The sequence below is a fragment of the Nocardia sp. NPDC006630 genome, from assembly GCF_040611495.1.
GTDB lineage: Bacteria > Actinomycetota > Actinomycetes > Mycobacteriales > Mycobacteriaceae > Nocardia.
On the sequence record NZ_JBEXOK010000012.1, the window covers coordinates 167,630 to 224,618 of the forward strand.

The 56,989-nt window shown below is 65.9% G+C and carries 53 protein-coding genes and 4 tRNA genes (1 of these 57 only partly in view); 33 read left to right on the plus strand and 24 right to left on the minus strand.

The features are described from left to right. Positions 1–349: the start of an ABC transporter permease gene (locus tag ABZX86_RS33250; RefSeq protein WP_355129263.1), read on the minus strand. It extends 494 nt beyond the left edge of the window; the window shows 349 of its 843 coding nt (coding positions 1–349); the start codon lies at positions 347–349; its stop codon lies off the left edge, out of view. After that, the gene (locus ABZX86_RS33255) at positions 346–1,356 is read right to left on the minus strand and encodes an ATP-binding cassette domain-containing protein (protein WP_355129265.1); all 1,011 of its coding nucleotides are present in this window, start codon (positions 1,354–1,356) and stop codon (positions 346–348) included. The genes ABZX86_RS33250 and ABZX86_RS33255 overlap by 4 nt, the downstream gene beginning before the upstream one ends. Positions 1,357–1,602: 246 nt before the next feature. Between ABZX86_RS33255 and ABZX86_RS33260 the strand changes: the two genes are divergently transcribed. Continuing rightward, entirely contained in the window at positions 1,603–3,168 is a 1,566-nt protein-coding gene (locus tag ABZX86_RS33260) for a hypothetical protein (protein WP_355129267.1), read from the plus strand. A 157-nt stretch (positions 3,169–3,325) separates the two neighbouring features. Here the strand turns inward: ABZX86_RS33260 and menE are convergent, their stop codons facing one another. The 6 genes from menE to ABZX86_RS33290 all read right to left on the minus strand — a co-directional run bounded on the left by menE (position 3,326) and on the right by ABZX86_RS33290 (position 7,958). Beyond that, entirely contained in the window at positions 3,326–4,462 is a 1,137-nt protein-coding gene (menE, locus tag ABZX86_RS33265) for an o-succinylbenzoate--CoA ligase (protein ID WP_355129385.1), read from the minus strand. Positions 4,463–4,570: 108 nt separating this feature from the next. After that, positions 4,571–4,924 (minus strand): DUF3349 domain-containing protein, encoded by a 354-nt coding sequence (locus ABZX86_RS33270; RefSeq protein WP_297610249.1) that lies wholly within the window; start codon positions 4,922–4,924, stop codon positions 4,571–4,573. Positions 4,925–4,949: 25 nt separating this feature from the next. Then, the gene (locus ABZX86_RS33275) at positions 4,950–5,219 is read right to left on the minus strand and encodes a hypothetical protein (protein ID WP_355129270.1); all 270 of its coding nucleotides are present in this window, start codon (positions 5,217–5,219) and stop codon (positions 4,950–4,952) included. 12 nt (positions 5,220–5,231) lie between these two features. Beyond that, positions 5,232–6,428 carry an inorganic phosphate transporter gene (locus ABZX86_RS33280; protein ID WP_355129272.1) on the minus strand — a complete coding sequence of 399 codons (1,197 nt, stop codon included), beginning with the start codon at positions 6,426–6,428 and terminating at the stop codon, positions 5,232–5,234. Between the two features lie 149 nt (positions 6,429–6,577). Then, positions 6,578–6,973, minus strand: coding sequence for a VOC family protein (locus ABZX86_RS33285; RefSeq protein WP_327142411.1), 396 nt, complete (start codon positions 6,971–6,973; stop codon positions 6,578–6,580). A gap of 79 nt (positions 6,974–7,052) precedes the next feature. Further along, positions 7,053–7,958 (minus strand): 1,4-dihydroxy-2-naphthoyl-CoA synthase, encoded by a 906-nt coding sequence (locus tag ABZX86_RS33290; protein ID WP_355129274.1) that lies wholly within the window; start codon positions 7,956–7,958, stop codon positions 7,053–7,055. Between the two features lie 366 nt (positions 7,959–8,324). Here ABZX86_RS33290 and ABZX86_RS33295 point away from each other — a divergent pair, with 366 nt between their 5' ends. Further along, on the plus strand, positions 8,325–8,771 hold the full coding sequence (locus ABZX86_RS33295) for a hypothetical protein (RefSeq protein ID WP_327142409.1): 447 nt from the start codon (positions 8,325–8,327) through the stop codon (positions 8,769–8,771). A gap of 83 nt (positions 8,772–8,854) precedes the next feature. Here the strand turns inward: ABZX86_RS33295 and ABZX86_RS33300 are convergent, their stop codons facing one another. Further along, entirely contained in the window at positions 8,855–9,682 is an 828-nt protein-coding gene (locus ABZX86_RS33300; RefSeq protein ID WP_355129276.1) for a siderophore-interacting protein, read from the minus strand. 89 nt (positions 9,683–9,771) lie between these two features. Between ABZX86_RS33300 and menD the strand changes: the two genes are divergently transcribed. Next, a complete protein-coding gene (gene menD / locus ABZX86_RS33305) occupies positions 9,772–11,406 on the plus strand; it encodes a 2-succinyl-5-enolpyruvyl-6-hydroxy-3-cyclohexene-1-carboxylic-acid synthase (protein WP_355129278.1) in 1,635 nt (544 codons plus the stop codon). Positions 11,407–11,450: 44 nt separating this feature from the next. Here the strand turns inward: menD and ABZX86_RS33310 are convergent, their stop codons facing one another. The 3 genes from ABZX86_RS33310 to ABZX86_RS33320 all read right to left on the minus strand — a co-directional run bounded on the left by ABZX86_RS33310 (position 11,451) and on the right by ABZX86_RS33320 (position 12,871). Next, the gene (locus tag ABZX86_RS33310) at positions 11,451–11,717 is read right to left on the minus strand and encodes a hypothetical protein (protein WP_355129280.1); all 267 of its coding nucleotides are present in this window, start codon (positions 11,715–11,717) and stop codon (positions 11,451–11,453) included. 90 nt (positions 11,718–11,807) lie between these two features. Further along, complete coding sequence (locus tag ABZX86_RS33315; RefSeq protein WP_355129282.1) at positions 11,808–12,041, minus strand: hypothetical protein; 234 nt, start codon at positions 12,039–12,041, stop codon at positions 11,808–11,810. A 182-nt stretch (positions 12,042–12,223) separates the two neighbouring features. After that, on the minus strand, positions 12,224–12,871 hold the full coding sequence (locus ABZX86_RS33320) for a TetR/AcrR family transcriptional regulator (RefSeq protein WP_355129284.1): 648 nt from the start codon (positions 12,869–12,871) through the stop codon (positions 12,224–12,226). A gap of 82 nt (positions 12,872–12,953) precedes the next feature. Here ABZX86_RS33320 and ABZX86_RS33325 point away from each other — a divergent pair, with 82 nt between their 5' ends. Then, positions 12,954–13,988 (plus strand): aldo/keto reductase, encoded by a 1,035-nt coding sequence (locus ABZX86_RS33325; RefSeq protein ID WP_355129286.1) that lies wholly within the window; start codon positions 12,954–12,956, stop codon positions 13,986–13,988. Here ABZX86_RS33325 and ABZX86_RS33330 read toward each other — a convergent pair. From ABZX86_RS33330 to ABZX86_RS33345, 4 genes are all read right to left on the minus strand, one after another. Next, complete coding sequence (locus ABZX86_RS33330; RefSeq protein WP_355129288.1) at positions 13,985–14,968, minus strand: alpha/beta hydrolase family protein; 984 nt, start codon at positions 14,966–14,968, stop codon at positions 13,985–13,987. The genes ABZX86_RS33325 and ABZX86_RS33330 overlap by 4 nt on opposite strands. A gap of 155 nt (positions 14,969–15,123) precedes the next feature. Further along, positions 15,124–19,434 (minus strand): bifunctional nitrate reductase/sulfite reductase flavoprotein subunit alpha, encoded by a 4,311-nt coding sequence (locus tag ABZX86_RS33335; protein ID WP_355129290.1) that lies wholly within the window; start codon positions 19,432–19,434, stop codon positions 15,124–15,126. 95 nt (positions 19,435–19,529) lie between these two features. Further along, positions 19,530–20,243, minus strand: coding sequence for a demethylmenaquinone methyltransferase (locus ABZX86_RS33340; RefSeq protein WP_355129292.1), 714 nt, complete (start codon positions 20,241–20,243; stop codon positions 19,530–19,532). A 9-nt stretch (positions 20,244–20,252) separates the two neighbouring features. Beyond that, a complete protein-coding gene (locus ABZX86_RS33345) occupies positions 20,253–20,684 on the minus strand; it encodes a DUF3592 domain-containing protein (protein WP_355129387.1) in 432 nt (143 codons plus the stop codon). 195 nt (positions 20,685–20,879) lie between these two features. Between ABZX86_RS33345 and ABZX86_RS33350 the strand changes: the two genes are divergently transcribed. After that, entirely contained in the window at positions 20,880–21,383 is a 504-nt protein-coding gene (locus tag ABZX86_RS33350) for a DUF2505 domain-containing protein (RefSeq protein ID WP_355129294.1), read from the plus strand. Between the two features lie 79 nt (positions 21,384–21,462). Here the strand turns inward: ABZX86_RS33350 and ABZX86_RS33355 are convergent, their stop codons facing one another. Genes ABZX86_RS33355 through ABZX86_RS33365 form a run of 3 tightly spaced genes read right to left on the minus strand, consistent with a single transcriptional unit; the run spans position 21,463 to position 23,645 of the window. Then, positions 21,463–21,897 (minus strand): VOC family protein, encoded by a 435-nt coding sequence (locus ABZX86_RS33355; protein WP_355129296.1) that lies wholly within the window; start codon positions 21,895–21,897, stop codon positions 21,463–21,465. Between the two features lie 9 nt (positions 21,898–21,906). Then, positions 21,907–22,374 (minus strand): AraC family transcriptional regulator, encoded by a 468-nt coding sequence (locus tag ABZX86_RS33360; RefSeq protein ID WP_355129298.1) that lies wholly within the window; start codon positions 22,372–22,374, stop codon positions 21,907–21,909. After that, complete coding sequence (locus ABZX86_RS33365; protein ID WP_355129300.1) at positions 22,371–23,645, minus strand: geranylgeranyl reductase family protein; 1,275 nt, start codon at positions 23,643–23,645, stop codon at positions 22,371–22,373. Before ABZX86_RS33365 ends, ABZX86_RS33360 begins: the two co-directional genes overlap by 4 nt. A 161-nt stretch (positions 23,646–23,806) precedes the next feature. Here ABZX86_RS33365 and ABZX86_RS33370 point away from each other — a divergent pair, with 161 nt between their 5' ends. Next, positions 23,807–24,829, plus strand: coding sequence for a polyprenyl synthetase family protein (locus tag ABZX86_RS33370; RefSeq protein WP_355129302.1), 1,023 nt, complete (start codon positions 23,807–23,809; stop codon positions 24,827–24,829). A gap of 156 nt (positions 24,830–24,985) precedes the next feature. Continuing rightward, on the plus strand, positions 24,986–25,897 hold the full coding sequence (gene htpX, locus ABZX86_RS33375) for a zinc metalloprotease HtpX (RefSeq protein ID WP_355129304.1): 912 nt from the start codon (positions 24,986–24,988) through the stop codon (positions 25,895–25,897). Between the two features lie 82 nt (positions 25,898–25,979). On the opposite strand, the gene ABZX86_RS33380 is transcribed toward htpX, so the two are convergent. Next, positions 25,980–26,471: a YajQ family cyclic di-GMP-binding protein gene (locus ABZX86_RS33380; RefSeq protein WP_327142393.1), complete on the minus strand. Its 492-nt coding sequence runs from the start codon at positions 26,469–26,471 to the stop codon at positions 25,980–25,982. Positions 26,472–26,611: 140 nt separating this feature from the next. Here ABZX86_RS33380 and ABZX86_RS33385 point away from each other — a divergent pair. The 10 genes from ABZX86_RS33385 to rplA all read left to right on the plus strand — a co-directional run bounded on the left by ABZX86_RS33385 (position 26,612) and on the right by rplA (position 31,669). Next, positions 26,612–26,694: transfer RNA gene (locus ABZX86_RS33385), tRNA-Tyr, on the plus strand. A gap of 247 nt (positions 26,695–26,941) precedes the next feature. Continuing rightward, positions 26,942–27,014 (plus strand) — tRNA-Thr (locus ABZX86_RS33390). 76 nt (positions 27,015–27,090) lie between these two features. Next, a tRNA-Met gene (locus ABZX86_RS33395) sits at positions 27,091–27,163 on the plus strand. Positions 27,164–27,209: 46 nt separating this feature from the next. Then, complete coding sequence (rpmG, locus tag ABZX86_RS33400; protein ID WP_029925945.1) at positions 27,210–27,380, plus strand: 50S ribosomal protein L33; 171 nt, start codon at positions 27,210–27,212, stop codon at positions 27,378–27,380. Between the two features lie 260 nt (positions 27,381–27,640). Beyond that, positions 27,641–28,654 (plus strand): fused (3R)-hydroxyacyl-ACP dehydratase subunits HadA/HadB, encoded by a 1,014-nt coding sequence (locus tag ABZX86_RS33405; RefSeq protein ID WP_355129388.1) that lies wholly within the window; start codon positions 27,641–27,643, stop codon positions 28,652–28,654. Positions 28,655–28,830: 176 nt separating this feature from the next. Further along, positions 28,831–28,903, plus strand: a tRNA-Trp gene (locus tag ABZX86_RS33410). A gap of 67 nt (positions 28,904–28,970) precedes the next feature. Then, on the plus strand, positions 28,971–29,354 hold the full coding sequence (gene secE, locus ABZX86_RS33415; protein ID WP_327142392.1) for a preprotein translocase subunit SecE: 384 nt from the start codon (positions 28,971–28,973) through the stop codon (positions 29,352–29,354). A 183-nt stretch (positions 29,355–29,537) separates the two neighbouring features. Continuing rightward, positions 29,538–30,290 carry a transcription termination/antitermination protein NusG gene (gene nusG / locus ABZX86_RS33420; RefSeq protein ID WP_327146751.1) on the plus strand — a complete coding sequence of 251 codons (753 nt, stop codon included), beginning with the start codon at positions 29,538–29,540 and terminating at the stop codon, positions 30,288–30,290. Between the two features lie 156 nt (positions 30,291–30,446). Continuing rightward, entirely contained in the window at positions 30,447–30,878 is a 432-nt protein-coding gene (rplK, locus tag ABZX86_RS33425) for a 50S ribosomal protein L11 (RefSeq protein ID WP_355129307.1), read from the plus strand. 80 nt (positions 30,879–30,958) lie between these two features. Next, on the plus strand, positions 30,959–31,669 hold the full coding sequence (rplA, locus tag ABZX86_RS33430; protein WP_297623923.1) for a 50S ribosomal protein L1: 711 nt from the start codon (positions 30,959–30,961) through the stop codon (positions 31,667–31,669). A gap of 94 nt (positions 31,670–31,763) precedes the next feature. Here the strand turns inward: rplA and ABZX86_RS33435 are convergent, their stop codons facing one another. Next, complete coding sequence (locus ABZX86_RS33435; protein ID WP_355129309.1) at positions 31,764–31,976, minus strand: hypothetical protein; 213 nt, start codon at positions 31,974–31,976, stop codon at positions 31,764–31,766. A 483-nt stretch (positions 31,977–32,459) separates the two neighbouring features. On the opposite strand from ABZX86_RS33435, the gene rplJ reads away from it, so the two are divergent. The 16 genes from rplJ (at position 32,460) to ABZX86_RS33515 (ending at position 54,219) form a co-directional block, all read left to right on the plus strand. After that, positions 32,460–33,026, plus strand: coding sequence for a 50S ribosomal protein L10 (rplJ, locus tag ABZX86_RS33440; RefSeq protein ID WP_355129311.1), 567 nt, complete (start codon positions 32,460–32,462; stop codon positions 33,024–33,026). A gap of 64 nt (positions 33,027–33,090) precedes the next feature. Further along, positions 33,091–33,465, plus strand: coding sequence for a 50S ribosomal protein L7/L12 (gene rplL / locus ABZX86_RS33445; RefSeq protein WP_297623928.1), 375 nt, complete (start codon positions 33,091–33,093; stop codon positions 33,463–33,465). Between the two features lie 226 nt (positions 33,466–33,691). Then, positions 33,692–34,750 (plus strand): ABC transporter ATP-binding protein, encoded by a 1,059-nt coding sequence (locus ABZX86_RS33450; RefSeq protein ID WP_327142389.1) that lies wholly within the window; start codon positions 33,692–33,694, stop codon positions 34,748–34,750. 97 nt (positions 34,751–34,847) lie between these two features. Continuing rightward, entirely contained in the window at positions 34,848–35,555 is a 708-nt protein-coding gene (locus ABZX86_RS33455; protein ID WP_327146750.1) for an ABC transporter permease, read from the plus strand. Positions 35,556–35,558: 3 nt separating this feature from the next. Then, positions 35,559–36,425, plus strand: coding sequence for an ABC transporter permease (locus ABZX86_RS33460; RefSeq protein ID WP_355129314.1), 867 nt, complete (start codon positions 35,559–35,561; stop codon positions 36,423–36,425). Beyond that, the gene (locus tag ABZX86_RS33465) at positions 36,422–37,777 is read left to right on the plus strand and encodes an MCE family protein (protein ID WP_355129316.1); all 1,356 of its coding nucleotides are present in this window, start codon (positions 36,422–36,424) and stop codon (positions 37,775–37,777) included. Before ABZX86_RS33460 ends, ABZX86_RS33465 begins: the two co-directional genes overlap by 4 nt. After that, complete coding sequence (locus tag ABZX86_RS33470; RefSeq protein WP_355129318.1) at positions 37,774–38,862, plus strand: MlaD family protein; 1,089 nt, start codon at positions 37,774–37,776, stop codon at positions 38,860–38,862. Before ABZX86_RS33465 ends, ABZX86_RS33470 begins: the two co-directional genes overlap by 4 nt. Continuing rightward, positions 38,862–39,869, plus strand: coding sequence for an MCE family protein (locus ABZX86_RS33475; protein WP_355129320.1), 1,008 nt, complete (start codon positions 38,862–38,864; stop codon positions 39,867–39,869). The genes ABZX86_RS33470 and ABZX86_RS33475 overlap by 1 nt, the downstream gene beginning before the upstream one ends. 2 nt (positions 39,870–39,871) lie before the next feature. Then, positions 39,872–41,128 (plus strand): MCE family protein, encoded by a 1,257-nt coding sequence (locus tag ABZX86_RS33480; RefSeq protein ID WP_327142385.1) that lies wholly within the window; start codon positions 39,872–39,874, stop codon positions 41,126–41,128. Continuing rightward, the gene (locus tag ABZX86_RS33485) at positions 41,125–42,345 is read left to right on the plus strand and encodes an MCE family protein (protein ID WP_355129322.1); all 1,221 of its coding nucleotides are present in this window, start codon (positions 41,125–41,127) and stop codon (positions 42,343–42,345) included. Before ABZX86_RS33480 ends, ABZX86_RS33485 begins: the two co-directional genes overlap by 4 nt. Continuing rightward, positions 42,342–43,583 (plus strand): MlaD family protein, encoded by a 1,242-nt coding sequence (locus ABZX86_RS33490; protein WP_355129324.1) that lies wholly within the window; start codon positions 42,342–42,344, stop codon positions 43,581–43,583. Before ABZX86_RS33485 ends, ABZX86_RS33490 begins: the two co-directional genes overlap by 4 nt. 61 nt (positions 43,584–43,644) lie before the next feature. Beyond that, on the plus strand, positions 43,645–44,604 hold the full coding sequence (locus ABZX86_RS33495) for a hypothetical protein (protein ID WP_355129326.1): 960 nt from the start codon (positions 43,645–43,647) through the stop codon (positions 44,602–44,604). Positions 44,605–44,616: 12 nt separating this feature from the next. After that, on the plus strand, positions 44,617–45,396 hold the full coding sequence (locus tag ABZX86_RS33500) for a hypothetical protein (RefSeq protein WP_355129328.1): 780 nt from the start codon (positions 44,617–44,619) through the stop codon (positions 45,394–45,396). A gap of 610 nt (positions 45,397–46,006) precedes the next feature. Then, on the plus strand, positions 46,007–49,492 hold the full coding sequence (locus ABZX86_RS33505; RefSeq protein WP_327142380.1) for a DNA-directed RNA polymerase subunit beta: 3,486 nt from the start codon (positions 46,007–46,009) through the stop codon (positions 49,490–49,492). Positions 49,493–49,600: 108 nt separating this feature from the next. Continuing rightward, positions 49,601–53,554, plus strand: a complete 3,954-nt coding sequence (locus tag ABZX86_RS33510) for a DNA-directed RNA polymerase subunit beta' (protein WP_355129330.1) — start codon at positions 49,601–49,603, stop codon at positions 53,552–53,554. 200 nt (positions 53,555–53,754) lie between these two features. Further along, positions 53,755–54,219 carry a hypothetical protein gene (locus tag ABZX86_RS33515; RefSeq protein ID WP_355129332.1) on the plus strand — a complete coding sequence of 155 codons (465 nt, stop codon included), beginning with the start codon at positions 53,755–53,757 and terminating at the stop codon, positions 54,217–54,219. A 21-nt stretch (positions 54,220–54,240) separates the two neighbouring features. Here ABZX86_RS33515 and ABZX86_RS33520 read toward each other — a convergent pair whose 3' ends face one another. The 3 genes from ABZX86_RS33520 to ABZX86_RS33530 all read right to left on the minus strand — a co-directional run bounded on the left by ABZX86_RS33520 (position 54,241) and on the right by ABZX86_RS33530 (position 56,960). Beyond that, positions 54,241–54,918 (minus strand): hypothetical protein, encoded by a 678-nt coding sequence (locus tag ABZX86_RS33520; RefSeq protein ID WP_355129334.1) that lies wholly within the window; start codon positions 54,916–54,918, stop codon positions 54,241–54,243. Between the two features lie 66 nt (positions 54,919–54,984). Then, positions 54,985–55,950 carry a YafY family protein gene (locus ABZX86_RS33525; protein ID WP_355129336.1) on the minus strand — a complete coding sequence of 322 codons (966 nt, stop codon included), beginning with the start codon at positions 55,948–55,950 and terminating at the stop codon, positions 54,985–54,987. 38 nt (positions 55,951–55,988) lie between these two features. Then, positions 55,989–56,960 (minus strand): DMT family transporter, encoded by a 972-nt coding sequence (locus ABZX86_RS33530; protein WP_355129338.1) that lies wholly within the window; start codon positions 56,958–56,960, stop codon positions 55,989–55,991. Between the last annotated feature and the right edge of the window lie 29 nt (positions 56,961–56,989).

A 56,989-nucleotide genomic window follows, 5' to 3' on the forward strand; every position in this document is an offset into this window, starting at 1 on the left:
CGAAGACGCCCTTGTCCATATCCTCGCGCAGCTGGGTGCCGGTGGTGACCGAGCTCAGCACCACGGTCTGCACCAGGATGCCGGGAATCAGGATGGGCAGATAGGCCGAGACGCTGCCGCCGATGCTGCCGCCGAAAATGTAGGCGAACAGCGCGGTGAACAGGATCGGCTGCACGGTGACGTCGAACAGCTGTTCCGGGTTGTGCTTGATCTTGAGGATGCCGCGGTACGCCATGGTGAGCGAGTTCGCCGCGGTCTGCTTGAGGCTGATGTGATTACTGACATCCGGTATGGGGGCCGGGGCTACCGCCGCGTGCCGCCCCGCCGGAGCCGTGATGGTGGTGGTCATGCCGCGCTCTTTTCGGAATCGTTGGTCTCGTCTTCGGCGCCGTGGCCGGTCAGGGCGAAGAACACCTCGTCCAGGCTGGGCTTGCTGACATTGATCTCTTCGACGCGAATGTCGTGCTCGCGCAAGCGGATCAGAATGTCGGTGGTGACGCTGGGGTCGGGCAGCGGAGCCGTGATGCGGCCCGCCTCGGGGCTGATGGCGGCCTCGACCGGCTTGCCCGCGGCGCGGGAGAGGTACTCCGAGACCACGGTGCGCGCCTCTTCGATGCGGTCGCGATCGCCCAGGGTGAGCTGCAGTGCGGACAGGCCGACCGAGCCCTTCAGTTCGTCGGAGGTGCCGTCGGCGATGACCTTGCCGCGGTCGATCACCGCGATCCGGTCGGCCAGCTGATCGGCCTCGTCCAGGTACTGGGTGGTGAGCAGCACCGTCGAGCCCTCGCGGACCAGGCGGCGGATGGTCTCCCACATCTGGGCGCGGGTGCGCGGGTCCAGACCGGTGGTCGGCTCGTCCAGGAACAGCAGCGGCGGGGCCGCGATCAGGCTGGCGGCCAGATCGAGCCGGCGCCGCATACCGCCGGAGAAGTTCTCCAGCGACTTGTTCGCGGCCTCCTCCAGCCCGAACTCCTCCAGGAGTTCGGCGGACTTGCGCCGGGCGTCGGCCTTGGACAGGCCGAGCAGCCGCGAGAAGATCACCAGATTCTCAGTGGCGGTGAGCTTTTCGTCGACGGATGCGTACTGGCCGGTCACGCCGACCAGTTTGCGCACCGCATTGGGTTCGGTCAGGACGTCGCGGCCGAAGATGCGGGCGCTGCCGGCGTCGGGCTTCATGAGGGTGGCGAGCATGCGGATGGTGGTGGTCTTACCGGCTCCGTTGGGGCCGAGTACGCCGTATACCGCGCCCCGCGGAACCGCCAGGCTCACGCCGTCGACAGCCCGCTGCTCCCCGAAGACCTTGACCAGCCCCTCCGCCTCGATGGCGAGTGCCTCAGCAGGTGTGTAAGAAGTCATGACACACACTCTGCAGACCGGGTCTTACATGCCCCATGCATCGCTCTTGCATGGGCGCGCAAGGCCCGCTTGCACGGGGTTTTCGCAGGCCACCGCCGGTGTTCCGATGGCGGGCCGCCCAGGCCACGACGGTCGGCGCCGGGCTCCCCGGGAATCGCGCCGGGGCTTGTTAGCCTGTCGTCCAGCTCTTTGCTCTCTCGCCAGTTCCCCCGGTTCTTTCCGCGCGTTATGGATTGCGAGGTTCCGTTGAGAGTCGTCTCCGTCACCCTGACCGCGGCATTGACCGCGCTGACCGCGGTGGTCACCGCGGTCAGTGCGCATGCCGCGCCGCTCGACCTGGACACGTCGGATGCGCAGCCCGCCGCCACGCATTCGGATGCGCCGGGGTCGGATCAGTTGCTGCTCAGCTGCCCGGCGCTGCCGGACGCCGACGATCCGCTGGGACCGATCCCGCCGCGCGATCCGCTGTGCGGGGAGAACGATATGGATCTGGCGGGAGATGTCTACCTGCGCAGCAATGCCTATCGGCGGCTGTCCACCATTTACGGCCCGGATGTCGCGGTGAGCATCATCGGCAACAACCACTATCAATTGCGCGACCACTCCGGGAATCTGATTCTCGGCGAGGATCGCAGCACGCTGCACCATGTGCCGTTCGGCCGTGAGATCCCGCCGCCGCTGCCGGGGAATGCGGCGGATCTGACACCGCATGAACAGGCGGTCCGCGAGGGCATGTCGCGGGTGACGGTCGGAGTCATGCAGGGTGTCGTCTACACCGGCGATCTCACCGATATGTCGGCCTACCTGACCACGCCGATCGGCTCCCTCATCGTGCAGGCGCCCGGCACCGGGGCCGACCCGACCCAGCCTGGGCCCGGTGGTGAGCGACAGTTGCAGCTGCTCAACAACTTTCAGGCGCTGGACGCGCAGGGCCGATACGTGATGGGCAATACGCTGACGCTCGGCTCGCCGATGGCGCTGTGGCCCGATGCCGCTGTGCCCTGCCCGGTCGGCACGGTGCCCATCTCGCACCTGCCCTCGCGCGCGGATGCGCTGCAGGCCGCGGCGGCCGGAAAGCCGCTGCGCGCAGCGGATCTGCCCGATCCGACCTGTAAGGCTCCGGCGAGCGTGCCGATCACCGGCTTGGTCGATGATCCGTCCGGCCAGCCCGATCAGTCGGCGCCCGGGCCGAAACCGCAGACCGATCCCGTGCAGCGGCAGAAGGACATCAACGACGCCTACAGCGCCGTGGGCACCCAATTCGGCCTGGCCGTTGCCCTCGGCGCGGTCCTCGGCGGCGCGACCGGCCTCGCCATCGGCTGTCTCGCCGGCGGCATCGGTGCCGGAACCGCGGGCACCTTCTCCGCGGCCCTCGCCGGCACCGCCACCGGCTTCGCGGGCGGTTGCCTCACCGGCGCAGCCATTCTCGGCAGCATGGGCGGCACCATCGGCAGCCTCGCCATCGGCGTCCCGGTCGGCATCATCTCCGGCGTCAACGCCTACAACACCCTCCGCCTCGAGGGCGACGTAGCCCGCAAGCCGATCGCGGGCGTCACGGAGTCAGCCCCCGCGCAGGTGACCGAGACACCGCAAACAGCCGGCGCGCGTGAGCAACTCACCACAGCCGGCATCCCGCCCGAACTCGCCGGAGCAGTGCCCGCGGACCTCGCAGCAGCCCTGCCCACCGACCTCATAGCAGTCGCATCGTCGCAAATCGGCGCTGCCGCACCGATGCTCGCAGCTGTCGCGCCGCCGGCGCTGACCGACCTGCTGCCCACCCTGTTCGCCCAGCCTGCCCCGTCGACTATCTGACGGGGCCGTAGCGCGCACTATCGACGGTCCGCCCCATCATCCGGCGGACATCGGCCGGGATCCATCGCAACCGCTGTGTATCCCGGCCACCAGCATCCCGGGATTGACGAGGGCGTGGGATGGCGAAGCGCGCCTGATAGTCCGGGTGGCGGGTCGGTCAGTTGGGGGAGGTGGTGAGGAGGAGTTCGCGGAGTTTCGCGCGGTCGGGTTTGCCGGGGCCACGGAGTGGGAGTTCCTGCAGGACTGCGAGTTCGCGGGGGGCGGCGATGGCGTCGAGTTCGGCGACGACGTGTTCGCGGAGTTCGTCGAGGGTGGGGGCGGTGGCGCCGGGGGTGGTGACTATGGCGGTGACCACGCGCTGGCCGAGGCGGGCGTCGGGGAGACCCAGGACGACGCATTCGGAGATGGCGGGGTGGGTGATGAGGACGGCCTCGACGACCTGGGGGAGAACCAGCAGGCCGCCGGTCATGATGGCCTCGTCCAGGCGGCCGGAGATGTTCAGGACGCCGTTCTCGAAGGTGCCCGCGTCCTCGGTGCGGAACCAGCCGGGTTCGGCGAAGGCCGGATGCTCGGGCTGATTGCGGTAGCCCTTCGCGAGCATGGCGCCGCCGAGCATGACCCGGCCGTCCTCGATGCGCACCTCGGTGCCGCGCAGGGGAATGCCCTCGTAGACGCAGCCGCCGCAGGTTTCGCTCATGCCGTAGGTGCGGAACACCGTGATGCCCGCGGCGCGGGCGCGATCCAGTACCGGCTTCGGGGTGGCTGCGCCGCCGATGAGCACCGCGTCGAGTTCGGCGAGGGCCGCGGCCGCCGCGGGCTCGTCGAGGGCCTTGATGAGCTGTGTGGGCACCAGCGAGGTGTACCGCCGCGGCCCGCGCATACCGGCGATCGCGCCGGGCAGTCCCTCGGGCAGGAATCCGTCCGTGACATCGAGCACGGCCGGTTCGGTACCTGAAAGGATGCTGCGCAGTAGCACCTGGATGCCTGCGATGTGATGGGTGGGCAGCGCCAGCAGCCACTGCCCGGGACCGCCGAGGCGCTCATGGGTGGCGTCCCCGCTGGCTCGCAACGCCGAGGCGGAGAGCATGGCGCCCTTGGGTATTCCGGTGGTACCGGAGGTGGTGACCACCAGCGCCACATCGTCGTCGATCTCTTCGCCGGGGCGCAGATTGCTGCTGAGTCGTTGCGCCTCGCGGCGATCGGCCGTGGGCACCGGCAACCACGTGGGCCCGGTGCCTTCCAGGGCTTCACGCAGATGCGGCAATACTTCGCCTACCGATGCGCCGGTGGGCATGGGAAGAATGCGGAGGGTATTGCTCACGTTCGCGATCGTGTCATCTCGTGGGGTGGTTGCGCACCTAGGGGGGTCCGCCGCCGGGGTTCGATGGGGTCGGTCGAGCTGTCAGTCGGACGTCGGTGTCGCCAGCGGCCATCCACCGGCTGCCAGCCGGGAGGCCACTCGAGCGATATCGTCCTCGCCGGGTTGCTCCTTGGCAACTCGGGCGATGGCGGCCTCGATATCGGCGAGCGCGATCTCTCCGGTGGCCACCCGCTCGCTCACCAGATCCTCGACCACGAGATGCACCTCGTAATCGGTGAGCCGGCGATGCAGCACCGCCAGCAGCGCCACGTAATCGGACTGCGGAATGCCCTGTGGATAACCGGCTTTGAGCCAGTCCAGGACCTTCTGCAGCACATTGGAACGCTGCTGCGGCGCCGGGGTGGGGTCGGTGTTCGGCGGTTCGGGGGTGCTCACCAGCATGCCTTTCGATCCGGCGGCGTCAGGCGCCGAGCAGATGAATTCCGAGTCGGGTCGCGAGGAAGCCGCGTGCGATGAACAGCACACCGGCCACCACCGCGATCATGACCACGGCGAAACAGACGGTGGAGACCGTGAGCGCCACGGTCCGGGTGGATCCGGTGGCGCCGTCGTCGAGCTGCGCGCGGTAGCGAATGCCCAGCGCGAAGACGACGGGCAGTCCCGCGCCGAACACCAAGGCGGCCACGGTGACCCGCCACAGGTCGGTCAGATTGGACAGGAAGGTGTGCATCGCGTCGCGCTCCTATCCGAGGCCGTTGCCGGCGTGGTGATCGGTGCGGGCCGGTGCGTCCGCGGCGGTCTCGCCCTGCCAGTCGTCGTTCACATTGTGCGAGTTCACGGCAGTCTGCCTGGAGCGCATCCAGATTGCCCCGGCCACCACGATCAGCAGCGCGAATACCACCAGCACGCCCGCGGTTCCGCCGATGGCGTCCAGGATGCCCCAGCAGAGCGCGCCGACCACACCGGCCAGCGGCAGCGTGAGCACCCAGGCCACGACCATGCGGCCCAGCACGCCCCAGCGCACCTCCGCGCCGGGCCGCCCGAGGCCGGAGCCCAGGATGGATCCGGTCACGGTCTGCGTGGTGGACAGCGGCAGGCCGAAATGCGCCGAGGTGAGAATGATCGCCGCACTGGTGGATTCGGCCGCGAAGCCCTGCGGCGGCGCGATATCGACCAGGCCCTTGCCCAGGGTGCGGATGATGCGCCAGCCGCCCAGGCAGGTGCCCGCGGCAATGGCGACCGCGCAGGACACGATCACCCACAGCGGCAGTGGATCGCTGGCTTTGGCGGAGCCGTGCGCGATGAGCGCCAGGAAGATGATGCCCATGGTCTTCTGCGCGTCATTGGTGCCGTGGGCCAGCGACACCAGTGAGGCCGAACCGATCTGCCCCCACCGGAATCCGCGATTCACGGACTTCTCGTTGCTGCCGCGGGTGATGCGATACACCGCCCACGAGCCGAGCGCGGCGACCAGCGCCGCGACCACGGGTGCGGCCAGCGCCGGAATGATGATCTTGGCCAGCACACCTTTGTTGCCGGCGCACCAGATCACCCCGTCCCAGCCGAGCGCCGCGATGGTCGCGCCGATCAGCCCGCCGAAAAGCGCGTGCGAGGAACTGGACGGCAAACCCAGCAGCCAGGTGAACAGATTCCAAAGAATGCCGCCGACCAGTCCGGCGAAGACGATGTCGAGCAGTGCCCGCCCGCTCACCTCGGAGAGGTCGACAATGCCCTCGGCGACCGTCGCGGCCACGGCGACGCTGAGGAAAGCACCGACCAGATTGAGCGCTCCGGAGAGAAGTACCGCAGTACGCGGCGGGAGCGCACCGGTCGCGATCGAGGTCGCCATCGCGTTCGCGGTGTCGTGGAATCCGTTGGTGAAGTCGAATGCCAAGGCTGTGAGAACAACGATCAGCAGAACGAGCAGTTCGGCAGACACGACGCCCAGTTTGCGCTATCCGGTGAACGCCGCGTTAACCGACGCCCCCGGAAAAAGATCACAGCTACATACGTGCTAAGGGTTTCGCGCATGGTGAGCGACACACCCGTGCGCGGCGTGTCATCGACCCGAAAGGTGTGGCGTGTCGATCATTTCGGCCGTGAACGACTGTCCCGCCGGATCGGATGATCCTCGGGCACCTCGACCAGCACGATCGGCACCCCGTCCGGATCGCGCACCCACATCTCGATCAACCCCCACGGTTGCAGCTCCGGCTTCTTGTCGATCGGCACCCCCGACAGTGCCAATTGGACCGACGCCGCCCCGCAATCGCGCACCTGCAGCCAGATCGCGCCCCCGAATCCCACCGGTGCGTCGTCACCGCGCCCGTGCCCCGCGACCTCGATGAGGGACTGCCCCGCGAAGAACACCGTGCCGCCCGGATACTCCCGGGCAATCGCCAGGTCGAGCGTGTCCCGGTAGAACTCCAGCGTGCGCTGGTAATCCACCGGCCGCAGGATCAACCGACTGCTGAGAATCTCCATGTCCACTGCCTCCGCTTCGCTCCCCGCACCTTCGCCGGGAACACCATCGTGCCCGTTCGCGAGTGGGAGCCTCGGGTTTTCAGAAGTAGTACGGGTACGGCGCCCAGTCCGGGGCGCGCTTCTCCAGGAAGGAGTCGCGGCCTTCGACGGCCTCATCGGTCATATAGGCGAGGCGGGTGGCCTCACCGGCGAACAGCTGCTGGCCCACCAGTCCGTCGTCGCTGAGGTTGAACGCGTACTTCAGCATGCGAATCGCCTGCGGCGACTTGCCGAGGATTTCCGCGGTCCACTCCAGCGCCACATTCTCCAGCTCGGCATGATCGACGACCTCGTTGACCGCGCCCATCTTGTGCATTTCCTCGGCGGTGTACGGCCGGCCCAGGAAGAAGATCTCGCGGGCGCGCTTCTGCCCCACCATCTTCGCGAGGTAGGCGCTGCCGTAGCCGCCGTCGAAGCTGCCCACATCGGCATCGGTCTGCTTGAACCGGGCGTGCTCGCGGCTGGCCAGGGTGAGGTCGCAGGTGACGTGCAGGCTGTGCCCGCCGCCCGCCGCCCAGCCGTTGACCAGCGCGATGACCACCTTGGGCATGAAGCGGATGAGCCGCTGCACCTCGAGGATGTGCAGGCGCCCGGCCCGGGCCGGGTCCACGGTGTCCGCGGTCTCGCCCTCGGCGTACTGATACCCGTTGCGCCCGCGAATGCGCTGGTCGCCGCCGGAGCAGAAGGCCCAGCCGCCGTCCTTGGCACTCGGCCCGTTGCCGGTGAGCAGCACCGCACCCACATCGGAGGTCATGCGGGCGTGGTCGAGCGCCCGGTACAGCTCGTCGACGGTGTGCGGCCGGAACGCATTGCGCACCTCCGGCCGGTCGAAGGCGATTCGTACGGTGCCCTGCTCGACATGCCGGTGATACGTGATGTCGGTGAGGTCTTTGAACCCCGGGACGGGCTGCCACAGCGCTTCATTGAAGGTCACAGCCACGAACATAACGCGAACTCCATCTCCGGCTACTGCGGCCGCCCAGTTTGGGTGCTCGGCGCTGGAGTGCGTGCCGGGTGTTCGTTCGTCGCGGAGGTGACCACTGATCTCGTGCCGCCAGGGGTAACTCCTGGGGTACCTCCGAAACTTCTCGGGACGGGACCGCAGGCGCGCGACGCTAACCGGAGGGGCTCCCAAGTGGTCGCTTGAAGTATCGGAGAGGCGGATCCGTAACGCTGCCAATCGATTGCGGAGGCTTTACAGTGCAGTTGCTGCTTAGGCAGTCGAGCTGGATCAGGGTCGTGTGCGGCGAGAAGCCGGTGCGTATAGTTCCATGCGCTCGTTCATCGAAAAACTATCCGGAGGAACCTGAAAGTGGTTGCAGCACTGTCTGAATCCCTGCTCGATGACGCCAAGCGTCCGGCCTTCCTGGTCGACGCCAAAGAGGTTCTGGATGCTGAGGTGTCGGACAAGGGCGGCGCGTCGGGTCTCGCTGTGAAGGGCGGCTACGCCGCGGTCAAGAAGGTCAGCCCGACAATTGTCGGCGATGCCCTCGAATCCTTCATTCCCCGTTTTGTCGCGCAGCTCGAGCCGTTCTGGTCGCAGTACCAGGCTTCCGGCGCCGGGTCGTTCGCCGACCTGCTGGTCTCCAAGCAGGACGAGGTCTCCGAGGCACTGCTCTCGGTGACCGACGAGCGCGCTGCCGCGTCGTCGCGTCCCGCGCTGACCAAGGTCTACAACTCGATGCGTAACTCGGCGAAGAAGCATGTCGCCGAGGCGCTTCCGCGTGTCGGTGCGCTCATCCAGCGTCACGCTGGTTAATCAAATGACCGGTTCGCGGCCCTGATCAGGGCCGCGAACTCGGTATTCGCGGCCGGCTCGAATTCGGCATCCGTGGCCCGAATTCAGCCCGCCGCCTTGCCTACTCGCCAGTAACCGGTGAAAGTGATGTCCGCCTTGGGGATTTCGCGGTCCTGGGCCAGGTATCGCCGTACTCCGGCGCACAGCTTCTGCTCGCCCGCGATGAAGGCGTAGACGCCCTTGGCGGGCAGTTCCGCCGCCCGTACCGCCGCCGCGGCCGCTGCGCCGACCTCGGCGTTCGGGTCCGTACGGACCAGCCAGTTGACCTGCACCCCTTCGGGTTCGCCCAGCTCCTGGGCGTCGTCGGCATGTGAGATCTCCACGTACGCCGCGCCTTTCAGGCCGCGCGGCGCCGAGCGCAGAATGCCCGCGATGCCGGGCAGCGCGCTCTCGTCACCCACCAGAAGAGACCAATCGGTGTGATCCGGGGCCTGGTAGGTGATGCCCTCGTCCAGCATTCCGGCCTTGTCGCCGGGCGTGGTGCTGTTGGACCAGGTGGCGGCCGGACTGTCGTCGCCGTGCACGAAGAAGTCGATATCGATCTCGGCGGTGCTGCCGAATTCGCCGAACCCGGCGGCGCGGTAATCGCGCACGGTGTAGTTGCGCACCAGCGGCCGGTGCTCCTTGCCCATCATGAGGTACTGCGCGTACCAGCCCAGGCTGCTGGTGGAGGTGGGCAGGCGCAGGCTGTTGTCGCGACCCGGCAGGAAAAGCCGGAACCACTGGTCCCAGCCCATGGCGGTGAAGCCCGCGAGGCCGTCGCCGCCGAGGGTGACACGCTGGAAGTTCGGGCTGATGCGTTTGCTCGCCAGTACCTCCGCGGTCAGGATTTCGCGGTGTTCGGGTTTGACGTATTTGGGGCGCTTCGACATTGGCTTAGGTTAGCAAACCCTAAGTATATAAGACCAGGTGTGAGCGGGCTGACGCAGCGTGATGAGCGACTGTCTGAGAGGCTGAGAGGGTGAATCCTTCGACAGCACAGGCGCAGGTCGTCGTCGACGAGCTCGCGCGCGGCGGAGTGCGAGATGTGGTCCTGTGCCCGGGATCGCGAAACGCACCACTGGCCTTCGCATTACAGGCGGCCGATGCCGCCGGGCGACTGCGCCTGCACATGCGCATCGACGAACGCAGCGCCGGTTTCCTCGCCATCGGCCTGACCGCCGCGAGTGGCCGCCCGGTGCCCGTCGTCATGACCTCCGGCACCGCTGTCGCCAATCTCGGCCCGGCCGTGCTCGAAGCCAACTACGCGCGGCTGCCGCTCATCGTGCTCAGCGCCAACCGGCCCTACGAGATGCTCGGCACCGGCGCCAACCAGACTGTGGAGCAGCTCGGTCTGTTCGGCAGCCAGGTGCGCGCCACCGTCAGCCTCGGCCTGGCCGAGACCGAAACCGGTTCGGAGCAGTACGCCAAGCAGAACAGCGTGTGGCGCTCGGCCGTCTGCCGGGTGCTGGCCGCCGCCCGCGGCACCCGCTCGGGCAATGCCGGGCCGGTGCACTTCGACATTCCGCTGCGCGAACCGCTGGTCCCCGATATGGCCGCCGGCGAGGTGCTGCCGGTCGGGCGCGCCGATGACGCCCCTTGGACCGCAACGCAATACGCGACCCTGGACGTACCGCTGGATATCGATCTCAGCGTCGATACCGTGGTCATCTCCGGGCACGGTGCGGGTCGCCGGCCGGAACTCGCGAACGTGCCGACCGTCGCCGAACCGACCGCGCCCATGCACGGGCCGGCGCTGCATCCGCTCGCGCTCGGATTGCTGCGGCCGAAGCAGGCCATCATCACCGGGCGGCCCACCCTGCACCGGCAGGTGTCGCAGGTGCTCGCCGATCCCGAGGTGGTGGTGTACGCGCTCACCACCGGCCCGCGCTGGCCCGATGTGTCCGGGAATGTGGTGGGCACCGGTACCCGGGCCGTCACGCACGGCAGCCCGCGCGCCGAATGGCTGGAGCAGTGCCGCGACCTGAACGAGAAGGCGATCGCGGTGGTACGCGCCGAGCTGGACGCCCACCCCAAGCCGACCGGTCTGCATGTGGCCGAAGTGGTGATGAACGCACTGCACGACGGCGATCAATTGCTGCTGGGCGCGTCGAATCCGGTGCGCGACGCCGCGCTGGTCTCCCAGCCGCGGCCCGGTATCCGGGTGCTCTCCAATCGCGGTGTGGCCGGTATCGACGGCACCGTTTCGGCGGCAGTCGGTGCGGCACTGACCCATTCGGGGCGGACCGTCGCGCTCATGGGTGATCTGACCTTCCTGCACGATGCGTCCGGTCTGCTCATCGGCCCGGGTGAACCGCGGCCCGAAGACCTCACCATCGTGGTCGCCAATGACGACGGCGGCGGCATCTTCGAACTGCTCGAACAGGGCGATCCGCAGTACGCGGGCGTCTTCGAGCGGGTGTTCGGCACCCCCCACGGTATGGATCTGGCCGCATTGTGCGCCGCCTACCGGGTGCCGCACCGGCAGGTCGATCCGGCGGAATTGGCGGTGGCGCTCACCGGTAACGCGCACGGCATTCGGGTGCTCGAGGTCGCGACCGAGCGATCCAGCCTGCGCGAACTGCATGCGACCGTGCGCGCGGGCATCTCGAAGTGAGCAGCGGGGCGGCGGCACCGGGCCGCCGCCCCGAGCACTCGCCGTCAGTATTCGGTGTCGGAGCTGCCGGAGCTGTCGTAATCGTCGCCCAGCGGGACGGGTATCGATTGTTCGATGAGATCCGCCTCGTCGGCCGTCCAGCCGCTGTCCCCGACCGGTGGCGGGGTGATCTCGGAATCTGATTCCAGCAGCTCGCCGGTGTGTGCGTCCCTGTCGGGATAAGGCTCCGGATCTGCGGAATCGCTCGGAAAAGCTGCGGTGTGCTGCTCGACATAGTCGGCTTCGGGTACCGCGTCGATGCGTTCGGTCATCGGATGCTCCTCTCCGCCGTATCGGTGTGACCGGGTGAAGTCGGGCACCTCCGAGGATGCCCCGCCCGCGCCGGTACGGCAACCCGGACATCACTCCCCGGGCAGTGCTCCGTTATCGGCCGGATGCTCGACCAGCGCCAAGACCTTTCCGGCCATGAATCGTGCGGTGCGAACCGTCGTCCCGGTCCTGGTCACTTCACTGACCTCCACCACCCCGCGCGCTATGCGCACCTCGACGCGCCGCCCGGCTCGGCTGGCCGTCACTTCGTAATTTCGAGACTCGCCGCCCATATCGACGACAATCTCCACGCGATCGCCCTTCATCTCCCAATTCTCCTCGCTACCAGTGCTTTTCGCGAGGAATCCGGCTCGGATCCGGCTAACGAACGGGTTGCAGTACCGCCTCTCCGCGCCTTTTGCCGGACGGCGGGTGTCACGGGAGTTATGTCGCGGACCGGCGGTTGAGTGGGTGGCCGAGTTCTGGGCGTTACCCGGATCTCGCGCGATCAGTCGTTGCGTCGAGCGATGCCCGCCGCGCCTGGGGCGGTGACGAAAACGCCTGCCTGGGCGGCGAGGGTGGCGGCTTCGACGGCGGTGGTGATCGCTGTCTCGTCGATGGGGGAGCTGGCGGTGAGGAGGCGGTAGTAGAGGGGGGCCGAGACCGCGGAGAGGACGGCGCGGGGGTCGGTGCCGGGTGGGAGTTCGCCTCGGGCGACGGCGATGTCGATGCAGGGGGACCATTCGGTGAGGCGGGTGTCGTAGAAAGCGTGCAGGGCGGTGGCCGCGGTGTCGTCGGTGGTGGCGGCGGCCAGCAGGGCGCGGAAGAGGCGGCCCTGGCGGGGGTCGGTGAGGGTGGCGGCGACCAGTCGGGCATTGGCGTCCAGATCGCCGCGGAGGGAGCCGGTATCACTGTGCGGCAGTGAGGTTTCCGTCATTTCGACGAGGAGGTCGGCGACCAGTCCGGCGGGGGTGCGCCAGCGGCGGTAGACCGTGGTCTTGCCGACCTCGGCGCGCGCGGCCACCTCGGCCGGATCCAGCTCTGCGAAACCGCGTTCGGTGAGCAGATCGCCGGCGGCGCGCAGCACGGCCTCGCGGACGCGTGCGGTGCGCCCACCCGGGCGGATCGATCCGGGCGCGGTGACGTCCTGCTCCATAACGGGCCTCCAGTTCCATTTGCGACGAGGTGAGTGTATCGTCGATTTTGTTAATGAAACTGTAGTTCCGTTAGGGGTTGTCATGGAGTATCGCAGGCTCGGCGCATCAGGTCTGATGGTTCCGGCATTGAGCTTCGGCGCGGGCACCTTCGGGGGTCGCGGCGAACTCTTCGGCGCCTGGGGTGATACCGATGCGCGGCAGGCTCGCCGCCTCGTCGACATCAGTCTGGAAGCAGGCGTCACCATGTTCGACACCGCCGACGTCTACTCCGACGGCGCGTCGGAAGAGGTTCTCGGCGAAGCGATTCGGGGCCGCCGCGACGATCTGCTGATCTCCACCAAGGCCTCCCTGCCGACCGGCCCCGGACCCTACGATGCCGGTTCCGGGCGCGCCCGCCTGATCCGCGCGGTCGAGGGCTCACTGCGGCGGCTGGGCACCGACTACATCGACCTGTTCCAGTTGCACGCCTTCGACGCGGGCACGCCGGTGGAGGAAGTCCTTGCGGCACTGGATGATCTGGTGCGTTCGGGCAAGATCCGCTATGTCGGCGCCTCGAACTTCGCGGGCTGGCAACTCATGAAATCCCTTGCCGCAGCGGACCGTTACGGTCTGCCGCGCTATGTCGCGCACCAGGTCTACTACTCGCTGGTCGGGCGCGACTACGAGTGGGAACTCATGCCGCTCGGCGTCGATCAGGGTGTCGGTGCGGTGGTGTGGAGCCCGCTCGGCTGGGGTCGCCTCACCGGCAAAATCCGCCGCGGCCAACCACTTCCGGAAGGCAGCCGCCTGCACCTGACCGCCGCGGCGGGACCGCCGGTGGACGACGAGGTGCTCTACGACGTGGTCGATGTGCTCGACGACCTCGCCGCCGAGACCGGCCGCACCGTCCCGCAGATCGCGCTGAACTGGCTGCTCACCCGCCCCACCGTCGCGACCGTCATGGTCGGCGCGCGCAATGAGGAGCAGTTGCGGCAGAATCTCGGCGCCGTCGGCTGGAGCCTGGACGCCGAGCAGATCGCCCGCCTCGACAAGGCGAGCGCGGTGACGCCGCCCTACCCCTACTACCCGTACTACCGGCTCGCGGATTTCACCCGGCTGAATCCGCCGGCGGTCTAGGGCGCGGAGTACAGGCCTGCCGCCAGTACCGGCCAGGACGTCTTCAGATCGTCCTGCCAGTAGCCCCAGGAGTGGGTGCCGGTGCTGCGGTAGACGAAGGTCGCCGGAATGTTCAGCTGATCGAGACGGTCCTGCAGGGTATGGGTGGACGCATCGATATTGGCCTCGATGAAGCTGCCGAGTGCGACCGTCTGTGCGTAATCCGCGGGCTTCTCCATGCGGAATTTGCCGCCCGGCATGTCATAGGCGCCGGGGATTCCGGTGCCGGTCGAGATGAAAAGATTGGTGCCGCGGAGCTTTTCGGCATTGAGGGTGGGATCGTTGGCCGCCCAGAGCGGGTTGTCGTCGGCGCCCCACATATTCTGGACGTCACCGCCGCCGTAGAGCTCCGTGGTCATCTTGACGGCCTCGCGCCCGGTCGGCGTGGTGGTCTGGGAGAGGCCGCTGTACACGGCGGCGCTGCGGTACTGCCCGGGATTGAAGATCACCGAGTTCAGCACCGGCAAGCCCGCCATGGACAGTCCCGCAATGGCATTCACCCGATTGGTGTTCAGGGCGACATCGATCAGCGGCGGCAGTTCCTGGCCCAGATAGGTCGACCACTTGTTCACGCCGAGTGCTTTGTCGGGCTTCAGCCAGTCGGTGTACCAGGTGAACGCGCCGCCGATGATCTGCACGACATTGATGTTCTTGTCGGACAGGAAATCCAGTGCGTCCGTGCGCAATTGCCAGGAGGCATTGTCGACGCCGCCGCCCGCGCCATTGAGCAGATACAGGGTGGGCCGCGCGCCGGCGGTATCGGCGGGGCGCAGGACGTCCACCGGGAAGGTCTGGTCCATGGCGGCGGAGTAGATCTGGAGCTGGATATTGCGGTCGTCCTTGACCGTGACGTTCTTGAGGTAGGAACCGTCGGGCGATTTTGCCGTGGTGGTCACTCCGGGGGCGGTCGGGGTATCCGCTGTCGCGGGATACGCGCTCACTCCGATCGACACGGTAGCCGCCAAGGCCGCCAATGCGATTCGCCCGGTGATTCTTCGGTTCAAGACCCGACCCTCCGTTGTAAACACGACGATTTCACATCGTAGGGAAGGGGATCCGGGAAATCCATGGCTGGGAACCCCAGAGAATTCGGGGCTCAGTACACGTCGCGCACGTAGCGTTTCTCGGCGACCAGCTGCTTCTTGAAGGCCAGTGCGGCCTCCTCGCTCAATTTCCCGTGAATCCGGGCTATCCGCAGCAGGGTGTCGTCCACATCCTTGGCCATGCGTGCGGCATCACCGCAGACATAGAAATGGCCGCCCTCCCGCAGCCATGCCCACAGTTCCGCACCGTGCTCGATCATGCGGTGCTGCACATAGACCCGCTCCCGCTGATCCCGCGAGAAAGCCAGATCCAACCGGGTCAGGAAGCCTGAGCGGAACATATCCTCGAGCTCCGCGCGGTAATAGAAATTGTCCGCCGCGTGCTGATCGCCGAAGAACAGCCAATTGCGGCCCTGGCAGCCGAGCGCGCGGCGCTCGTGCAGGAAACCCCGGAACGGTGCGATGCCGGTGCCCGGGCCGACCATGATCATGGGCGCGTTCGGATCCAGCGGGGGGCGGAAATGCGGGGCGCGCTGCAGGAAGATCGGCGCCTCGCCCGCGCGATCGGCCAGGAAGGTGGAACTGACACCGCCGCGCCTGGCCGCGCCGGCGGCCACCGGATTGCCGTAGCGCACCACGCCCACCGTCAGCTGCACCTCGTGCGGGTCGACCAGCGGACTGGAGGAAATCGAATACTGGCGCGGCTGCAGCTTTTTCAGCGTGCCCAGCCACTCCACCAGATCGGCCCGCACCGGAAAGTCGCGCAGCACATCCACCGGCTGCCGATCCCACAGATAGCTGTCCAGCTCGTTGCGATTGTCGCGCCGCAGCAGTTTCGCCAGATGCGGACTCGCATTGTGCTCGGCAATGAACGACAGCAGATCGGTACTCACCTTGGTGATGTCGTAATGCGTGCGCAGCGCCTCCGCCAGCGGCAACTCCCGATCCTCCAGATCGATGAGCCGCCGCCCGTCGAGCCCGGTCGCAGCCAGCCATTCCGCTACCAGCGCCTCACAATTGGCAGGCTTGATCCCCAGTGAATCGCCGACCTCATAACTCGCATCCAGCCCCCGCAGATCGAACCCGAACCGCCGCACCTCTTTCTCCGACCCCGGCCGCGACAGCAACTCATTACGCACCAGCCGCGCCGGAAGCGGTGCATGACGAGTGAATTGGGCAGGAGCGAGAGTGGTTACGGCGCTGCCGGAACCGGACCCGCCGCTGTAGGACGACGCGCTGCCGGGAGTTGCGATGCCGCTGGGAGCCGCAGTGCGCTTCAGAGTCTGCGGAACAGGTTCCGGCCCTGATGTTTCCGAACCGATCAGTGCTGCGGTCACCTCGTCGATCCACTGCTCCGACAACTCGTCGTGATCGGGTTCGCTGTCGATACGTGGAAGGAGGCGTGTGGCACCACATTTTGTGAACAACTCATCGAGCTTGCGCCCGTGCCCGCAGAACTCGTCGTAGGACGAATCGCCGAGCCCGAAAATGGCATACCGCATACCGGTGAGGCGGATTGCGCTGTCGCTGAGACGATCCCAGAAGTCTTGGCCGTTGTCCGGCGGGCCGCCGTCGCCGAAGGTGCTGGTGATCACCAGCACGTCGCCGGTCAGATCTGCGAGATCGGTGGAGTCCATATCCACCAGCCGGGGCGTGAAATCGGCTGCGGCGAGACGTGTTGCGACCGCGGCTGCCAGCTCCTCCGCGGTCCCGGTCTGTGAAGCCCACAGCACGGTCACCGTCCGGGTGACCGGCTCGGCGGACGGATCGCCGTTCCCGGCGGCTGTCTGCAAGGTGCCCGCATCGGTGGCACCCGCCGATTGCGGCTGTGCTCCACGGGAATACATGCCCGCGAGCAACCCGTCGATCCAGAGTCGGCTGCCCCGTGACAGCGGTGCGGTCGCCGGCAGTACCGGCGTCCCCGCCACCGGCAAGGTCTGCAATGCCGCGAGATACCCGCCCAGGTAGATCCGCTCGGCATCACTCAGCGTCGGTGCGACCGCCGCGTCCAATCCGAGCATCGCCGACAGCGGATGCACCCCCTCGCGCCCAGCGCTGTCGGCTCCTGCGCCGAACGGAGGCGATGCGATTCCGTTCGGACCGGTCTCTGCGCTGAGTGGACCGGTTCCGGGGGAGTCCGCGCGGCTGCGGTCGGTGGCCGGGATCTGCTGGGAGGTGGTGGAGACGGCGGCGACCTTGCGGAGCCGGACGGCGCAGGCCTTGAATTCGGGTTGCAGGGAGTCCGGGTCCACAGCGTCGTTGGTGACGGCATTGATGGTCAGGTATTCGCCCTGTTCGTCGTTCCAGTGGAACGGTGCGAAGCAGGTGCCGGGCAGCACGCGGTCGCTGATGCGGGCGGGGAGTACGGCACGTCCACGGCGGGAGGCGATTTCGATCTGATCGCCCTCGTGCAGTTCGAGTGCGGCGGCATCGTCGGGGTGCACCTCGAGGAACGGGTCGCCGTTGAGTTTGACCAGTTTCGCGACCTTGCCGGTCTTGGTCATGGTGTGCCATTGATGTTGCAGGCGACCGGTATTGAGCACGACGGGGTGGTCGTCGTCGGGCATTTCGGCGGGCAGCAGATGCGGGCGCGGCCAGAAGACGGCGCGCCGGCTGGGTGTGGCGAAGGCCAGGCGCGGCCGCGTACCGCTCTCATCGGTGAACAGGTGCTGGCTGACACCGTCATTGCGATAGCGAATGGGATTGCGGCGCTGTGCCGGATCGGGGCACGGCCACTGCATGGGCCCGTCCCGCAGCGCCTCGTAGGTAATGCCCCGCAGGTCGTATCCGGTGACCGGATTCGCGAATTGCCGTATCTCCTCGAAGATCTCGGCACTGCTCTTGTAGTCGAAACCGGGGAACCCCATGGCACTCGCCACCTGCGCGATCAACTGCCAGTCCGGCCGGGCCTCGCCCACCGGCGGCACCGACTGCGGCAGCAGGGTCAGAGTGCGCTCGGAATTCACCATTACCGCATCCGATTCCGCCCACAGCGTGGCGGGCAGCATCAGATCGGCATAGGAATTGGTGGCGGTCTCGGTGTACACATCCTGGGCGATCACCAGTTCGGCGGCTTCCAGTCCGTCGATCACGGTCTTCCGATTCGCCATGGAGGCCACGGGATTGCTGCAGATGATCCAGCAGGCCTTGATATCGCCGTCCGCGAGCCCGCGGAACATCTCGACGGTGCCGGGCCCGGCCTTGTCCCGCAGCGCACCGGGTTCCAGCTCCCACGCCGTCTCCACGAAGCTCCGGTCCGCCGCCGCCAGCACACTGCGCTGTCCGGGCAATCCCGGTCCCATATAACCCATTTCGCGCCCGCCCATGGCATTCGGCTGCCCGGTGAGCGAGAACGGCCCGCTGCCGGTGCGGCAGACCGCGCCGGTGGCCAGATGCAGATTGATGATCGCATTGGTGGTCCAGGTGCCGTGCGTGGACTGATTGACGCCCATGGTCCACAGCGACATCCATTCACCGGCCGCACCGATCCACTCCGCTGCGGTACGAATATCGGCCTCGGCCAGTCCGGTCATCTCGGCGACCTGCGCGGGCGCGTAATCGGCGAGGAATTCCGGCATCGCCGCCCACCCCTGCGTGTGCTCGGCGATGAATTCGGTATCTATATCACCGTTTTCGACGAGCAGATGCAGTAAACCGTTCAGCAGCGCCAGATCCGTGCCGGGCCGGATCTGCAGGAACAGATCGGCCTTCTTCGCGGTTTCGGTGCGCCGCGGATCCACCACGATGAGTTTCGCGCCCGCCTTCAACCGCCCCGCCATGCGCAGCAGCAGAATCGGATGGCAGTCCGCCATATTCGCGCCGATCACAAAGAACAGATCAGCGTGGTCGAGATCCTCGTAGGAGCCGGGCGGCCCGTCCGCTCCGAACGACTGCTTGTATCCGGTGGCCGCACTGGCCATGCACAGCCGCGAATTGGCTTCGATATGCACGGTCCGCAGATAACCCTTGGCCAATTTGTTTGCCAGATACTGGGCTTCGATCGACATCTGCCCGGAAACGTAGAGCGACACCGCATCCGGGCCGTGCTCGTCGAGAATCGCGCGCAGCCGGTCGGCGGCCTCCTGGATCGCCGCGTCGACCGGCACCGGCATCGGCGGCTGCCCGCGTTCCGGCCGCCGGTACGCGGTCGCCATCCGCCCGTCCGTGCGCATGAGCTCGGCATGGGTGGCGCCCTTGGTGCACAGGCGTCCCGCATTCACCGGATGCAGCTTGTCGCCGTTCACCGAGGCGATCACCGGGGCGCCGGATTCGCCGGGCCGGGTGTGCACGACCATGCCGCAGCCCACTCCGCAGTACGAGCACGCGGTCCGGGTGCTCGTCAGGGGAATGGTGGAATCCGGCATGGTTCCGATCTTCGTCACTCCCGATTGCGCCGGATTTACCTGGCGTTATCGGCAGATGACATTCCGCCGCACAGCGGGTGTCCGCCTCGGTGAGGTCAGTCCAGTTTGAAGCCGCGGTGCAGCGCCACCGCGCCTCCGGAGAGGTTGCGCCACTTCACCGAGGACCAGCCGGCATCGGCGATCCGCAGTGCCAGCTGCGACTGCGTGGGCCACGCCCGAATGGATTCCGCCAGGTAGACGTAGGCATCCGGATTACTGGAGACCCGCTTGGCCACCGCCGGGAGCGCCTTCATCAGGTACTCCATGTAGACGGTGCGGAAAAGCGCGAAGGTCGGCGTGGAGAACTCCGCCACCACCAGCCGGCCGCCGGGCTTGGTGACGCGCAGCATCTCGCGCAGCGCCAGATCCGGATCGGCGACATTGCGCAGACCGTAGGAGATGGTCACCGCGTCGAAGGATTCGTCCGCGAACGGCAGCGCCATGGCATCACCGGCCACCATCGGGACCTTGCGGAACCGCCCCGCCGCCAGCATGCCCTGCGAGAAGTCGGTGGCCACACACCAGGCGCCGGACTTGGCCAGCTCGAGCGTGGAGACGCCGGTGCCCGCGGCCAGATCCAGCACCCGCTCACCGGGCCGCAGCGCCAAGGCTTTACGCGTCGCCCATCGCCAGTAATAGTCCTGGCCACCGGAGATCACCGTATTGGTGAGGTCGTACCGCTTCGCGACCCCGTCGAACATCGACGCGACCTCGTGCGGCTGCTTCTCCAACGAGGCCCGAACCGATTCCCGCCGCTCTGTTTTCGCCACCCACGCACACTAGCTCGCGGCGCGGGCGCGCGACCATCGCCTCCGGACCGCGCCGAGCAGGCGGGCGGGCCGCGAACCCAGCAGCCAGAGCGCCGGAATCGTCACCACCCATGTCACCACGATCACCGACAGGGCCGGGATGATGGCGACGCGCGCATCGCGGCCGGCCACCCGGACCAGATCGGGATCGCTGCGCTGATATTCGACATTGATGCGTTCGCCGACGGTCAGTCTGGTCGGGTACAGCACGCCGACCTTGGGATTGTGTGTCTCACCGTCCGGGGTCACGAAGATGACCGCGGACCGCAGGCGTCCGGCCGACAGCACTTCGCCGCTGGTCGTGCCCATATCCGAACTGATGAGCCGATCGTCCTTCCAGGCGGCCAGCACCAGCAGCACCGCGAGCACGCTGATGGCCGACGCGGCGATCAGAATTCCCATGCGTGTGCGCCGCCAGCGGTTCGCGGGCGGTGGTGGGGGAGCGTCGGCGAGCGGCGGCGCGGTGGCGCCCGGTTCCGCCTCGGTCACACTGCTCCGCTTCGCTGCGGTGAGTCCGCTCCGCTCCGCTGCGGTGACAGACTGGCTGGTTTCCGACACTTCACCAGGCTATTCCATGACTGGACTACCGTTGCCGCCATGTCCCGTAAATTCAGCTTCACCGTGCAGTACAGCGTTCCGGTAGAAGAGCTTCACCGGGCACTGACCAACGACGAGATGTGGAATTCCCGCTTCACCGGCGCGTCCACCGCCACCCTGAACCTGTCCCATCCGGACGGGCCCGGCACCATTCGCATCCATATGACCGAAAAAGCAGCCGAAGACAAGATTCCGGGCCTGGTCAAGAAGGTCCTCAAGAGCGATCTCGAACTCCAGCGCACCGACAGCTGGGGCGTGCTCGACGGCGATACGGCCAAGGGCACCTTCCAGGGCGCCTCCACCGGTATCACCACCGAGATGTCGGGCACCCTCGAATTGCGGCCCACCGCCGAGGGTTCCGAGATCGAGGCCGCCGGCACGGTGAACGTCAAGGTTCCCCTCGTCGGCGGCGCCATCGAGCCGCTGGTGGAGAACCTGCTCGAGAAGGTGATGAAGAGCGAGCGCAAGTCCATCGAGGCCTGGTTCGCCGCCCAGAACGCCTGACCTAACTCCGATTGAGCGATAGACCCGTGGGTGCGCTCACGCGCACCCACGGGTTTCGTTGCCGCCCGGCCGGATCGGACTACTGCCCGCGGTTCGGATCGAATTCGCGGTTTTCCACCAGCACGAGCCAGTTTCCGGAGTTGTCGCGAATGATGGCCTCCACGCCGTACGGGCGCTCCGACGGCGGCTGCACGAACTCCACGCCCTTGGCGCTGAGCTCCTCGAAAGTCTTCTGGCAGTTGTCGGTTCGCAGCCCGAGCGCGCCGTGCGTGCCACTGGCCAGCGAACGCCGGATGGCCTCGGCCAACTGCTCGTCCAGCGGCGGCCCCGGCAGCATGAGGGTCACCTCCAGCTCGAGATGATCCGGCTGCGCCACGGTCACCCAGCGGAAGCCGTTGTCGCCCATGGTCACATCCGCGGTCTCCACGAAACCGAGTTTGTCGGTGTACCACTGTTTGGCGGCGCTCTGATCGGTCACGTACACGGTGGCCAGGGAAACGTTGGTGATCGTCATACCGCAAGGCTAGGGACCCGCGACCCCGGGACGCTTCTCCGAAATTGCGGTGTCGCCGGATTCGGCCGGTTTCCGGTCCGACAGACCGTGCATGAAGATGTAGCACCCCGGAATGTGGGGAGCGCCCTCGACGGCGAACTTGGCCTGATACTCCGAGGGGGACATCCCCACCAGATCGGTGAATTTGCGGCTGAAGGAACCCAGACTGCTGTAGCCGACCATCATGCAGGTCTCGGTCACCGTGATATTGGTGGCGCGCAAGAGATCCTGCGCGCGCTCGATGCGCCGCTCCGCCAGATACAGCGCCGGGGTCTTACCGTAGGTCGCGGCGAAACACCGCAGGAAGTGGTATTTGGACACCCCGGCGGCGGCCGCCAGACCGTCCAGGTCCAGCGGCTCCGCGTAGTGCCGGTCCGCGAGATCCCGTGCGCGCCGCAAATGCGGGAGCAGTTCCTCGGCGACCGGCCGGGTGCTCATGCGAAGGGTGGCAACTTGTCGAATCGCATCGAAGCCCGCCCCGCGCCGCGCCAGAGTTTGGCGGTGAGATCCAGATCCTCATCGGTCACCAGATTGCCCATCACCCGAACCGCCGTGCGCTGCAGCAACTTCGACCGCATCACCGGCGGACCGCCGAGCGGCACCGCCCGCGGATGTGTCGCCAGTGCGGCCAAACGCCTTGCCACCGAATAGGTCCGGCCGTAGCGGGCCCGCAGCGTCTGCGGCCACAGCGTGGTCAGATCCGGTTCGTCCAGCAGCTCCGAGAGCATGTGCCCGCCCTCGAGGCCGTAGTCGATGCCCTCACCGTTGAGCGGATTCACACAGCCCGCGGCATCGCCGACCAGCGCCCAATTGCGCCCGGCCACATTCGAGACCGCACCGCCCATGGGCAGCAGCGCCGAGGCGACGGCCCGCGCCTCACCTTCGAAGCCCCACTCCGCACGGCGCTGCGAAACATAGTGCTGCAGCAGCGGTTTCAGTGAAATATGCGAGGGCCGCTTCTCGGTGGCGAGCGAGCCAACCCCGATATTGACCTCACCGTTGCCGAGCGGGAACACCCAGCCGTAGCCGGGCACCAATTCATCGTTCGCATCCCGCAATTCGAGATGCGAGGTGATCCACGGATCATCGCTGCGCTCGGACTTGATGTACGCGCGCGCCGCCGTCCCGTACGCGTACTCCCGATGCCAGGTGCGCCCCAGCAGTTTTCCGACCGGCGACCGCACCCCGTCCGCGACGATCAGCACCTTGCAGGACACCGCCCGCAATCCGGAATCGGTCTTGACGGTCACCCCGGTGACCCGATCACCGTCCCGCGCCACCTCGACTACCTTGGCGCCCTGCACCATTCGAGCCCCGAACTTCACCGCGGTCTCCCGCAGCTTGTCGTCGAGTTCGGTGCGCGGCACCGCACTGCCGTACGCGGGGAACGAGCCGCCCGGCCAGGGCAGCAGGGCCTCGCGCCCGAACCCGGCCATGCGCAGCCCGCGATTGACGGTGTGCGCCCGCAGCCAATCCCCGAGACCCAGATGCTCCAGCTCGGCGGTGGCGCGCGGGGTCAGCCCGTCGCCGCAGGTCTTGTCCCGCGGGAACACCGCCGCATCCGTCAGCAGCACATCCCGCCCGGCCTGTGCGGCCCAGGCCGCGGCCGCCGATCCGGCCGGTCCGGCCCCTACCACCAGCACATCGGCATGCGCGGGCAGCACACTCGACGATTGCCCCTGCTCCGGCGCGACTTCCGCTGAACCCATGCGCTCAATACTTGCAGCCCATGCGGATCGGTGCACCGATCGGGTGTGCAGCGCCATACTGCAGTGTTCGGTGCGTCGCACTACGGTGGTGTGCCTAGGGGGCCAGGTGTCCACACGCTAGGTTCTTTGGCGTGGGGTCGGACGCGGCACTGGGAGATGAAATGAGCGCATCGGCTGTGAGCGATGAGAGCACGGTGGTGGCGGGGGTGGATCTCGGCGATCCCGAGCTCGCGGAAACAGTGCGTAAAGGCCTGGTCGAAGTCGAAGACCTGATGATCGAAGAGCTGTCCGACGGGGAGGATTTCCTGCAGGAGGCCGCGCTGCACCTCGCCAAGGCCGGTGGTAAGCGCTTCCGTCCGCTGTTCACCATTCTCACCGGTCAGCTGGGCCCGCGGCCCGACAGCCCGGATCTGATCACCGCCGGCACCGTGGTCGAACTGGTGCACCTGGCCACGCTCTACCACGACGACGTCATGGACGAGGCGTCGATGCGCCGCGGTGCGCCCAGCGTGAATTCCCGCTGGGGCAACAGCGTCGCCATCCTGGCCGGCGACTACCTTTTCGCGCACGCCTCCCGGCTGGTCTCCACCCTCGGCCCGGACGCGGTGCGCATCATCGCCGAAACCTTCGCCGAACTGGTCACCGGCCAGATGCGGGAAACCATCGGCGCGCGGCAGTCGCAGGATCCGGTCGAGCACTATCTGCGCGTGGTCTGGGAGAAGACCGGTTCGCTCATCGCGGCGTCCGGGCGTTTCGGCGGCACCTTCTCCGGTGCGGGCCTCGAGCATGTGGAGCGCCTCGCCCGGCTCGGCGACGCGGTCGGCACCGCCTTCCAGATCTCCGACGACATCATCGACATCTCGTCGGTCTCCGAGCAGTCCGGCAAGACCCCGGGTACCGACCTGCGCGAAGGCGTGCACACCCTGCCCGTCCTCTACGCCCTGCGTGACGAGGGCTCCGACGGCGACCGGCTGCGCAAGCTGCTGGCCCACCCGCTGCAGACCGACGCTGAGGTGGAAGAGGCCCTGGACCTGCTGGCCCGCTCCCGCGGCATGGTGCTGGCCAAGGAAAAACTGCACGGCTACGGCGATATCGCGCACGCCGAACTCTCCGCCCTGCCCGGTGGTCCGGCCAATGAGGCCCTCGAGCGGCTGGTTCGGTACACCATCGAACGGGTCGGCTGACGGGGAACTTCAACCCCGCCCGCATCGTTGACCTGGAGTAACGCAACGACAGATTTCGTGAGGTCTGGGTAACTCATCGGGTACGTCCAGACCCGGACCAGACATCTGACGTAAGTCCTGGAGCTCGGTCTCGCGGCACTCAGTGACAGGCCAAAGATGCGGAGAGGCGGAACAGTGCATGGATATGCCAACGGTGTGAAGACATTCGGGCTGCTCGTCGGGATGTCGGCGCTGATCGTGTTCGCGGGCGCCATGTTCCGCAGTCCGACGATTCTGATCCTGTCTGTTCTGCTGGCGGTGGGCATGAATGCCTACGCCTATTTCAACAGCGACAAACTGGCCCTCAAGGCCATGCACGCCCAACCGGTGACCGAACTGGAAGCACCGGTCATGTATCGCATCGTGCGCGAATTGGCCACGGCGGCACGGCAACCCATGCCGCGGCTGTACATCAGCCCCACCAATGCGCCGAACGCGTTCGCCACCGGTCGCAATCCGCGCCACGCCGCGGTCTGCTGTACCACCGGCATCCTGCAGATCCTCGACGAGCGGGAACTGCGCGCGGTGCTCGGGCACGAGCTGTCGCATGTCTACAACCGCGACATCCTGATCTCGTCGGTGGCGGGCGCCCTCGCCTCGATCATCTCCGGCCTGGCCAACCTGGCCTTCTTCGCCAGCGCCTTCGGCGGCAATCGCAATGGCGAGGGGCCGAATGTCATTGGCATCCTGCTGGTTTCGCTACTCGGCCCGATCGCGGCCTCGCTCATCAAACTCGCCGTCTCCCGCTCCCGCGAGTATCAGGCCGACGAGGACGGCGCAGCCCTCACGGGCGACCCCCTGGCGCTGGCGTCAGCGCTGCGCAAGCTCGAACGCGGTGTCCAGGCTGCCCCGCTGCCCCCGGAGCCGCAGCTGACCGCACAGTCGCACCTGATGATCGCCAACCCCTTCCGGGCCGGCGACAAGATGGCGCGCTGGTTCTCCACCCACCCGCCCATGGCCGACCGCATCGCCCGTCTGGAGGCCATGGCGGGCGGCACCGCGGGCTCACCCGGAACCCGGGAGTACTGATCGAAAAAGAGGCGGTCCAGGTAATCCTGGACCGCCTCTTTTTTCGGCTGCGGGGGAGTGATCCCCGTGAATTCCGCTGTCTCTAGCGGTAATTAACGAACTGGAGGGCGATGTCGAAGTCGGCGTTCTTCAGCAGGGAGATCACGGCCTGCAGGTCGTCGCGGTTCTTGCTGCTGACCCGCAGCTCCTCGCCCTGGATCTGCGCCTTCACGCCCTTGGGGCCCTCGTCGCGAATCTTCTTGGCGATCTTCTTGGCATTCTCGGAGGAGAGTCCCTCGACCAGGGTGCCTGTGATCTTGTACACCTTTCCGGAGATCTGCGGATCGCCGGCGTCGAAGGCCTTCAGCGAGATATCGCGCCGAATCAGCTTCTCCTTGAACACCTCCAGGACCGCCTTGACGCGATCCTCGGCCTCGGCGGAGAGCACGATCTTCTCCTCGCCGGACCATTCGATGCTCGCGCCGGTGCCGCGGAAGTCGTAGCGGGTCCCGATCTCCTTCGACGCCTGGTTGAGGGCGTTGTCGACCTCCTGGCGATCGATTTTGCTGACAACGTCGAACGACGAATCGGCCACGCTTGTGCTCCTGTCCGAGATCGGAAGTTTGGGGGTGTGCCTCGACGAAGGTAGTCCGTCCGGCACCGCGTTTTCCAGCCGGTTTGCATTGCGGGCGGGTGTTCGATGTATTCTCGTCACCGCGCTGCAAGGTGCACCCAGGCAGATTGCCCGAGCGGCCAATGGGAGCGGACTGTAAATCCGTCGGCGAAAGCCTACGTAGGTTCGAATCCTACATCTGCCACACACGAACCCCCCGAGACCTCGCGGTCTCGGGGGGTTCTGTGCGTCCAACCCAGCCTTACCTCAGGAACCAGGTCGCCGGTGGTCGACGCCATTGTCGACCGGCAGCCGGTCCTGGAAGCTGGATACCCACTCCGGTGGGTCGGAAAACCTGCTCTGACCACTCGGTTTGGATAGTGGACCGGATGTTGTGTAACCTCGTTCAAGTCTTCAGCGCCCGGTTCCAAAGACCGGAGCTAAGCAGACATGCCCCCTTAGCTCAGTCGGTAGAGCGTTTCCATGGTAAGGAAAAGGTCAACGGTTCGATTCCGTTAGGGGGCTCGCCGGATTGCCGGTGGTGACCGACTCGGCATCCAGATCGATGGACCGGGCTATCGCCGCCGCGAATCCTCCGCATGGCGGTGTAGCTCAGTTGGTAGAGCAAACGACTCATAATCGTTGTGTCGCCGGTTCAAGTCCGGCCATCGCTACCCAATACTGATTTAACTATCAGGCTGACCGGAAAGAAGGCGCATCGTGGCCGCGAAGTCCACTGATATCCGGCCCAAGATCACCTTGGCCTGCGAGCAGTGCAAGCACCGCAACTACATCACCAAGAAGAACCGGCGTAACGACCCGGATCGTCTCGAGCTCAAGAAGTTCTGCCCGAACTGCGGTACCCACCGGGCCCACCGCGAGTCTCGCTAACTTAACCCCGCGCGTTCTACCGCGTGGAAGAAGTGCCGGATCGGTCGGCCACTACGTCCCCCCTACCAGGGGACAGTGGCACCTGGTCCGGCACTTGGTGTATATAGCGGTGGTTCAGCGCTCCACCGATCCCGGGTCCGGGATCAGATAGGTGACTCTCTGCCGTGACTATCAACACCGAGGCCGAATTGGTCAGCAATACCGAGGCCGAAACGCCTCAGCCGGACGAGGCTTTCGATCCCGCCGCGCACGCCGCCACCATGGTCGGCCACCACTACCGGGTGGACGACTACTACGAGGTCGGCCGCGAGAAGGTGCGTGAATACGCCCGCGCCGTGCAGGACTACCACCCGGTGCACTGGGACGAGGACGTTGCCCAGGAGTACGGCTACGACGGTCTGGTCGCCCCCCTCAGCTTCATCTCCCTGGTCGGGATCCTGGCCCAGCGCAAGCTCTTCGAGCAGATCGTCACCGGCTACGACCTGAGCCAGATCATGCAGACGGACCAGATCCTGGAGTTCCACCGGCCCATCAGGGCCGGCGATCAGCTCACCTGCATCGTCTACCTGCACTCGTTCCGGCAGGCCTTCGGCGGCGACATCATCGTCACCAAGAACGACGTGGTCGCGCAGAACGACGAACTGGTGCTCACCACCTACACCACCCTCATCGGCCGCAGCGGCGGTGACATCGATCCCAATATCGGTGACACCGTGCGCAATGTGCTCATGCACGGCGTCGGCCCGGAGGAGACCCCGGACCACCACCCGCGCACCGCGGCGGAGACGGCCTCCGTGCTCACCCCGCAGCCGGTGCCCGTGGCCGCGACCGGGAAGGTCGTTCCGGGCAAGCACGCCATCCGCTTCGAGGATGTTGCGGTCGGCGATGTGCTGCCCGCCCGCATCGTGCGCCTCACCCGCGGCGATCTGGTCAACTACGCCGGCGTCTCCGGCGATGCCAACCCGATCCACTGGAGCGACGATGTCGTGAAGATGGTCGGCCTGGAAAACGTTGTGGCACACGGCATGCTGACCATGGGCCTGGGCGGCGGCTTCGTCACCTCCTGGCTCGGCGACCCGGGTGCGGTGAAGGAGTACAACGTGCGCTTCACCAGCCCCGTCTACGTGGGCGTCGACAAGCCCGCGGAGATCGAATACACCGGCAAGGTGAAGTCCGTGGACCCGGAAACCCGCACCGCCGTGGTGGCCATTGTCGCTAAATCGGAGGGCCGCAAGATCTTCGGCCGCGCGACCGCAACGGTCCAGTTGGCCTGATCTTTGGCGTGGACCCCCGATTGGCGATAGCTGCGCGAAGTGACGTAGACTCGGTTCTCTGGGGTCACCAGCCGATACGCGCTGCTCCGAGGAGCGGCGCGTATGTATGTCAAGCCCCGGTAGTACAACTGAACAAGTACTGTGGTGGGACAAGCGAGTGATCGCCGTCCTACCGAAGGGGCGTAGCTCAATTGGCAGAGCAGCCGTCTCCAAAGCGGCAGGTTGCAGGTTCGATTCCTGTCGCCCCTGCATTCGTAGCGACTGATTTCCGGTTGTGCGAAACAGTTTGAATGCCTAGCGACGAGAGAGGATCGACGTGAGCGACGAGCGGGATACTCGCCACGAAGATGGCGATGACACCGCCGCAGTGGCTCGTCCGAGCGGTAAGCGTTCCGCCCGGCGATCACGCGCCGCGTCATCGTCCGCGACGAATGTCGCAACGATCGATCGGCCTACATCGCAGGTCAAGGCAGACAAGAAGAAGTCCGGCAAGGCCGGTGGCGGTGCGGGTAATCCGTTCAAGCGCCTGATGAAGTTCCTCAAAGAAGTAATCGCGGAACTTCGTAAGGTCATCTGGCCCAACCGCAAGCAGATGGTCACCTATACGAGCGTCGTTCTGGTGTTCGTGATCTTCATGATCGCCTTCATCAGCGGGTTGGATCTGGGCTTCATCAAGGGCGTCAACTGGCTGTTCGGCTAGCTGAACCCGCAGCCGTGTCAGACCGTCGGCGCCGGTAACCGCCTCGCCAGCTGAGGCGGGGGAGCGGGACCATCCGCCGGGTGATTTATCCCGGCGCGCAGAGGATTACGTGACGACAAGGAAGCGAGTGCCCCAGTGAGCACCCCGGAGAACGGCACAACCGACGAATTCCAGATCGACGACGTGGTGGTCGAGGAGACCGGCATCGACGTCGAGGAATCCGGCGACTCCGCCGACGCGGCGGAATCCACTGAGCCTGCCGAGGTGGAGCTGTCCGAGGAGGAGCTCACCGCTCCCATCGACGCCGAGCCCGCCGATCCCGTCGCCGAGATGAAGGCCGCGCTGCGTCGCGCCCCCGGTGACTGGTACGTGATCCACTCCTACGCCGGTTACGAGAACAAGGTGAAGACCAATCTCGAGACCCGCGTGCAGAACCTCGGTCTCGAGGAGTACATCTTCCAGGTCGAGGTTCCGACCGAAGAGGTCACCGAGATCAAGAACGGCCAGCGCAAGAACGTCAATCGCAAGGTGCTGCCGGGTTACATCCTGGTCCGCATGGAGCTGAACGACGAGTCGTGGGGCGCGGTGCGCAACACCCCCGGTGTCACCGGTTTTGTCGGCGCCACCTCGCGGCCCTCGCCGCTGTCCATCGACGATGTGGTGAAGTTCCTGGTCCCGGCCGCGCAGCAGAAGAAGGCCGCGGCCACCGCTGCCGCCGGCGGCGATGCCTCGGGCGAGACCACGATCGCCAAGCCGACCATCGATGTCGACTTCGAGGTCGGCGAGTCGGTCACCGTCATGGACGGCCCGTTCGCCACCCTCCCGGCCAGCATTTCCGAGATCAATGCCGAGCAGCAGAAGCTCAAGGTGCTGGTCTCCATCTTCGGCCGCGAGACTCCGGTCGAGCTGGCGTTCACTCAGGTCGCCAAGATCTAGCTGATTCGGGGGCGCTTTGGGCCCCCGATCGACCTGCGACTAGACTTTCCGGGTTGCGCCTCGGGTCTGGCTGTTTTTCCACGGTCAGGTATGCCCGGGCGCAATCCCGGAGCAGGCTTACGGATTACGTAAGAAACCTAAACCAAGGAATGAAAGATGCCCCCGAAGAAGAAGAAGGTCTCTGGGCTTATCAAGCTCCAGATCAAGGCCGGTGCCGCTAATCCGGCTCCGCCCGTCGGCCCCGCGCTGGGTCAGCACGGCGTCAACATCATGGAATTCTGCAAGGCCTACAACGCGGCGACCGAGTCGCAGCGCGGCAACATCATCCCGGTCGAGATCACGGTCTACGAGGACCGTTCTTTCGATTTCAAGCTGAAGACGCCGCCTGCTTCGCAGCTGCTGCTCAAGGCCGCCGGTGTGCCGAAGGGTTCCGCTGAGCCGCATCGCCTGAAGGTCGCGACGGTCACCATGGACCAGGTCCGTGAGATCGCGAAGACCAAGGCCGAGGATCTGAACGCCAACGATATCGAGCAGGCCGCGAAGATCATCGCCGGCACCGCTCGCTCGATGGGTATCACCGTCGCGTAGTAGCCCTCGAGGCTGCAATTCCGTGGGAGGGCCGGCCAGGCCCGGAAACCACGTCTGAACCAGGACAAGGACAGAACAACATGGCAAAACGAAGCAAGGCTTATCTCGAGGCGGCCGCCAAGGTCGACCGCGACGCGCTGTACCTCCCGCTGGCCGCCGTGCGGCTCGCGAAGGACACCGCCACCACCAAGACCGACGCGACCGTCGAGGTCGCCGTCCGTCTCGGCGTTGATCCCCGCAAGGCCGATCAGATGGTCCGTGGCACGGTCAACCTGCCGCACGGCACCGGTAAGACCGCCCGCGTCATCGTGTTCGCCGTCGGCGACAAGGCCGCCGAGGCCGAGGCCGCCGGTGCGGACGCCGTGGGCGCCGAGGACCTGATCGAGCGCATCCAGGGCGGCTGGCTGGACTTCGACGCCGCCATCGCCACCCCGGACCAGATGGCCAAGGTCGGTCGTATCGCTCGCGTGCTGGGCCCGCGTGGCCTGATGCCGAACCCGAAGACCGGCACCGTCACCCCCGATGTGGCGAAGGCTGTCAACGAGATCAAGGGCGGCAAGATCAACTTCCGCGTCGACAAGCAGGCCAACCTGCACTTCGTCATCGGCAAGGCGTCCTTCGACGACAAAAAGCTGGCGGAGAACTACGGCGCCGCACTCGACGAGATCCTGCGCGTCAAGCCCTCCACTGCGAAGGGCCGCTACCTCAAGAAGGTGACGTTCTCGACGAACACCGGACCGGGCATCCCGGTGGACCCGAACCGCACCCGCAACTTCGCCGAAGAAGACTGAGATTTTCTTCGCTGAACGAGCGTAGCGACGCACAAACCTGAAGGGCCGGTACAGGGAAACCTGTACCGGCCCTTCGCTTTTCGAGCAGAGGGCGCTATTTGGCGCTGCCGGTGGTTATCGAGTTCATGAGTACGCAGAACGGGCTCGCGCCGCCGCCGATGACGGAGCCGTTGCAGAAGACGTCCCACAGCAGCGAGGCCGGAAGCGATGCCAGGGAACCGGTGCCGCCGGAGCCGGAGTCGGCGATCGGCTGGACGGCGACGGGCTGGGCGGGGGCCGGGGCCGCCTCGGCGGGTGCGAGCATCACGCCCAAGGCTCCTGCGGAAATCGATACTGTGGCAAGGATTTTGGCTAAGGTTCGGTGCATGGTGGTTCCTCCCGGGGCTGAGTTGGTCGAACCGTAGCGAGTAACCCCCTGGTTTGAAATCCCTAGGTTTCATAGTCTTGTTGCAGGGGGGTGCGGGGTGGCAGTCTCCGGTCGTTCACCCCCGTTTTGGTGGACAGATGCACTTCGGCTATGCTGGTCCACGGTCGCCGGCTTGTTCGGTGATCACCCCACATCGTTCTACCGAAGACCGTTGGTTGCTGCCCCAGGGCAGTCGAAGGTCCAGCGTTATTGCTGGCGGCCCACGCAGGGAGAGCCGAGGTTGGGAAATACTGCGAGTCACTCGTATTGTGTTTCTCTTGCGCCCCGGGACCTCTGCGTCCGCGGGGCGTTTGCTTTTTCGCTGGCCCCTGGCGCAAATCGGTAGTTCATATATGAACCGACCATCCAGAGAGGAGGCGAAGTATGGCAAACCCCGAGAAGGTCACCGCGGTAGCGGAGATCACGGAGCAGTTCAAGACCTCGACGGCCACTGTTGTCACGGAATACCGTGGCCTGTCGGTCAGCAAGATCACCGAGCTGCGTCGTGCGCTCGGCGCGGGCACCACTTACTCCGTCGCCAAGAACACCCTGGTCAAGCGTGCCGCTGCTGAAGCGGGCGTCGAAGGCCTGGATGACTTGTTCGTCGGTCCGACCGCCATCACCTTCATCAAGGGTGAGCCGGTCGACGCCGCGAAGGCGCTCAAGGCTTTCGCCAAGGACAACAAGGCGCTGATCATCAAGGGCGGCTACATGGACGGCGTTGCGCTGTCCGTGGCCGAAGTTGAGCGGATCGCCGACCTGGAGTCCCGCGAGGTCCTGCTGGCCAAGCTGGCCGGCGCCATGAAGGGCAACCTGTCGAAGGCCGCGGCGCTGTTCGCTGCGCCCGGCAACCAGGTCGCTCGGCTGTTCGCGGCCCTCGAGGAGAAGAAGGCCAACGAGGGTGGCGCTGCCGCTCCCGTTGCCGACGCTCCCGCGGCCGACGCTGAATAAGTCACTACCCCAAAGCTATTCGTTGCCGCTCGCGCGGCGATGAAAACCATCGAAAGGAACCACCATGGCTAACGTCGAAGAGCTGCTCGAAACCTTCAGTGGCATGACCCTGCTCGAGCTCTCCGAGTTCGTGAAGGCGTTCGAGGACAAGTTCGAGGTCACCGCTGCCGCTCCGGTCGCCGTCGCCGCCGCGGGCGCTGCCCCGGTCGAGGCCGCCGAAGAGCAGGACGAGTTCGATGTCATCATCGAGTCGGCCGGCGACAAGAAGATCCAGGTCATCAAGGTCGTTCGCGAGATCGTCTCCGGCCTGGGCCTGAAGGAAGCCAAGGACCTCGTCGAGAGCGCCCCGAAGGCGATCCTGGAGAAGGTCAACAAGGATGCGGCCGAGGCTGCCAAGGCCAAGCTCGAAGAGGCCGGCGCCAAGATCTCCGTCAAGTAGATCTCACGCTGTAGTACAAAAAGAGCGGTCCCCTGTGGGGGCCGCTCTTTTGCATGTCGTTACTTGTGATTGACTCGTTATTGTTTCTACTGGCGAGTCAGGACCTGTGTCCGAGACGGTCGGTATGCGATACAGTGACCGGACCTACTGTGATGCGCCACACCGCGCACGTATATTCGTGAGTCGCCGCAGTAGGGCGCTCGTTCTGAGAATTGTGGAGGTTGGCGTGGGCGTCGAGGTCAGGACCGAAGGCATCACGAAGTCATTCGGTTCGCAACGTATTTGGCAGGACGTCTCGCTGACGCTGCCGACGGGGGAAGTCAGCGCGTTGCTCGGCCCCTCGGGTACCGGTAAGTCCGTCTTTCTGAAGTCTTTGATCGGTTTGCTGCGCCCCGAGCGCGGCTCCATCTACATCGATGGCACCGATATCACCACCTGCTCCAACAAGGAGCTGTACGAGATCCGGAAGCTGTTCGGTGTCCTCTTCCAGGACGGCGCGCTCTTCGGCTCGATGAATCTGTATGACAACGTGGCCTTCCCGCTGCGTGAGCACACCAAGAAGAGCGAATCCGACATCAAAAAAGTTGTCATGGAGAAGCTCGAGCTGACGGGTCTGCTCGGCGCGGAAGGCAAACTGCCGGGCGAGATCTCGGGCGGTATGCGCAAGCGTGCCGGCCTGGCTCGCGCGCTGGTGCTGGACCCGCAGATCATCCTGGTCGACGAGCCGGACTCCGGTCTGGACCCGGTGCGTACCACCTACCTGTCGCAGCTGCTCATCGATATCAATGCGCAGATCGACGCGACGATTCTGATCGTCACGCACAACATCAACCTGGCGCGTCTGGTGCCGGACAATATCGGCATGCTGTTCCGCCGGCAGCTGGTCATGTTCGGCCCGCGCGAGGTGCTGCTCACCTCGGACGAGCCGGTGGTGAAGCAGTTCCTCAACGGTCGCATGATCGGCCCGATCGGCATGTCCGAGGAGAAGGACGAGTCGCAGATGGCCCGCGAGCAGGCCATGTTCGACGCCGGTCACAATCAGGGCGGTGCCGAGGAAGTCGAGGGCATCATCCCGCAGATGCGTGCCACCCCGGGTATGCCGGTGCGTCAGGCCGTGGGCCGTCGTCGTGAGCGCGTGCGCCAGATTCTGCACACCCTGCCGCCCGCCGCGCAGGAGGCGATTCGGGATTCGCTGGAGCAGGACGGTGATTCCGACACACAGGTAATGCCCGCCTACACGGGCGGGTATGACACCACGGTTCGACACAACCTGACTAACGGGTAACATACCGCCCGTGAATCAAACCCTGACACGGCTGCGCACCCCGGTCGAGTCGGGTCTTGCGCAGGCCGGCAACATTTTTGCGCTTCTTCTGGATGTTATGCGCAAGACGTTCCGCAGGCCTTTCCAGTGGCGGGAGTTCATCGAGCAGTCGTGGTTCATCGCGTCTGTCTCGATTCTCCCGGCCGCACTGGTCGCGATTCCCTTCGGCGCTGTAGTCGCACTGCAGACCGGCTCACTCATCAAGCAGCTCGGCGCGGAGTCCTTCACCGGCGCCACCAGCGTGCTCGCCACGGTGCAGCAGGCCGCCCCGGTGGTGACCGCCCTGATCATCGCGGGCGCCGCCGGCTCGGCCGTGGCCGCCGATCTCGGCTCGCGGACCATTCGCGAGGAGATCGACGCCATGGAGGTCCTCGGCATCGATCCCATTCAGCGCCTTGTGGTTCCGCGGGTGCTGGGCATGATGCTGGTCGCGCTGCTCATGAACGGCTTGGTCGCGGTGGTCGGCATCTGCGGCGGTTACTTCTTCAATGTGGCCCTGCAGGGCGGTACGCCCGGCGCCTATCTGGCTTCGTTCTCCGCGCTCGCACAGCTCCCGGACCTCTGGATCGGTGAGATCAAAGCCCTGATCTTCGGACTTGTCGCGGGTGTTATCGCCGCGTACAAGGGTTTGCATCCCAAGGGCGGCCCGAAAGGAGTAGGTGACGCGGTGAACCAATCCGTGGTGATCACGTTCCTGGTCTTGTTCTTCCTGAACCTGGTGCTGACCCTGATTTATCTTCAGGTCGTCCCGGCCAAGGGCGCGTGATCCATGGTCGTTTCCACGCGCTCCACCGTTTTCTCCCGGTCGGCGCGCCGGGTGACCGGTGCGCTCAAAGCGCCGGTGAACCTGGTCGACCGGGCCGGCGATCAGATGTCCTTCTACGCGAGAGCGATCGCGTGGATTCCGAGAACCGTTGTGCACTACCGCAAGGAGGTCATGCGGCTGCTGGCCGAGGTGACCTTCGGTTCGGGTGCGCTGGCGGTCATCGGCGGCACCATCGGCGTCATCGTCTTCATGTCCGCCTCGGTGGGTGTGGTCGTCGGCCTGCAGGGCTTCAAGGCTCTCGATTCGCTGGGCAGCGGTGTGCTGACCGGCTTCCTGACCGGCTACATCAATACGCGTGAACTCGCGCCCCTGGTTGCGGCGCTGGCACTTTCGGCAACGGTCGGTTGTGGTTTCACCGCGCAGCTGGGCGCCATGCGCATCTCCGAGGAGATCGACGCGCTCGAGGTGATGGCGGTGCCGGGTGTGCCGTTCCTGGTCACCACGCGCGTGATCGCGGGCTTCGTGGCGGTGATCCCGCTGTACATCGTCGGCCTGCTCGGCACGTACGTCGCCTCGCGGTTGATCAGCATCTACTTCAACGGGCAATCGAGTGGATCGTATGACCACTACTTCAGCCTGTTCCTGCCACCCGAAGACGTCATCTATTCGTTCCTGAAGGTGCTCGTCTTCGCGTTCGTCATCATCCTGGTGCACTGCTACTACGGCTTCAATGCCACCGGCGGTCCCGCCGGAGTCGGTGTAGCCGTGGGTCGTGCGGTGCGCGCCGCGATCGTGCTCATCAATGTGCTCGATTTCTTCCTCAGCCTTGCCATTTGGGGCACGACCACGACGGTGCGGGTGGCGGGATGAGCAATCCGCAGCGGGTGGAGTTCTGGCGTTCGACCGAGAAGATCCGCTCCCGCACCCTCGGCGTGCTGTTCTTCGTGGTGGTGGCGTTGTTCCTGTGGACCACCATCGCGATTTACAACAAGCAGTTCGTCGAATCCGTCCGGGTGAATCTGCTGACCGATACCGTCGGAAATGCCTTGACCCGCAATGCGGATGTCAAGGTCCGCGGTGTCATGGTCGGCGAGGTGCGCTCCAGCTCGTACGACGGGCATCAGGTCACCTTGGACCTGGCCATCGATCCGGCGAAGGCCGACAAGATTCCGGCCAATGTGACCGCGCGGCTGCTCCCGAAGACACTCTTCGGTGAGCGCTATGTCGATCTGGTGTGGCCGGAGCAGCCCGACAACCAGCACCTGAAGGCCGGCATGACCCTGCATCAGGACACCAGTGGCCATGCCATCGAGGTGAGCCAGCTGCTGGATCATCTGCTGCCGTTGCTGCAGGCCGTTCCGCCGCAGTACCTCTCGTCCACGCTGGGCGCGGTCTCGCAGGCGCTGCAGGGTCAGGGCGAGGAGCTGGGCAAGACCATCGATCGTCTCGATGACATCTTCACCCAGGTCAATACCGAACTGCCCACGCTGCAGCAGGATCTGAAGAGCCTGGCCGATGTGGCCGACGTCTACTCCGATGCGGCCCCGCAGCTGGTCGACGCGCTGGACAATCTGCGCACCACGAACGCGACCATTGTGCAGAAGCGCCCGCAGATCGACACCATGCTCGCGACGCTGACGCCGAGCTCGTCGGCGCTGGCCGATTTCCTGGTGGCCAACCGCGACAACATCATCGATGTGGCCGCCGATTCGCGGCCCGCACTCGAGGCGCTCGCGAGGTTCTCGCCCGGTTACACCTGCGCACTGCGGAACTTCGCGCAGATGAAGCCGCGCATCGACGACATCTTCGGTAAGGGCACCGACCTGCCGGGTTCCCGCGTGACGATCGAGATCGTCAACGATCGCGGCCGCTACGTCCCCAATCAGGACGAGCCGCGCTGGTTCGATCCCCGTGGCGCGGTATGCATTCCGGAGTACCCGCTGGGTACCGACCCGGGCCAGTACACGGACGGTTCCGCGAACGACGGCTCCTACCAGCCGCCCAGTCGCACCCCCGGTGACCAGGCCGTCGGAATCGTGCCCGCGGCGCAGTACAGGGTGTTCGGCCCACAGCAGCCGACCACCGCCGGATCTCCGCAGGAGCAGCAGACGCTGAACACGATCTACGGTGCGGCCCAGGGTGTTTCGCCGGACCAGGTGCCCGGCTGGATTTCCCGCATCGCGGCCCCGGCCCTGCGCGGCAGTGAGGTGACGATCCGATGAGGGATACCCTGCGCGGCCTCGGCGGCACGCTGACCAAACTGGTGGTCTTCATCGTGGTGACGGTGCTGGCCACCGGCATCCTGGCGCTGACCATCGCCAACTACAGCGGCGGCGGCACCAAGTTCAATGCCCGCTTCACCGATGTGACCTCCCTGAACAAGGGAGACGAGGTGCGGATCGCCGGTGTGCGCGTCGGCAAGGTCACCAAGGTGACGATCGTGGACAAGCGGCTGGCGAACGTGGAGTTCGAGCTGACCGATCGTTCGTCGCTGCCGGCCTCGACCACCGCGGCCATCAAGTACCGGAACCTGGTGGGCCAGCGCTACATCGCGCTGGAGCAGGGCGCCGGCGAGCAGGGGCGCAAGATCAACAAGGGCGCCACCATCCCGCTGGAGCGCACCAAGCCGGCGCTGAACCTGACCGAGCTGTTCAACGGCTTCCGGCCGCTGTTCCAGACGCTCACCGCCGATGATGTGAACAAGCTGTCCTACAACATCATTCAGGTCTTCCAGGGCGAGAAGGGGACGATCAGGGATCTGGTCTCCACCACCGCCTCGCTCACCAACAAGATCGCCGACAAGGATGCGGTGATCGGTGCGGTGGTCAAGAACCTGAATGCCGTGCTGGACGCCGTCAATCAGCACGACGGCCAGCTGGACGCGCTGATCGTCAATACCGAGGCGCTGGTCACCGGGCTCAATGCCGATCGCGGCACCATCGGCTCGGCCATCACCTCGCTCGGCAATCTGGCGGAGGCCACCTCGGACCTGCTGGTACCGGTGCGGCCGAATCTGCAGGGCGCCATCGCGGGCCTGAACCAGTTGACCGGCACCCTGAACAGCCGGTCCGACGAGGTCAACGAGGGTCTGGCCAATCTGCCCATCAAGATGGACAAGCTCGGCCGGGCCGCCAGCTACGGCTCCTGGTTCCAGTTCTACCTGTGCGGCATCGATATCGTCGCGGGTCCCGGCACGGCCGATGCGCCGCAGCTGAATCTGCCCCCGGCGATAACGAACCTGCCGACCGTCAATCAGCCGATCTATACGAATCCGGCTCCGCGCTGCCATGGGAAGGGAGGCCGCTGATGGACGATCGGGTAGTACTCGGTAAACGCAGTCCGGCGTTCATGGGCGGATTGGGCCTGCTCCTGGTGCTTTTGGTGACGGTGGCCGCATTCGGCCTCGACAAACTGCCGATTCTGGCCGCCGGCACCAAATACAGCGCCGAATTCTCCGAGGCCGCGGGCCTGCGCAAGGGCGATGAGGTGCGTATCGCCGGTGTGAAGGTCGGCCAGGTGCAGGATGTCGGCCTGGAGGGCGACAAGGTGCTGGTGGAATTCCGCACCCAGGATGCCTGGATCGGTGACGAGACCACCGCATCCATCCAGATCAAGACCCTGCTCGGGCAGAAGTACCTGGCGCTCGATCCGAAGGGCACCAGCGCCGCCGATCCGGGCAAGACGATTCCCTTGGCGCGCACGGTGTCTCCGTATGACGTGGTGGACGCTTTCAGCGATGCCGCCTCCGATATCGAGAACACCGATACCGCACAGCTGGCCCAGAGTTTCCGGGTGCTGTCGGATGCGTTCTCGGAAACGCCGGCTGATATTCGCGGTTCCATCGACGGCGTCGCACGCCTGTCGGAGTCGCTGGCCAAACGTGACGATCAGCTGAAGAAGCTGTTCGGCGCCACCAAGAAGACCTCCCAGGTGCTGGCCGATCGCAATGCCGAATTCGAGCGGCTGATCGGCAATGGCGGGCAGTTGCTCACCGAGTTGAATATCCGTCAGCAGTCCATCGCGCAATTGCTGACCGGTGCGAAATCCGTTGCGGCCGAACTGACCGCGCTGGTGCACGACAACGAGGAGCAGATCGGCCCCGCGCTGACGAACCTCAAAAAGACCATCGACATGCTGAATGCCAACCAGGCGAACATCTCCAAGACGCTCACCCTGGCGGCGCCGTTCTACGGCTTGTACGCGAATGTGCTGGGCACCGGCCGCTGGTTCGACGCGGTCATCACCAACCTCATTCCGCCCGCCCTGCCCGATATTCCGGGCGACCGTCCGCCGATCCGAAAGATGGGAGGCTAGCAATGGCGAAGAATCCGCTGAACGCTCTGGCTGCGACCAGTACGAAGAGCAAGGTCATCGCCGGAGTCGCCGTCGTGGCGGTCGTGCTGGCCGGTGTGGCCTGGTGGGGGTTCGACAGGCTCAACACCACCACCATCACCGCGTACTTCGACAAGTCCGTGGGCATCTACTCCGGATCGGATGTCCGCATCCTCGGGGTGCCGGTGGGCTCGGTCGATTCGGTGACGCCGGAGGGCGAGCAGGTCAAGGTCGTCATGTCGGTGGACCGCAAGTACGACGTCCCCGCCGACGCCAAGGCCGCGCAGATCACGCCGTCGGTCGTCTCGGACCGGTACATCCAGCTCGCGCCCGCCTACAAGAGCGGTCCGAAGATGGGGCGCAATGCCACCATCCCGAAGGACCGCACCGCCACCCCGGTGGAGGTGGACCGGCTCTACAAGAGCATCACCGAACTCTCGGATGCCTTGGGCCCCAACGGCGCCAATAAAGACGGCGCGGTCAACGATCTGGCCCGCTCCGCCTCGCAGAACCTCGCGGGCAATGGTGACGCGCTCGCCAACAGTTTCACGCAGCTGTCCAAAGCCGCTGCCACACTGTCGGATTCGCGCACGGACATCTTCGACACCGTGAAGAACCTGCAGCAGTTCGTGCATATGCTGGCCGATAACGACGCGCAGGTGCGCACGTTCAACACCCAGCTGTCCTCGCTGGCCGGATTCCTGTCCGACGAGCGCCGCGATCTCGGTGACGCGCTGAATCTGCTGTCGATCGCGCTCGGTGATGTGGCCCGGTTCATCGACAACAATCGAGAACTGGTGCAGAACAACGCGGATGCGCTGACCTCGCTGACCAAGACCCTCGCCGATCAGCGCGACGATCTGGCCAAGGCGCTGCCGCTCATCCCGACCGCGCTGAGCAACCTCATCAATGTGCACAACGGTGAGACCGGCACCCTCGATATGCGGCCCAACTTCACCGATCTGCAGAACCCGTTCGGGACCATCTGCGAGCTGCTGGATCTGGGCAAGCTGCGGCCGGGCGATCCGAAGTTCGACGCGATCTCGCAGCAGCTCAAGCCGATTCTCGACAATTGCGGCATCATCACCAGTCAGCTCGCGGCGGGCGTCAAGACGCCGTCGCTGGTCCTGCCGTTCGGCATTCTCAGCGGTGACAACGAGCAGCGCAATGTCGCTCCCGGCACCGTCCCCGGCAACCAGTCCGATCAGCAGCCGCCGTCGCAGGGAGGTGGACAGCGATGAAAGCCACTCGAATCGGTGTGCTGGCCACGAGCATCGGCGCGGTGACGCTGCTGGTGAGCGGTTGCGGTACCGGTGTGTACGGCGTTCCGCTGCCCGGCGGCGCCAATGTCGGCGATCACCCCATGCATCTGGATATCCGCTTCTCCGATGTGCTGGATCTGGTCCCGCAGTCGAGCGTCAAGGTCGACGGTGTGGCCGTGGGCCGGGTGGACAAGATCGAACTCGCGCCGGACGGCTGGACCGCCAGCATCAAGGTGGTGGTGAATTCCTCCGTGAATCTGCCCGCCAATGCCCGGGCCGAGGTCAAGCAGACCAATCTGCTCGGTGAGAAGTTCATCGAATTGTCCTCGCCCGCAAACGATCCGGAGCCCGATCGGTTGAAGGACGGCTCGACCATCAAGGTCGAGAACACCCGCACGGCCACCGAGGTCGAACAGGTGCTCGGCGCACTGTCGCTGCTGCTCAACGGTGGTGGCGTGGCGCAGCTGCAGCCCATCGTCTCGGAGCTCAACAAGGCGCTCGACGGCCGCGACAACAAGGTCCGCGATCTGCTCGAGCAGGCGAATACGCTGATCAGCGGTCTCAACGACCAGGTCGACGACATCACCCGCGCGCTGGACAAGCTCGACACCCTCAGCACCCGGGTCGGCGCCCAGACCGAGCAGATCGGCAAGGTGCTCGACGAGCTGCCGCAGGGCATCAAGATTCTGAACGAGCAACGGCCGCAACTGATTCAGCTGCTCAGCCAGCTGGATCGGGTGGGCCAGGCCGGAATCGACGTGCTCGATCATTCCAAGGACAACCTGATCCAGGACCTCAGCTCGCTGCGGCCCACGCTGCAGGCGCTCGGTGCGTCCGCCGATGATCTGGTGACCGCGTTCCCGCTCATTCCGACCTACCCGTTCCCGGACGAGGCCATCAAGTCCTCGTTCGGCGGTCAGGTCAATACCTTCCTGTCCGTGGACCTCCAGGTCGGCACGCTGCTGTCGAATCTCGGTGTGGGCAAACCGGATCCGCAGTACCTGCCGCCGAACGGCCGGCAGGTGAACGTCGATCCGACCAACCCGTACTACAACGGCAACGGCCCGCGCGGCGGGTGGCCCACCATCTCGCTGCTGCCGCTGCCGCCCACCGTGGCGCGTCCCACCGACCAGCCCGGTCCGACCGATCCGCTGGGATCGATCCTGCAACAGCTGGGAGTGGGTGGTCCGCGATGAGCCGTCTGGTGCGCAACCAGCTGATTCTGTTCGTGATCATCGCGGTGCTCGGTGTCAGCTTCGTCGGCGCCAAGTACGTGCGACTGAACAATCTGCTCGGCTTCGGCCTCTACAAGGTCACCCTGCAGATGCCGGAGACCGGCAATCTGTCCAAGGGCGCCGAGGTGTCCTACCGCGGTGTGCCGGTGGGCCGGGTCGGCAATCTCGACATCACGCCCGACGGTGTGGTGGTCACGCTCGAAATGGACTCCGGTAAGCCGAAGGTGCCCGCGAGCGCCAAGGCCGTGGTCGCCGACCGCTCCGCCATCGGTGAGCAGTACGTGGACCTGCAGCCGACCAGCAATGGGTCGCCGTATCTGAAGGACGGTTCGGTCATCGTCGGTGCGACGCTGCCGATCCACGTCGAGGATCTGCTCGCCAGCGTCGACAATTTCGCGAAGACCACCGATCTGGCGGCGCTCAGCACCACCGTGACGGAACTGGGCAAGGCGTTCGACGGTAAGGGCAATGATCTGCGGGTGCTGGTGGACTCGCTCAACAAGTTCACCGCCACCGGCGTGGAATCGCTGCCGCAGACCCTCGCCCTGATCCGGGATGCCCGCAGTGTGCTGGCCACCCAGGCCGAGCAGGGTCCGGCCATCCTGAACTTCAGCGACGGCCTGGACAAGCTGACCGCACAGCTCAAGTCGAGTGATCCGGATATCCGCCGGCTCATCGGCACCGGCACCGATGCGGGCAGTCAGCTCTCCAGCCTGCTGAAGGAGAGCGGTCCCTCGCTCACCCAGGACCTCACCAATCTGCGCACGCTGCTGCTGACCGTCTCGCCGAAGTTCTACGCGCTCGGCCCGGTGCTGCAGATGCTGCCGCTGCTCTCGATCGGCGCCTCGGCGACGGCGCCCGGCGACGGCACCACCCACTTCGGCCTGGTGCTCGAGACCAACAATCCGCCCGCCTGCACCGTCGGCTACGAGGGCACCAAGGCGATCATCGATCAGATGAAGGCGCAGAACCCCAAGTTCGACGACACCCGCGACGACTTCCCGTTCAACACCGACGCGAAATGCACTGCGCCCCAAGGCAGTGACACCGCGGTGCGCGGCGGGGCGCACGCCGAACAGGCCGACCCCAGCCTGTCGCAGCCGTGGGACGACAAGCCCAAGACCGACCCGGAGAAGCTCAATCTGAACCCGGTCGCGAATCAACTCGCAACGCTCATGGGCGTCACCCCGAAGCGGTGACGCAGCGTGGTAATGCGCACAGCCGGACGGTGATGCGCGGAGAGGAAAGTATGGTGTCGGCGTGAGTCAGCAAAAGGACAGCAATCCGGAGGTCGATCTCGGCGAGCCGACCGCCATACCGGTCGGCGAGAGCCATCCGGAGGCCGGCGTCGCCGCCGGTCCGCAGCCCGAGGATGCGGCCGAGGCCGCAGCCGACGGCACGTCCACCGCTGATCGCGCCGTCGGGGGCGAGCCCGCCGACGATCCCGAGCCCGTCATCGGTGCTGAGCCTGAGCCCGTCGCCGGTGCTGAGCCCGAGGCCGTCGCCAATGCCGAATCCGGGACTGCCACTGGTGAGACCGCTGCCACGGCGCAGTCGAAGCCGGACCGCGATGCCGCCTCCGCTGAATCCGATTCTGCCGCAAGCGAATCCGCCACCAAAACAGGTTTCGGCACCCGCAAGGCCGTGACCCTCGGCTCGATCGCCCTGCTGGCGGTCGCCGCGGTCGCCGCCGCCTGGTTCGGCGGCACCTGGATCGTCGGCGGGCTGCTGCGCGACCGGCCCCGGGCCGAGGCGCGGGACGCGGCGCTGGTCGCCGCGCAGCAGGCCGCCATCAACATCACCTCGATGAATCTCAAGGACATCAACGGGTCGGTGGCGCTGGCCCGTTCATCGATGACCGGTGATCTCCTCGCGGCTTCCGACAAGGGCGATGCGCAGATCAAGAAGTCGGCCGCGGACTCCAATGTGAATTCGACCGCCAAGGTGGTCGGTGGCGCGGTCACCGAGCTGAATTCCGAACGCGATCATGCCGCCGCGCTGGTCGTGTTCGAGGTGACCGAATCGGGCCCCGACAAGCCCGCCGACAAGTTCCGCTACACCTGGCAGGTCGATGTGACCCTGGACAAGGGTGTGTGGAAGGCCGATCAGGTGCAGTCGGTGGCGGATCCGGTCGCGCTCGGCTCGGCCGCGCCCGCGCCGCAGAACCCGGCCGCGGCCACCACCGCGCCGCAGCCGGCGAACCCGCAACCGGGCAACTAGGAGACCGCGATCATGGCCAATAAACGCCCCGTCAATCGCGTCAGCCCGAAGCGCCGACCGGCCGCGCAGCGCAACTCCGGCTCCCGGACCACCGCCGCCGACCTCCGCGGCGCCGAGACCCCGCGTCCCGCCGCCGAACGGGCGCCCACCGGCGCTCGTGGCGCGAAGTCGCGCTTCGGTGCCAGCCGTGGTGCGGAGGGTGCCGGCCGTGGCGCCGAGGGCGCGAGCCGCGGTCCCGATCTTTCGAAGAAGTCCTCCGCAAAGTCCCAGCGCACGCCGAGCACCCCCGGCGGCGTCTGGCGGACCTGGCGCACCGCGATCCTCTGCACGGTCGCGGCCGTCCTTTTGGCGGTCGTCGCGATCGTCGGCGTCCTGCGCCCCGGTGCCAACGACAGCAATCAGGCCTTCCTCGACAACAGTTCCACCAACGAGGTCAAAGCCGCCGCCACGAACGCCCTGACGACGCTCTACGCCTACAAGGCGGATTCGATCGACAAGGACAAGTGGAAGGCCGCGGTCAGTGCGGTGGTGACCGAGAAGATGAGCAACGACTTCCAGAAGTACATGGACACCACCGTCAATTCGATCAAGCAGGCCCAGGCCGACACCGTGGTCAAAACGGATCCGATCGGCGTGACCATGCTCACCGCAGACCGTGCTGAACTGCTGCTCAACCTGAATGTCTCCACCGTGAAGGGCGGTCAGCCCGCGCCCCTCGCCTCGGGTCCGATCGTGCTGCGCATGCAGAAGATCAACGGCCACTGGCTGGCCTCCGAAATCGCCGACAACTAGGCGCGCCCGGCTCTTGTCTGCGGGCCGGAACCGGTCCCTGAACGGGCGGTGTATCGCCTGGACCGCGGTACCGCACCGGTCGCTCCCAGCGATCTTGTAGTGGTGCAGGCGATTCCGTGGTTTGTCAACTTCTCGCGCCACTTGACGAGTTTCGTCCGACCCGTCACGCTATTCACAACAGCGGCGGCTGTCACAGGGGAACCAGACGCCGGCGAGGCCCTCGAGGAACGCAGCCAGCGGACAGCGGAGCCAGTCGGCAGAGGTGTGGCGGCGTCGCTGAGCGGTACCCGATCTCATCGCTGTGCGGTGTTCTATCGGCCGCCGGTGGTGTTCCACCTCACTGCGATGCGGTGTGGTCACCGCCGCGACACGCTTCGGCGCGTTAGCCCTCCGGGGTTCACCACGGGTGGTACTTTGACACCCCCGTAGGTTTGGGTGTAGTTTTGGACGTTGCGCTGGCTGCCTCCTGTCCATACCTTGATCGCATCGTCGAAAGTTCCACCTTCCGGTGTTACTTCCGTTGTTTGCTGTTCGGGTTTCGTTCGGGTGCTACCAGCGGAATTCGTAGCAGACAAGCGACGGTCGCGGACCACCACGCGACGCGCGTGAGGTGCTGGAAGGACGCATCTTGGCAGTCTCCACCCAGACCAAGGCCGGTATTCCCGGAGCCCCGAAGCGGGTGTCTTTCGCGAAGATTCGTGAGCCCCTCGAGGTTCCGGGTCTTCTCGATCTACAAACCGACTCGTTCGCCTGGCTGGTCGGTTCACCGACTTGGCGGGAAAAGGCAGTCGCCCGAGGCGACGTCAACCCCTTCGGTGGGCTCGAGGAGGTGCTCGAGGAGCTTTCGCCGATCGAGGATTTCTCCGGTTCCATGTCGCTGTCCTTCTCCGACCCACGCTTCGAAGAGGTCAAGGCCTCCATCGAAGAGTGCAAGGACAAGGACATGACCTACGCGGCGCCGTTGTTCGTCACCGCGGAGTTCATCAACAACAACACCGGTGAGATCAAGTCTCAGACGGTCTTCATGGGTGATTTCCCGATGATGACCGACAAGGGCACGTTCATCATCAACGGCACCGAGCGCGTCGTCGTTTCGCAGCTGGTCCGTTCGCCGGGCGTGTACTTCGACGACACCATCGACAAGTCCACCGAGAAGACGCTGCACTCCGTGCGTGTCATCCCCTCGCGTGGTGCGTGGCTGGAGTTCGACGTCGACAAGCGCGACACCGTCGGTGTGCGTATCGACCGCAAGCGCCGTCAGCCGGTCACCGTGCTGCTGAAGGCGCTGGGTCTCACGGCCGAGGAGATCGTCGAGCGTTTCGGCTTCTCCGAGATCATGATGTCCACCCTGGAGAAGGACAGCACTCCGGGCCAGGACGAGGCGCTGCTCGACATCTACCGCAAGCTGCGCCCGGGCGAGCCGCCGACGAAGGAGTCCGCGCAGACCCTGCTGGAGAACCTGTTCTTCAAGGAGAAGCGCTACGACCTGGCTCGTGTCGGCCGCTACAAGGTCAACAAGAAGCTGGGCCTGAACCTGGACCAGCCGGTGGTCGGTTCGACGCTGACGAAGGAAGACATCGTCGCGACGATCGAGTACCTGGTGCGCCTGCACCAGGGCGACCGGACCATGACCGCCCCCGGCGGCCAGGAAGTTCCGGTCGGCGTCGATGACATCGACCACTTCGGTAACCGTCGTCTGCGTACCGTCGGCGAGCTCATCCAGAACCAGATCCGCGTCGGCCTCTCGCGTATGGAACGCGTTGTCCGCGAGCGTATGACGACTCAAGACGTCGAGGCGATCACGCCGCAGACCCTGATCAACATCCGTCCCGTGGTCGCCGCGATCAAGGAGTTCTTCGGAACTTCGCAGCTGTCGCAGTTCATGGACCAGAACAACCCGCTCTCGGGTCTGACCCACAAGCGCCGCCTGTCGGCGCTGGGCCCGGGTGGTCTGTCCCGTGAGCGTGCCGGTCTGGAAGTTCGTGACGTCCACCCGTCGCACTACGGCCGCATGTGCCCGATCGAGACCCCGGAAGGCCCGAACATCGGCCTGATCGGTTCGCTGTCGGTGTACGCGCGGGTCAACCCGTTCGGTTTCATCGAGACCCCGTACCGCAAGGTCGCGAACGGCCGCGTCACCGATGAGGTCAAGTACCTCACCGCCGACGAGGAAGACCGCCACATCCGGGCCCAGGCGAACTCGCCTGTCGACCTGGACGGCAACTTCCTCGAGGAGCGTGTCCTCGCCCGCCACGGCAACGAGGAAATGGAATACGTCGACGCGAACGCGGTCGACTACATGGATGTCTCACCGCGCCAGATGGTTTCGGTCGCGACCGCCATGATTCCGTTCCTCGAGCACGACGATGCCAACCGTGCCCTCATGGGTGCGAACATGCAGCGTCAGGCCGTGCCGCTGGTCCGTTCCGAGTCGCCGCTGGTCGGCACCGGTATGGAACTGCGTGCCGCGGTCGACGCCGGCGATGTCGTCGTGAACCAGAAGGCCGGTGTGGTGGAAGAGGTTTCGGCCGACTTCATCACCGTCATGCACGACGACGGCACCCGCCGCTCGTACCGCATGCGCAAGTTCGAGCGCTCCAACCAGGGCACCTGTGCCAACCAGCGTCCGATCGTGGACGAGGGTCTGCGCGTGGAAGCCGGGCATGTGCTCGCCGACGGCCCCTGCACCCAGAACGGTGAGATGGCGCTGGGCAAGAACCTGCTCGTGGCGATCATGCCGTGGGAAGGCCACAACTACGAGGACGCGATCATTCTGTCGCAGCGCCTCGTGGAGGATGACGTGCTCACCTCGATTCACATCGAGGAGCACGAAATCGATGCTCGCGACACCAAGCTGGGCGCCGAGGAGATCACCCGGGATATCCCGAACGTCTCCGACGAGGTGCTCGCGGATCTCGACGAGCGCGGCATCGTCCGCATCGGCGCCGAGGTTCGTGACGGCGACATCCTGGTCGGCAAGGTCACCCCGAAGGGTGAAACCGAGCTGACCCCCGAGGAGCGCCTGCTGCGCGCCATCTTCGGTGAGAAGGCCCGCGAGGTTCGCGATACCTCTCTCAAGGTGCCGCACGGCGAGTCCGGCAAGGTCATCGGCGTCCGCGTGTTCTCGCGCGACGACGACGACGATCTGCCTCCCGGCGTCAATGAGCTGGTGCGCGTGTACGTCGCGCAGAAGCGCAAGATCCAGGACGGCGACAAGCTGGCCGGCCGCCACGGCAACAAGGGTGTTATCGGCAAGATCCTGCCGCAGGAGGACATGCCCTTCCTGCCGGACGGAACTCCGGTCGACATCATCCTGAACACGCACGGTGTGCCGCGTCGTATGAACATCGGTCAGGTGCTGGAAACCCATCTGGGTTACATCGCCAAGACCGGCTGGCAGGTCGACGGTGAGCCGGAGTGGGCGCGCAAGCTCCCCGAGGAGATGCTCGGTCAGCCCGCTGACACGAATATCGCCACCCCGGTCTTCGACGGTGCGCGCGAGGAGGAGCTGACGGGCCTGCTGGCCTCGACGCTGCCGAACCGCGACGGCGAGAAGATGATCGACGACAACGGCAAGGCCGTACTGCTGGACGGCCGCTCCGGCGAGCCGTTCCCGTACCCGGTCTCGGTCGGCTACATGTACATCCTGAAGCTGCACCACCTGGTGGACGACAAGATCCACGCGCGTTCGACGGGTCCGTACTCGATGATCACGCAGCAGCCCCTCGGTGGTAAGGCCCAGTTCGGTGGTCAGCGCTTCGGTGAAATGGAGTGCTGGGCCATGCAGGCGTACGGCGCCGCCTACACCCTGCAGGAACTGCTCACCATCAAGTCCGACGATGTTGTCGGCCGCGTAAAGGTTTACGAGGCGATCGTCAAGGGCGAGAACATTCCGGAGCCCGGTATTCCGGAGTCGTTCAAGGTGTTGCTCAAGGAGCTCCAGTCGCTGTGCCTGAACGTCGAGGTGCTGTCCTCGGACGGCGCCGCGATCGAAATGCGCGATGGCGATGATGAGGACCTGGAGCGCGCTGCGGCGAACCTGGGTATCAACCTGTCCCGCAACGAGGCTGCGACGGTCGACGACCTGGCGCAGTAAGAGCGATCGGTCCGGGAGCGCTTCCGGCATTTGCTGAAAAGCGCTCCCGGGCAACGGATTTAGCGACTTTTGCTCATACTTGAACCCGAACAGGGGAAAGGAAGTTACGTGCTAGACGTCAACTTCTTCGATGAACTCCGGATCGGCCTGGCCTCCGCTGACGACATCCGACAGTGGTCGTTCGGCGAGGTGAAGAAGCCGGAGACCATCAATTACCGCACGCTCAAGCCCGAGAAGGACGGCTTGTTCTGCGAGAAGATCTTCGGTCCCACCCGGGACTGGGAGTGCTACTGCGGTAAGTACAAGCGCGTCCGCTTCAAGGGCATCATCTGCGAGCGCTGTGGTGTCGAGGTGACTCGCGCCAAGGTGCGTCGTGAGCGCATGGGCCACATCGAGCTGGCCGCTCCGGTCACGCACATCTGGTACTTCAAGGGTGTCCCGTCGCGTCTGGGCTACCTGCTGGACCTGGCGCCGAAGGATCTGGAAAAGATCATCTACTTCGCCGCCTACGTGATCGTCGGCGTCGATACCGAGCTGCGCCACAACGAACTCTCCACTCTCGAAGCCGAGATGGAGGTCGAGAAGAAGAACCTCGCCGATCAGCGTGATGCCGATCTCGAGGCCCGCGCCCAGAAGCTCGAGGCCGACATTGCCGAGCTCGAGGCCGAGGGCGCCAAGTCCGACGTCCGCCGCAAGGTGAAGGACGGCGGCGAGCGTGAGATGCGCCAGCTGCGCGACCGCGCCCAGCGTGAGCTGGACCGGCTCGACGAGATCTGGACCACCTTCACCAAGCTTGCGGTGAAGCAGCTGATCATCGACGAGATCATCTACCGCGAGCTGCAGGACCGCTACGGCGAGTACTTCACCGGAGCCATGGGCGCCGAGGCGATCCAGAAGCTCATGGAGCAGTTCGACATCCCGGCCGAGGCCGAGAACCTGCGCGAGACGATCCGTACGGGCAAGGGCCAGAAGAAGCTTCGCGCGCTGAAGCGTCTGAAGGTTGTCGCCGCGTTCCAGATGAACGGCAACTCGCCCATGGGCATGGTGCTGGACGCGGTCCCGGTGATCCCTCCGGAGCTGCGCCCGATGGTCCAGTTGGACGGTGGCCGCTTCGCGACCTCCGACCTCAACGACCTGTACCGCCGCGTCATCAACCGCAACAACCGTTTGAAGCGACTGATCGATCTGGGTGCGCCCGAGATCATCGTGAACAACGAGAAGCGCATGCTTCAGGAGTCGGTGGACGCGCTGTTCGACAACGGCCGTCGTGGCCGTCCGGTCACCGGTCCGGGTAACCGCCCGCTGAAGTCCCTGAGCGATCTGCTCAAGGGCAAGCAGGGTCGTTTCCGTCAGAACCTGCTGGGCAAGCGTGTCGACTACTCGGGTCGTTCGGTCATCGTGGTCGGTCCGCAGCTCAAGCTGCACCAGTGTGGTCTGCCGAAGCTGATGGCGCTCGAGCTGTTCAAGCCGTTCGTCATGAAGCGCCTGGTGGATCTCAACCACGCACAGAACATCAAGTCCGCCAAGCGGATGGTCGAGCGGCAGCGCGCTCAGGTGTGGGACGTCCTCGAAGAGGTCATCTCCGAGCACCCGGTGCTGCTGAACCGTGCGCCCACCCTGCACCGCCTGGGCATCCAGGCCTTCGAGCCGCTGCTGGTCGAGGGCAAGGCAATCCAGCTGCACCCGCTCGTGTGTGAGGCGTTCAACGCCGACTTCGACGGTGACCAGATGGCCGTGCACCTTCCGCTGTCCGCGGAGGCGCAGGCCGAGGCCCGCATCCTGATGCTGTCCTCGAACAACATCCTGTCGCCCGCCTCGGGTCGTCCGCTCGCCATGCCGCGTCTGGACATGGTGACCGGTCTGTACTACCTGACTCGCCTGCAGGAGGGCGCGAAGGGTGAGTACCGCGAGGGCTCGAAGGATCACGCCGAGTTCGGTGTGTACTCCTCGCCGGCCGAGGCGCAGATGGCTGTGGACCGCGGTGAGCTCACCGTGCGTTCGCAGATCAAGGTGCGCCTGACCGAGCAGCGTCCGGAGAAGGAGATCGAAGCCGAGCTCTTCCCGAACGGCTGGAAGCGCGGCGATGCGTGGCTCGCGAAGACCACGCTGGGTCGCGTCATCTTCAACGAGCTGCTCCCGGCGGACTACGCGTTCATCAACGAGCAGATGCCGAAGAAGCGTCAGGCGACGATCATCAACGATCTGGCCGAGCGCTACCCGATGATCGTGGTCGCGCAGACGGTCGACAAGCTGAAGGACTCGGGCTTCTACTGGGCCACGCGTTCCGGCGTCACCGTCGCCATGTCGGACGTTCTGGTTCCGCCGGAGAAGCCCGAGATCATGGCGCGCTACGACGCGCAGGCCGATCAGATCGAGAAGAAGTACCAGCGTGGCGCGCTCGATCACTCCGAGCGCAACAACGCCCTGGTCAAGATCTGGCAGGAAGCGACCGAAGAAGTCGGTCAGTCCATGCGTGCGCACTACCCGCCGGACAACCCGATCATCACGATCGTCGAGTCGGGCGCCACGGGTAACTTCACCCAGACTCGTACCCTCGCGGGTATGAAGGGCCTGGTGACGAACCCGAAGGGTGAGTTCATCCCGCAGCCGATCAAGTCCTCCTTCCGTGAGGGCCTGACGGTTCTGGAGTACTTCATCAACACCCACGGTGCTCGAAAGGGTCTGGCCGACACCGCGCTTCGTACCGCGGACTCGGGTTACCTGACCCGTCGTCTGGTGGACGTGTCGCAGGACGTCATCGTTCGCGAGACCGACTGTGGCACCGAGCGCGGCATCATGGTGGCGATCGCGGAGAAGCAGGCCGACGGCTCGCTCATCCGGGACGCGCACGTGGAGACCAGCACCTACGCTCGTACGCTGGCCACCGACGCGCTGGACGCCAAGGGCAACGTCATCATCGAGAAGGGTCACGATCTCGGCGACCCGGCTCTGGATGCGCTGCTCGAGGCCGGCATCACCGAGGTGAAGGTCCGCTCCGTGCTGACCTGCACCACCGGCACCGGCGTGTGTGCGACCTGCTACGGCCGCTCGATGGCGACCGGCAAACTGGTCGATATCGGTGAGGCTGTCGGTATCGTCGCCGCGCAGTCCATCGGTGAGCCCGGTACCCAGCTCACCATGCGTACCTTCCACCAGGGTGGTGTCGCGGGCGAGGACATCACCGGCGGTCTGCCCCGCGTGCAGGAGCTCTTCGAGGCTCGTGTGCCGAAGGGCAAGGCCCCCATCGCGGAGGTCTCCGGCCGGGTGCGCATGGAGGACGACGACCGCTTCTACAAGATCACCGTCATTCCCGACGATGGTTCCGAAGAAGTGTTGTACGACAAGCTCTCCAAGCGTCAGCGTCTGCGGGTGTTCAAGCACGAGGACGGTTCCGAGCGCCTGCTCGCCGATGGCGATCATGTCGAGGTCGGCCAGCAGCTGCTGGAAGGCTCCGCGGATCCGCACGAGGTGCTGCGCGTGATGGGCCCCCGTCAGGTGCAGATCCACCTGGTGCACGAGGTCCAGGAGGTGTACCGGTCGCAGGGTGTTTCCATCCACGACAAGCACATCGAGGTCATCGTTCGCCAGATGCTGCGCCGCGTCACCATCATCGATTCGGGTGCGACGGAGTTCCTGCCCGGTTCGCTGGTCGAGCGCGCGGAGTTCGAGAACTCGAACCGCCGCGTGGTCGCTGAGGGTTCCGAGCCGGCTTCCGGCCGCCCGGTCCTGATGGGTATCACCAAGGCATCGCTGGCCACCGATTCGTGGCTCTCGGCGGCCTCCTTCCAGGAGACCACCCGGGTGCTCACCGACGCGGCCATCAACTGCCGCTCCGACAAGCTGATCGGCTTGAAGGAGAACGTGATCATCGGCAAGCTGATCCCGGCCGGTACCGGTATCAACCGCTACCGCAACATCACGGTTCAGCCGACCGAAGAGGCGCGCCAGGCCGCGTACGCGGTGCCGTCCTACGACGACACCTACTACAGCCCGGACGGCTTCGGCACCACCACCGGTGCCGCAGTCCCGCTGGACGACTACGGCTTCAGCGACTACCGCTGAATCCCTAGCTGAGGCACAAACATTCGGCCCCCGCTCCGTTTCGGAGCGGGGGCCGCTTGCTTTTCCATGACCGGGGTCGAATCTCGAGGGCAGGGGCTCGAATCGAGGAATCGGTACGAACCGGCCGTATCGCACGGATCGGCGAGTAGGCTCCGAAGTGCCTGAAGTGACGTGGTGATTCCTCGGTGGGAGGGGTTGGCGTGGGAGCTTTTCGGAGTGTGATCGCGGTGCTGCTGGGTGGAGCGCTGCTATCGGTCGCCGGGGGCGCCGCTGCGACGACCGCGCAGGCCGCGGGGCTCGGAGGGTGCGCGCAGGGGAATGTGCTGACCGGGAACCGCATGCCCGGCACCGGGAGCGCGGGGCAGAGTGTGCGGCGGGCGGCGGATCTGTGGGGATGTTCCAGTTCCCTGTTGCCCGGCATCGATTCCGGGCATTTCTCCGCTGAGCTGCCGTGGCTCGGGTTCGGGACACCGACGTCGGGGACGTTCACCTGGTCGGATGGCAGTGTGAGCACTGCGACGGGGTTGCCCAATACGCTGTGGACGATTACGTCCGGGCCCGCGAGCGGGCACACCCTTCAGTTCCGGCTCGATTGGCCGATGAACGGCGACTGGTATTACACCGACAACAGCATGGCCGTTGCCGGTGCGACCTTCGTGCAGTAGTCCTGCGTCAGCGAGTCTGTGTCAGTTGGGTTGCGTGGCAGCGGGATCGGCGGCGGGCGCGATGCCGGGGACAACGCTGTCGGCGTAGGTGAGGGCGGCGTCGATGGCAGGCTGGCCGCCCGACTGCTGCAGGCCCAGGGCACCGCCGATGAGGGCGCCGACAACGAGGCCGATCGGTGCGGTGATGAAGTCCAGGACGAACAGGCCCGCGGGGAAGCCGAGCAGGAAGCCGATGGCGCCGCCGATGGCCGCGCCGGTGGCGACCGCGGGCATATTGGCCTGCACCACATCGAAGAAGCGCTGCTGGGCGTCGATATCGCGCAGCGGGGTGGCGGATTCGGCGACCGGGGTGAGGGTGAGCCGCCGGTTGTCGGTATCGATCGCCGGGGTGAGTGCGAGCGTCTTGCCGGCGATATCGTATTTCAGTGGGACGGTGGCGATTACGCGTCCGGCGTCATCGGTGGCGATGACGGCTTCGCCGTCCCAGGTGGTCAGGAAGCGCCCGGTCTGCAGGGTGCCGATGGTGGAGCGGTGATCGTCGGAGAGCGCCACCTGATAGGCGATGCCGTGATCGGCGCCCTGGACGGTGAGCGGTGTCGCGGCCGGCGCGGGTGCGGGCTCGGCGGTAGCTGTAGCGCTGACGGTGACAGCGGCCGTCAGGCAAAGTAGCGCTGGCGCAATGGCCCTGGTCATTCCCATGGAGGTGAAACGTACCCGGGCCGGGTGGGGGAGCGGAACCCCTGCGGCGCATATGCGCCGCTCCGCTCACTTTCCGGTGAGGGCGCGGGTGATGCGGTCCCCGGCGGCGCGCAATTCCGCTGTCAGCTCCGGTGAGTCGCGGACCTCGAGCTCGAACCCGAGTGAGATCAGTTGTGCGGCAAGCCATTCGGGAGCGTCATCGCGTTCACCGGTCATGCGGCAGGTCTCGGTGTCGATGGCGGTGATCTCGCCCGGCTGGTCGCCCACCCGGCCTGCCACCCGGTAGCTGGGTGCGTGGATGATCACATCGACGCGGTAGGTCCTTGTGCCCCAATCGGTCCGGTCACCGGCGATATAGGCGGCGGCATCGGCGGCGGGCAGTTCCCGGGGTGTGAAGCGGGCTCCGGTGGGCTGGGGCGATTCCACGCGATCCACCCGGAAGCTGCGCCAGGCCTGGCGATCCAGATCGAATCCGACCAGGTACCAGCGCCGTTGGTTGGTGGCGAGGCCGATCGGCTCGATATTGCGCCGCGATTCGGCGCCCTTCGCATCCCGATAGGCGAATCGCACCCGTTCGTGGTTGGTGATGGTCGCGGCGACGGTGGCGAGCACCTCCGGGTCGGCGGTCGGCCCGGCCGGGCTGAATGTGGCGGTGGCCGCACCGATTACGCGCACCCGGCGGCGCAGTTTGGCGGGCAGCACCTGCTCCAGCTTGGCGAGCGCGCGCACCGAGGCCTCTTCGATTCCCGCCACGGCCTGCCCGGCGGCGGCCCGCAGTCCGACCGCGATGGCAATGGCCTCCTCGTCGTCGAGCACCAGCGGCGGCATGGCGGCTCCGGCTGTCAGCCGATATCCGCCGGTGACGCCGAGCGTCGCCTCGACCGGATAGCCGAGCTCTCGCAGCCGGTCGATATCCCGGCGTACCGTCCGATCACTGACCCCGAGCTTTTCGGCCAGCTCGCTCCCCGGCCATTCTCGGGGAGTCTGCAGCAGGGACAGCAGTTGCAGCAGCCGCGCCGGTGTATCGCTCATACGCTCAATGATCCGGCACAACTAGGTCTGGAACTGTCCTAGATGCCCTCGGGTGTCGCGGGCGCCTGCACGGCGCTCTCGGCGGGTTCGCCGAGCCGGACCACCACGACGCCGGTGAGAATCAGGACGCCGCCGAGCAATTGGATGGGGTGCGGGGTCTGGCCCAGCAGCGCCCAGGCGAACAGGATCGCGGCCAGCACCTCGGTGAGGGCCGCGAAGGAGGCCAGCCGGGAGCCGAGCGCCCGGGTCGCCGCGATTCCGGTGACATAGGCGAGAGCCGCCGTGATCACGCCGAGGGCGAGCAGCGGAATCCACCACCAGGTGGTGAAGCCTTCGAAGGCAACGGCATTCGTGGTGGCGTGCAGCGGGAAGATGCCGGCGAGCCCGGCGAGCAGGATGCTGAGGCCGCCGACGATCAGTCCGCTGGTGGCCAGCACGGTGCCGGGAATGCCGTCCCCGGTGCGGCCGGAGAGGATGAAATACGCTGCCGCGCCGACCATCGCGCCGAGCGCCCAGGCGATGCCGATCCAGCTGGTGGCCGCTCCGGAGCGCAGATCCAGCACCAGCAGCAGTCCGGCGATGCCGATGAGCGCGCCGAGAACCGTTGCGCGGCCGGGTCGTTGCCGATGGCGCAGCCACAGCCAGCCGATCACGGCGATCGGTGCGGTGTATTCGATGAGCAGTGCCACACCGACATCCATGTGCGCGACGGCATTGAAGTAGGCGAGCTGCGCTCCGGCCACCGCGAGCAGTCCGTATCCGGCGAGCAGGGAGGCATTGCGGCGCAGTAGATCCCAGTCGCCGCGCAGCTGCCGCAGGGCGAAGGGCAGCAGCACGGCGGCGCCGAGCAGGACGCGCACGATGACCACGGCGGCCGGACTCCAGCCCGCATCGATGAGCCCGCGGGCCAGCGCCCCGGAGAGCCCGAAGGACGATGCGGACAGCGCCGCGAAGATCAGCCCGGTGCGAAGCCGGCTGCGCACGGGTGCGTCATGAGTCAACGTCGCCATGACTGATGACGCTAAGGGGCGCGTGTGTA

Coding starts and splice junctions, on each gene's coding strand:
- ABZX86_RS33255 (WP_355129265.1), bottom strand. CDS start 1,356: ATGACTTCTTACACACCTGCTGAGGCACTCGCCATCGAGGCGGAGGGG.
- menE (WP_355129385.1), bottom strand. CDS start 4,462: ATGCCCACCGGCGCATCGGTAGGCGAAGTATTGCCGCATCTGCGTGAA.
- ABZX86_RS33275 (WP_355129270.1), bottom strand. CDS start 5,219: ATGCACACCTTCCTGTCCAATCTGACCGACCTGTGGCGGGTCACCGTG.
- ABZX86_RS33285 (WP_327142411.1), bottom strand. CDS start 6,973: ATGGAGATTCTCAGCAGTCGGTTGATCCTGCGGCCGGTGGATTACCAG.
- ABZX86_RS33290 (WP_355129274.1), bottom strand. CDS start 7,958: ATGTTCGTGGCTGTGACCTTCAATGAAGCGCTGTGGCAGCCCGTCCCG.
- ABZX86_RS33300 (WP_355129276.1), bottom strand. CDS start 9,682: ATGTCGAAGCGCCCCAAATACGTCAAACCCGAACACCGCGAAATCCTG.
- ABZX86_RS33310 (WP_355129280.1), bottom strand. CDS start 11,717: ATGACCGAACGCATCGACGCGGTACCCGAAGCCGACTATGTCGAGCAG.
- ABZX86_RS33315 (WP_355129282.1), bottom strand. CDS start 12,041: ATGAAGGGCGATCGCGTGGAGATTGTCGTCGATATGGGCGGCGAGTCT.
- ABZX86_RS33320 (WP_355129284.1), bottom strand. CDS start 12,871: ATGGAGCAGGACGTCACCGCGCCCGGATCGATCCGCCCGGGTGGGCGC.
- ABZX86_RS33325 (WP_355129286.1), top strand. CDS start 12,954: ATGGAGTATCGCAGGCTCGGCGCATCAGGTCTGATGGTTCCGGCATTG.
- ABZX86_RS33335 (WP_355129290.1), bottom strand. CDS start 19,434: ATGCCGGATTCCACCATTCCCCTGACGAGCACCCGGACCGCGTGCTCG.
- ABZX86_RS33345 (WP_355129387.1), bottom strand. CDS start 20,684: ATGGGAATTCTGATCGCCGCGTCGGCCATCAGCGTGCTCGCGGTGCTG.
- ABZX86_RS33350 (WP_355129294.1), top strand. CDS start 20,880: ATGTCCCGTAAATTCAGCTTCACCGTGCAGTACAGCGTTCCGGTAGAA.
- ABZX86_RS33355 (WP_355129296.1), bottom strand. CDS start 21,897: ATGACGATCACCAACGTTTCCCTGGCCACCGTGTACGTGACCGATCAG.
- ABZX86_RS33360 (WP_355129298.1), bottom strand. CDS start 22,374: ATGAGCACCCGGCCGGTCGCCGAGGAACTGCTCCCGCATTTGCGGCGC.
- ABZX86_RS33365 (WP_355129300.1), bottom strand. CDS start 23,645: ATGGGTTCAGCGGAAGTCGCGCCGGAGCAGGGGCAATCGTCGAGTGTG.
- ABZX86_RS33370 (WP_355129302.1), top strand. CDS start 23,807: ATGAGCGCATCGGCTGTGAGCGATGAGAGCACGGTGGTGGCGGGGGTG.
- htpX (WP_355129304.1), top strand. CDS start 24,986: ATGCGGAGAGGCGGAACAGTGCATGGATATGCCAACGGTGTGAAGACA.
- ABZX86_RS33405 (WP_355129388.1), top strand. CDS start 27,641: ATGGTCGGCCACCACTACCGGGTGGACGACTACTACGAGGTCGGCCGC.
- rplK (WP_355129307.1), top strand. CDS start 30,447: ATGCCCCCGAAGAAGAAGAAGGTCTCTGGGCTTATCAAGCTCCAGATC.
- rplA (WP_297623923.1), top strand. CDS start 30,959: ATGGCAAAACGAAGCAAGGCTTATCTCGAGGCGGCCGCCAAGGTCGAC.
- rplJ (WP_355129311.1), top strand. CDS start 32,460: ATGGCAAACCCCGAGAAGGTCACCGCGGTAGCGGAGATCACGGAGCAG.
- rplL (WP_297623928.1), top strand. CDS start 33,091: ATGGCTAACGTCGAAGAGCTGCTCGAAACCTTCAGTGGCATGACCCTG.
- ABZX86_RS33455 (WP_327146750.1), top strand. CDS start 34,848: ATGCGCAAGACGTTCCGCAGGCCTTTCCAGTGGCGGGAGTTCATCGAG.
- ABZX86_RS33460 (WP_355129314.1), top strand. CDS start 35,559: ATGGTCGTTTCCACGCGCTCCACCGTTTTCTCCCGGTCGGCGCGCCGG.
- ABZX86_RS33465 (WP_355129316.1), top strand. CDS start 36,422: ATGAGCAATCCGCAGCGGGTGGAGTTCTGGCGTTCGACCGAGAAGATC.
- ABZX86_RS33470 (WP_355129318.1), top strand. CDS start 37,774: ATGAGGGATACCCTGCGCGGCCTCGGCGGCACGCTGACCAAACTGGTG.
- ABZX86_RS33475 (WP_355129320.1), top strand. CDS start 38,862: ATGGACGATCGGGTAGTACTCGGTAAACGCAGTCCGGCGTTCATGGGC.
- ABZX86_RS33480 (WP_327142385.1), top strand. CDS start 39,872: ATGGCGAAGAATCCGCTGAACGCTCTGGCTGCGACCAGTACGAAGAGC.
- ABZX86_RS33485 (WP_355129322.1), top strand. CDS start 41,125: ATGAAAGCCACTCGAATCGGTGTGCTGGCCACGAGCATCGGCGCGGTG.
- ABZX86_RS33490 (WP_355129324.1), top strand. CDS start 42,342: ATGAGCCGTCTGGTGCGCAACCAGCTGATTCTGTTCGTGATCATCGCG.
- ABZX86_RS33500 (WP_355129328.1), top strand. CDS start 44,617: ATGGCCAATAAACGCCCCGTCAATCGCGTCAGCCCGAAGCGCCGACCG.
- ABZX86_RS33520 (WP_355129334.1), bottom strand. CDS start 54,918: ATGGGAATGACCAGGGCCATTGCGCCAGCGCTACTTTGCCTGACGGCC.
- ABZX86_RS33525 (WP_355129336.1), bottom strand. CDS start 55,950: ATGAGCGATACACCGGCGCGGCTGCTGCAACTGCTGTCCCTGCTGCAG.
- ABZX86_RS33530 (WP_355129338.1), bottom strand. CDS start 56,960: ATGGCGACGTTGACTCATGACGCACCCGTGCGCAGCCGGCTTCGCACC.